Raw genomic sequence first — 42,605 nt, forward strand, 5'->3', positions numbered from 1 at the left:
TTTGTTGACCATTATCGATACCTGCTGGAATTTTAACGTTGATTTTTTTACGTTTACGTACTTTACCAGAACCGTGGCATGTCGTACATTTTTCTTTAATGATTTGCCCAGTTCCTGAACAATGACCACAAGCTTGACGGTTTACGATACGACCAAATGGTGTATTTTGTTCTACACTTACTTGCCCTGATCCTGAGCAATGTTTACATGTTTCTTTTGAAGTTCCTGGTTTTGCCCCGCTACCTTTACAAGTATCACATGGATCTTCTACTGGAATCTCAACATTTAACTCTTTACCAAAAATAGCTTCTTCAAAATCTAAAGTAACTTGATATTGTAAGTCAGCACCTTGACGCGGAGCGTTTGGATCACGACGTCTGCCGCCACCGCCGCCAAAGAATGAACTAAAGATATCTTCAAAACCGAAGCCACCGCCGAAGTCTCCTCCGCCGCCAAAGCCACCGAAGCCTTGATTAGCACCAGCATGACCAAATTGATCATATTGCGCACGCTTTTGATCGTCGCTTAATACTTCGTATGCTTCTTGCACTTCTTTAAACTTTTCAATTGCATTTTCTTCTTTACTTACGTCTGGATGGTATTTTTTAGCCAAACGACGATACGCTTTTTTTATTTCATCTTTTGAAGCACCCTTGCTAAGTCCAAGGACCTCATAATAATCTCGTTTACTCATAAATTTACAACCCCCGAATCTTTCACATAAACGTAATTTTAACACCGAAAGAAAGTGCTTTGCAACAAAGTTTCCTCACTTACAGTATGCAAAGTAAAAAACTTAAGACCCTCACACATTCCTTCTCATTCGTGAAAAAAGCCAAAGCCAAGGCACGCTTGACTTTGACTTTTTGTCATCTTACTTATTATGTTTACAGTTGAATTACTTGTCTTCTTTTACTTCTTCAAACTCAGCGTCTACTACATTGTCTTTCTTCGCGCCAGCATCTTGTGCTCCTTGTGCACCTTCTGCTTGCCCTGCAGCTGCTTGAGCTTGCTCATATAGTTTAACAGTTAGTTGTTGTACGATTTCTTGTAAAGCGTCTTTTTTCGCACGGATTTCCTCAAGCTCGTTCTTCTCAATCGCAGCTTGTAATGCTTCTTTCGCTTCTGTTGCTTTTGCAACTTCAGCTGCATCTACTTTACCTTCTAAATCTTTTACAACTTTATCTGTTTGGAATACAAGTTGGTCAGCTTCGTTACGAAGTTCAACTTCTTCCTTACGTTTTTGGTCAGCGTCAGCGTTTGCTTCTGCTTCTTTTACCATACGATCTACTTCTTCATCAGAAAGACCTGAAGAAGATTGGATTGTAATAGCTTGTTCTTTGCTTGTTCCTAAATCTTTTGCACGTACGTTAACGATACCGTTCGCATCAATATCGAATGTTACTTCGATTTGTGGAATACCACGTGGTGCTGGTGGGATATCCGTTAATTGGAAACGTCCTAACGTTTTGTTGTCAGCTGACATTGGACGCTCACCTTGTAATACGTGAATGTCTACTGCTGGTTGGTTATCAGCAGCTGTTGAGAATACTTGTGATTTACTTGTTGGAATTGTAGTGTTACGCTCGATTAATTTCGTGAACACACCACCCATAGTTTCAATACCTAAAGAAAGTGGAGTTACATCTAATAATAGTACGCCTTCTACATCACCAGTAAGTACGCCACCTTGAACTGCAGCACCTAATGCTACAACTTCATCCGGGTTTACACCTTTATATGGTTCTTTACCAGTTTCACGTTTAATAGCTTCTTGTACAGCTGGGATACGAGTAGAACCACCTACAAGGATAACGCGATCTAATTCACTTGCAGATAGACCAGCATCTTTTAAAGCACGACGAGTTGGTTCTAATGTTCTTTCAACAAGGTTTGCTGAAAGCTCTTCGAATTTCGCTCTTGTTAATGTTAATTCTAAGTGTAATGGACCAGCAGCTCCAGCACTAATGAATGGCAATGAAATTTGTGTTTGTGTTACACCTGAAAGATCTTTTTTCGCTTTTTCAGCTGCATCTTTCAAACGTTGAAGTGCCATTTTATCTTGGCTTAAATCAATGTTATTTTCTTTTTTGAATTCAGCTACTAAGTGATCGATGATAACTTGGTCAAAGTCATCTCCACCAAGACGGTTGTCACCAGCAGTTGAAATAACTTCAAATGTTCCATCTGCTAACTCAAGGATAGATACGTCAAATGTACCGCCACCTAAGTCATATACTAAGATTTTTTGCTCTTCATCTTGTTTTTCTAAACCGTAAGCAAGCGCTGCTGCTGTTGGTTCGTTAATGATACGTTCAACTTCTAAACCAGCGATACGACCAGCATCTTTCGTTGCTTGACGCTCTGCATCGTTGAAGTATGCAGGTACTGTAATAACAGCTTTCGTTACTGTTTCACCTAAATATGCTTCAGCAGAAGCTTTTAAGTTTTGTAAAATGATTGCAGAAATTTCTTGAGGTGTATATTCTTTACCTTCGATTTCTACTTTGTAGTCTGTACCCATATGACGTTTAACAGACATGATTGTATTTGGGTTTGTAATTGCTTGACGCTTTGCTACTTCCCCAACTTGACGTTCTTCATTTTTGAAAGCTACAACAGAAGGTGTTGTACGGTTTCCTTCTGGATTTGGGATAACCTTTGGTTCTCCACCTTCCATAACAGCTACACAAGAGTTTGTTGTACCTAAGTCAATACCGATAATTTTACTCATGGCGAATCCTCCTACTTTTATGTAAATTATTGATTTACTTTTACCATCGATGGGCGAATTACACGGTCTTTTAATTTATAACCTTTTTGGAATTCTTCCACAACCGCATTTGATTCAAATTCGCTGTCTTCTACTTGCATAACAGCTTGGTGTTCATGAGGATCAAACTGTTTACCAACAGCTTCAATCGCTTCTACACCTTCTTTTGTCATCGCTTCTAACAATTGACGATATACCATTTCCATCCCTTGTAATAAGGACTTCATTTGCTCATCATTTGCTTCCACTTGCATCGCTCTTTCAAAATTATCAAGAGCTGGCAAAATATCTGAAACAAGACTTTGTGCTCTATATTTTTCAGCAGCCTGTTTATCCATTTGAACACGACGCTTATAATTTTCAAAATCAGCTTGTAGACGTAGCATACGGCCTTCCGTTTCCGTCAGTTTCGCTTGCAATTCATCTACTTTTTCTTGTAAAAGAGCAGCCTCACTTTTTTCTTCAACAGATTCTTCGCTGTCTTCAGATGTTACGGCTTCTTCAACTTGTGCTTCTTTTACTTCTTCTTTCACTTCTTCTACAACTTGTTCGTTACGCTCTTCCACAATTTTCACCTCCTTAAAAGGTATTAGGTATCATGCATAGCATGATTACCTAAGTATAGTTATATATTACACACAGTGATGTATTGCTTATCACTTGAGCGAATGTATTCTTCTTTATTCTTTATTTTTTTAGTCCATCTGTAATTTGCCTTGTAAATAACTGCAACAAACTAATTACACGAGAGTATTGCATTCTCGTTGGGCCTAAAATTGCAATTGTTCCAACCTGTTCTTCTCCGATTGAATATGTTGCAGAAATTAAACTGCAATCCTCCATAGCCGTTGAAGAGTTTTCCCTACCAATTTTCACTTGAATACCAACTTGTTTATGACGCAAAATATCATAAAACTCAGCTTCGTTATCAATCATGGTAAGTAAAGATCTAACTTTTTGAATGTCATGAAACTCTGGTTGCGAAAGCATATTTGCCTTCCCTCCAAAGTATATCTTTTCCGATAACGGAACTTGAAATGTACCATCCAATATTTTTATCGCACTATCGTAATTATGAACATACCCACGCAATACCGTAACAATCTCCTTAAAGATTTTATTATGGAGTTCCGACATTGGTACGCCCGATAGCTTTTCATTTAAAATATTAACCATTTTTTCTAAATCTGATAAATCAACAGATTCCGGAACGGTAATCGTTTTGCTTTGTACATGCCCTGTATCCGTTACAATAATAGCGACTGCGGTTTGACGATCAAGCGGAACAATTTGTACGTTTTTAAGTTTATTTGTGCTTAACTTCGGTCCAAGAACAATGGCCGTATAATTTGTAAGCTCTGATAAAATTTGAGCTGATTGTTGTGCAATCTTTTCCGCTTCAAAAATTCTTTCAGCAAATAAATCTTTAATTTGTACAATTTCATCGTTCGGTAAATTTTGCGGCGCTAAAAGATGGTCTACATAAAATCGGTATCCTTTTTCAGAAGGAACACGTCCAGAAGAACTATGCGTTTTCTCAATAAATCCTAGTTCCTCTAAATCAGCCATTTCATTTCGTATAGTAGCTGAACTAAATGTAATTTCATCTTTTTTAGCCAACGTCCTTGACCCAACAGGTTGCGCTGATCCAATAAAGTCATCAATAATTGTTTGTAAAATTAAGAGCTGACGTTCCGTAAGCATCTCATCATCACCTCTGTTAGCACTCTTTGTCTTCGAGTGCTAAATCTATTAATAACTTACCAAAATTGACATTCAATTGTCAACGGAAACGTCACGAAATAATGAAACTTTTTCACGTTAATGGAACATTTAATTAGTCAATCAAAAATGATTGGAATACTTCATTCCCTAATAATTTTCCTTTTCGCGTTAAACGAACATATCCATCGCTCTCTTCAAGCAATCCTTGTTCTTGGTTGTTTTGTAACTGCTTCGCGAAAACTTGATCCATTTCCATATTAAATTTCTTTTGAAACGCTATTTTAGATACACCTTTTGTTTTTCGGAGTCCTAAGAACAACTCTTCTTCCATTTTTTCTTTCTCCGTCACCACATGAACATCTAAATACGGAAATCCGGTTTCATCGATCTTATTGAAATATTGCTTGAGCGGCCCTACATTTTGGATACGTTCTCCATTTACATAACTATGCGCTCCAGCTCCAAATCCATAATACTCTTCATTATTCCAGTATGTGAGATTATGTCTACTTTCATTATTACCTTTTGAAAAATTACTAATTTCATACTGGGTATAGCCATGTTTCTCCATTTCATCCATTACCATTTCGTACATTTTCGCTTCATGGTCTTCACCTGGAAGTCTTAATTTCCCTTTATTCATTAAGTTATAAAATACTGTTTTCGGTTCCACAATTAATGAATATGCCGAGAAATGTTGTACACCAAGCGTAAAAGCAATGTCTAATGTTTCTTTTACATCTTCTATCGTCTGTCCTGGCAGAGCATAAATAATATCTACATTTATATTTTTAAAGCCTACTTCCTGCGCTTCTCTAATTGCTACAAACGCATCTTCTCTCGTATGCTTACGTCCAATTTTCTCAAGCAATTCATCTCGAAATGTTTGCACCCCAAAACTAATTCGGTTCACTCCACCTTCTAGCAATACATTTAATTTCTCTTTCGGCAAATCACCTGGATTCGCTTCAAATGTTAATTCACAATTCGGGGCAAACGGACGTAAACGACGATTTATAATATCTAATAATTTCTTTGTCTGTTCCATATTTAATGCTGTCGGAGTTCCCCCGCCAACAAAAATCGTTTTCATACTATCAAACGGTACCTTTTGAACTGTATTTATTATTTCTTTCTCTAAATACTCTAAATATTGATCGACCGGCTGGCGTTCAATAAACACTTTATTAAAATCACAATAGTGACAAATATGCTGACAAAACGGAATATGAATATATGCAGCTTGCACCAAAAATAACTCCTACCTTTCTAAAAAGAAAACCTCCGCGCTCGGGAGGCTTCTTTTACTTCTCTAACGTATTACGAATTTGTTCCATTCGCATTTTTCCCCAATCATACATCATTTCAACGATTGGTAAAAGCGACATGCCTAATTCCGTCATATAATATTCCACTCGCGGAGGAATTTCTGGGTATACTGTTCGATCAACAATCCCATCTTCCATTAACTCTTTTAATTGGTTTGACAAAACTTTATGAGAAATGCTCGGAAATAATCGTTGTAATTCACTAAAACGATGAGGCCCTTCCACACCAAGATGCCATAATATTACAACTTTCCACTTTCCACTAATAATAGAAAGCGTCAATTCCTTTTCACAATTAAAATTGCCATTTTGTATTTTTTCTTGAATATCTTTTCGAATATTTTCGGACATTAACAAACTCCTAACTCTATATGAACTAAAAAGCTCTCTCACTATTGTAAATGAGAGCTACTCAGATGTCTAAAAAGTAATTATACGTAAAAAAGAAGTCGCATAAACGACTTCTTTTTTCATTCCAACTATTAGTTGTCATCCATTTTCAGTACAGCCATGAATGCTTCTTGCGGTACTTCTACAGAACCAACAGACTTCATACGTTTTTTACCTTCTTTTTGCTTATCAAGAAGTTTACGCTTACGAGAAATGTCACCACCGTAACATTTCGCAAGTACGTTTTTACGCATCGCCTTAATTGTAGAACGCGCTACAACTTTGTTTCCGATCGTCGCTTGAATTGGCACTTCGAACTGCTGTCTTGGAATTAATTCTTTTAATTTTTCTACGATTACTTTACCACGGTCATACGCTGAATCACGGTGTACGATAAATGATAGAGCATCGACTTGCTCAGAATTTAAAAGAATATCCATTTTCACAAGTTTAGATGGTTTGTAACCAATTAACTCATAATCAAATGATGCATATCCTTTCGTATTTGATTTCAACTGATCGAAGAAGTCATATACGATTTCTGATAACGGGATTTCATATGTCAATGTAACACGCGTTTCATCTAAATATTGCATATCAATAAACGTTCCGCGTTTACCTTGGCAAATTTCCATTACAGCTCCAACATAGTCATTCGGAACCATAATTGCTGCTTTAACAAATGGCTCTTCAACACGATCAATTGTCTGTGGATCCGGCATATTAGACGGGTTATCGACAATCATGTCTTCACCATTCGTTAAGAATACTTTATAAATAACACTTGGCGCTGTTGTAATTAAATCAATTTTAAATTCACGTTCAATACGCTCTTGAATGATTTCCATATGAAGAAGTCCTAAGAATCCACAACGGAAACCAAATCCTAGCGCTTGAGATGTTTCTGGCTCAAACTCAAGAGCAGAATCGTTTAATTCTAATTTCTCTAGCGCATCACGTAAGTCGTTGTAACGTGCAGAGTCAATCGGGTACAGACCACAGAATACCATTGGATTTAATTTACGGTAACCAGGTAATGGCTCAGCTGCTGGACGTTTCGCATGTGTAATCGTATCACCAACGCGTGTGTCACCAACATTTTTAATCGATGCCGCTAAGAAACCTACATCACCTACTGTTAACTCATCACGTTGCGTAGTTTTCGGTGTAAACACACCTACTTCTGTTACTTCAAATTCTTTTCCAGTTGCCATCATACGTACTTTATCGCCAACTTTTACCGTTCCATTTACAACACGGATATAAGCAATTACACCGCGGTACGGATCATATAAAGAGTCAAAGATCATACATTGTAACGGTTCTTCTGAATCACCTGTTGGTGCTGGCACTTTTTCAACGATTTGTTCTAAAATCTCTTCGATACCAATCCCAGCTTTTGCCGAAGCAAGTACAGCTTCTGATGCATCTAACCCAATTACATCTTCCACCTCTTGGCGTACACGCTCTGGGTCTGCACTTGGTAAATCGATTTTATTAATAACCGGTAAAATTTCTAAATTGTTATCAAGCGCTAAGTATACGTTCGCTAACGTTTGCGCTTCAATACCTTGCGCTGCATCTACTACAAGAATTGCACCTTCACAAGCCGCTAAACTACGAGATACTTCGTACGTAAAGTCGACGTGCCCTGGTGTATCAATTAAGTGAAGAATATATTCTTCGCCGTCTTTTGCTTTATAGTTTAATTGTACTGCGTTTAATTTAATTGTAATACCACGCTCACGCTCTAAATCCATAGAGTCAAGCAACTGAGCTTTCATTTCACGTTGTGTTAACGCGTTTGTTTTCTCTAAAATACGGTCTGCTAACGTTGACTTTCCGTGGTCAATATGAGCAATGATAGAGAAATTACGAATTTTGGACTGTCTTTTTGCTCTTTCTTCTTTGTTCATCTATGTTCTCAACTCCTAATAGTCTCGCCAATATACACTAGCACTGATTATATCAATAGAGCAGCAAAGATTCAATGAAAACTCGTGCTGCTTACGATACAAATCATTCTATTTATATCTTATGCGAACAAACCATAAGAGACAAACCTTTTTCAAATTAAAGAACGGCTGTCTTACAAACCTGTAAAACAACCGTCCTCCGTTTGACTCTTAACTAAAAATCCCTTTTACTTTCCCAACAACTATATCTGTTCCAAACTTTGTTATTTCATAGGCAACGCTTGCTATCGCCATACCCATTCCTTCTACAATATTAAAACTTTTTAAGCTTTCTAATTGTTTTTGTTTTTCAGTAGCGGAAAACGAACTCTCCAAAGTTTCTGATTCAGTGGCCTCACCTTTTGTTCCTGTCATATGAGCGATTTGTTCATACGACATTTGCTGATAACCTTTCATACTTTTCAACCCATGATTTGCAAGTGCCACCCCTGCTATTACCATAAGTAAGCATATAGCCACACTACATATACATAAAAGCGAAAAGCGACTTACATGATTATCGTCACTTCCCATCAATGTGTATATGCTCCTGTATTATCTTGGTCAATTTGATGATGCAGCGCTGCATTTAAACCACTTGCTATTACATTTGCCATATCCTCTATGAAGGCATCCACTTCTTTCGGAGTCACCATTAAATTATGACCAAGAGGAGATAACACTTCATAAATTAATTTTCTCTTCTCTTCATCTCCCAGTGTACCTACAGCACCTAAAAACATATTCCGGCTCTTTTCATCCGGCATATCCTCTTCTGTTAATTTTTTCTTTTCTCCAAATGTAAAACCAGCCGGCAACAAAGATCGGGAAGGTTTATTTCCTTCTTTCATCTCCCGGCCAAAATGTTTCAAAATAAAATCAATTGTATCGCTTGTAATCGAAACGGCATCCACCACAGTCGGAACACCAATTGCGATAACAGGAATACCTAATGTTTCTTTACTGAGTTCCTTACGTTTATTCCCAACACCCGACCCAGGATGAATTCCTGTATCAGAAATTTGTATCGTACTATTTACCCTTTCAATAGAACGAGCAGCTAACGCATCAATTGCAATGACAAAGTCTGGTTTTGTCTTCTCAATGATTCCATAAATAACATCGCTCGTTTCAATCCCTGTAATCCCCATTACCCCCGGCCGAATTGCACTAACAGGCCTAAACCCTTCTTCTACACTTTCAGGCTGCAATTGAAACAAATGTCTCGTTACCAATACATTTTCTACAACTATCGGTCCAAGCGCATCCGGCGTTACATTCCAATTTCCAAGACCAACAATTAAACAACTCGCTTCTTTCGTAACGCCAACCTCTTCTAAGAAATAAGAAAATTCTTTTGCAAAAATACGCTCTACTTTTTGTTGCAGCTCCGTATCTTGTTGACGTATACCTTGTACTTCAAGCGTTAAATAATTTCCAGGTTTTTTACCCATCGAGTCAGAGGCAGCTTCATCAATTGTAACTTTTGTAACGGTAATACCTTCTTCTTCCCTCTCTTTTACAATAACGCCTTCTATCCCTTTTTGCTCTTCTTGACGCTCTTGCAGCATTTGATGCGCCTCTACAGCAAGGTCCGTTCTAACACTATATTTACTTAAATCCAATGGTTCTTTCATCGTATCTCCTCCGTCATTCATAGTAAATATCGTTAGATTTCCCAAAGTTATATAAGGTCATTCTTTCCTTTACGTGAAATTTCATAGATATACTATTGCAATTCTCTTCACCGTTTGATAGAATATCACTTGTTCTATGTTAAGAATCGAGTCATTCGATTGCACCAGGGAGGTGAAAAGTATGGCAAACATCAAATCTGCTATCAAACGCGCTAAACTTAGCGAAGAGCGTCGTGCACATAACGCTTCTATCAAGTCTGACATGCGTTCTGCTGTTAAAACTGTAGAAGCTTTAGTTACTAATAACGATCTTGAAAATGCTAAAGAAGCTTTCAAAACTGCTTCTAAAAAACTTGACAAAGCAGCTCGTAAAGGTCTTATCCACCAAAACGCTGCAGCTCGTCAAAAATCTCGCTTAGCGAAACAAGTAAACGCGTAAGGCGTTTAAAAAACGATCCATTCGGATCGTTTTTTTATATACAAAAAGTTCACGCTCTTAGCACGTGAACTTTTTTTGTTTCATCACATATGATTTAACCGCATTAAGAAAAACTCGAGCACAAGTTTCTTATCCATTTTTCCCGTTTTCATACTATAATCAGCTTCCGCTAATTCCATTATCACTTTTTTTAATTCTTCAAAAGAGAAAAACTTCGTTTGATTCATCGCTAATTTTACACGATATGGATGCACACCAATATGAGACGCGATTTGATTTTGACCGTAACCACGCTGCTGTAACTCTTTCACTTGATGCAGTAAACGGAATTGACTTACTAATAACGCAAGCAATTTAATAGGTTCCTCCTGCTGCGTAAATAATCCATCCAAAATTTGCATCGCACCCGCGATATCTTTTTTTACCACTTTTTCTGTCAAAGCAAACACATTTTGTTCAACTGATTTTGGCACAAGCTCTGCAACGAGTTTCGGTGTAATATCTCCGCCCATACCGACATATAACGTTAACTTGTCCATTTCCTTCGCCAACATCGTTACATTACTTCCCACAAGCTCTAACAACAAACTAACAGCCGCATGATCAATATGCACATGCACTTCATCTGCCCGAGCAACAATCCACTTCTGAACATCCTGCACTTGCATTGCATTCGCTTCTACTACATCCGCTGTTTTCTTTAATAGTTTTGTAATTTTTTTTCGTTCATCCAGCTTTTCGTAAGGCGCAACAAAAACAAGAATAGAAAAGGGAGAAGGTTCCCCAATATATTCTTCTAAAATTTTTATATTTTGTTCTAACTTTTCTTTTTGTGAAGTTAAAAAGAGTGGTGATTTTATTAATAACACTTTACGTTCTCCGAAAAAAGGAAGTGTACGTGCATCCTCAACCACATCTTCTAAATATGCTTCTTCTAAATCATATGTCACAACATTAAACTCGCGATCTTCCTCTTCAAGCGCTTCTGCTGTAATAAGCTTTATCGTTTCATTTATAAAAAACGCTTCTGTTCCATATAGTAAATATAACGGAGCAAACTGCTTCTTTTTAATCTTTTTATGTATATCACTCATACTTTTTCCTACTCCCTAACTTGGCAATATATATTTATACTAATGCCCTAGCTTTTGTTTTACAAGTACAAAGGAACAGGCAATATAACCCGTCCCTTTATTTATATTAAACGCCACGCAATAAGCCCCGGGTTTCTTATTGGTGTGCGGTAATCACCTTCCCTTTATTATTCGCAATAAAAATTCGAGTATAAGTGCCAACTGTTAACATGCTTGGAAACAAAAACTCACGTTACTTCATGATCTAAAAGTAGTAAAAACGCTCTATTTCTCTTCATATGGAAATTGTAGATTTTTTTCTGACAATATTTTATACTAAAGTGGAATGTTGGGGAGGGATTCTAAATGAATGATTTTGAACAAAACGTTCAAAGTAAACGCAATGACGCTATTGATTCAGGGGTAGGATTTATCGTCTCATTTGGTTTTTTCGCAACACTTTTCATCATTGCAACTGTTATTAAATTTATCGGTTCTTAAAGACTGCTGCTTACTGGCAGTCTTTTTTATCTATTATGTGTTTCATCATATGTGATTTTGCTACGAAAGGTTCCGTTTTCCCCTTTAAAAACATAGGAGATAGCCCCTTGCTTATCCGTACGCCATATTTCAATCCCCCTCTTCTCAAAACGCTCTATAACGTCCTTATGAGGGTGCCCATACCTATTACGCTCACCGACAGAAATAACCGCTATATTAGGCTGTACGACGCTCAGAAAAGGTGTTGTAGATGACGTATTACTTCCATGATGAGCAACCTTTAAAACATCCGCTCGCAAATCTGGATACGTAGCTACTAAAAACTTCTCGCCTTCTTCTTCTAAATCACCTGTAAACAACCACGTTAGTCCTCCTAATTTTGCCAACATTACAATTGAAGCATTATTTTCACTGCTCTCCTTCCCTGTTGGCGCTAATACGAAAAATTCCGCTCCATTTATGCTCCAACTTTCTCCTTCTCTCACTTCTCTTATTTTCACTTCCTTTTCTAAAGCCTGTTTCTTTACTATTTTTTCTAATTCCGCATCTTGTTCCTTTCGGCCAAATACAACTTCTTTTACGGTTATATTTGATAATAACTGTTGCGCAGCACCTATATGATCCGCATCTCCATGCGTTATAATTAATTTATCGATCTTTTTAATACCTTCCTTTTGTAAATAAGGAATCAAAATATCATTTCCGACAGAAAATTCATGCTTTTTCCGTTGCCATTCTTCCTTATTTGGAAGAATTGTTCCACCAGTATCAATAAGGTAAATCTCTTGATCATACGGAAGGCGAATTAATATTGCATCTCCCTGTCCAACATCGAGAAAGGTAACACTCCCACTTTCTCGAAAATACGGATATACATAATGGCATGTACTAATAAAAAGAAATACGCCTGCAGATATAAACAGAATTCCCTTCGCCATTCGCCTTTCCCAAACCATCAATATACTAATAATACTCACGCAATATAAGGCCACAAGAAGTATAGACGTTTGTCCGAAATTAAGACGGGTAAATGGTAAGTTTTCACAATAACTTAAAAAATCATTAGAAAGATTCAAACCTATTGATAGTACATTCGCAAGCCTTTTTGCAAGAAACGGGATGACCGGTATACATATCAAAATAACAATACTGCACGGCAATACAACGAGAGATAAAAACGGAACGTATAGGATATTTAAGAAAATACTATATGGAGAAAAATAACCGAAGTGATATAACAAAATCGGAGTACTAACGAGCTGTGAAATGAAAGAAATATAAATAGAATTTCGAATTACTCCATTACCACTCTCTAGTAAAAGCGGGGTAGATAAAAGTAAAGCAAAACTACCGACAAAAGAAAACTGAAAGCCAATATTAAACACGAGATATGGATCAAATATAAGCATACATATAGCTGTTATACTTAAAGCATCTAAGCTAGATAAACGAATAGAACACATAAAAGCAATTAACATAAAAACTCCTGTTATAGAAGCTCTTATAACAGATGGTGACGCTCCTGCTAAAATCATATATAGAGGAATACAGAAGATAAGACATACCGTTGTTACCTCCCTTGTCACACCACTTCTTAGCAAAATAAAATACACGATTACCATTAACAATACGATATGCGATCCTGAAATCGCCAACAAATGCACGAGACCGAATTGTTGATATTGCTCTTCAACTTCAAATGTCATTTGTTGTCTATCACCAAATACTAATGCATTCATAAAAGCGCCTGATTGCTCTGGAAACATTTCTGTAACTTCTGAGATTGCTTGTTGCCTCAAGAGAAGAATCCATTGCACGAGTGACAACGATGTTTTATGGCATTCAGAAATATATGTAGCGTCCAATATGAAATGAATATTTTGCTTATATAAATAATCACGATAATTAAACCCATGGAAATTCCGAGCTATTTGCGGTTCTTTCCTCTCACCCTCGAATACACATGATACTCCTGCATGTAATTGTCGCATCTGTTTCTTTTCCAAGGCTGATTTCATTTTGTAACTTAACTGCACTATATTTTTATTCTGATCTTCAACTTGAAATGAGAGGCGATCTCCGTTAATAAGAGGTGTATTATGTATCACCCCTCTTGTAGCTTCGTAGGAATCTCCCAGAGGCTTGTTTTGCCCTTGAACATACGTGGTGTACATAGCGCCACTTAAACACGCTATCATACAATAAAAGAAGGTTTTACGCGGAGTACGATACAAACAAAAGAAAACATTTAGAACGAGACAACAAGTCAGCCATATAACTGAAGAGGAGAAGGCAATTGCAATCCCTATTATAAATGAGATTGCAACATAGCCCCATTGTCCTTGCAACTCATACTCACTCCTTATAGCATCATTTTTGCTTTCGTGAATACATGCTGTAATTCTTCCATTGATAAGTTCTCTTTTTCTAAAGATGCAAATAGTTCTTTTAACTCCATATGACGCTTTTGATCCTCTAATGCTGCAATATCATATTCTAGTGGAACGTGTTTCACCGTTACATTCGCTTTTTCAAATAACTCTACAGCATACGGATGATTTTTATAATCCTGTGCATAATAAACTGCTGTAATACCACTTTGAATAATCGCCTTACAACATTGTAAACAAGGAAAATGCGTAACATAAATTTCCGCTTCCTCCGTTTTCACGCCAAATTTTGCACACTGTAATAAAGCATTCATTTCTGCATGAATTGTACGAACACAATGATTATCAATAACGTAGCATCCATCATCTATACAATGTACGCCACCTTTAATTGAACCATTATATCCACCAGCAATAATTCGTTTATCACGAACGATTGTCGCTCCTACTGCAAGCCTTGTACATGTACTACGTAAAGATAACAAATGGCTTTGCGTCATAAAATATTGATCCCATGAAATTCGTTCCATATTCTTCACCTACTTTTTTGTCTACTTGTAGTGTAGCGAATGAAGAAAAACTTCGTCAATCTTTTACGGAATAATAATTTGATCTTTTATTTTCTCCAAAGACTTCACACCAATCCCATCAATCTCTAACAAATCTTCTATTTTTTGAAACGGACCATGTTCCTCTCGATATTTCAAAATACTTTCTGCTTTCCGAGAACCAATACCTGTAATTTTTTCAAGTTGTTCTTTAGAAGCTGCATTTATTTGAACTTTTCCCTCTCCCTTTGAAACAGCAGCTACTTCTTGCACTTGTTCGTTTTTATTCGGTACGTAAAGAATCATTTGGTCTTGTACCATTTGTGCTAAATTTACCTTCATCCTATCTGCCTCAGGCAAAAAACCACCTGCTTTTTCAATAGCATCCTTGACCCGGTCCCCTTCTTTCATTTCATACACCCCCTCTTTAACAACAGCCCCTTTCATATCAATTACAATTATTTTTTTCTGCTGCTTTGTATCCGATATTTTCGGTTTACTTTTCTTCTCTATATCTTTCGCTTGAACATCCGTTGCAATAACTGATCGCTCTGTATGCTCGTTCGTTTTCCAGAAAATAAGAAAAAGCACAGTTCCAATAATAGCTGCTAATCCTAACCATTTCTTTGGAAAATCCCACATCATTTTTCACCTCTAATCATAAATTTATAACATCATTCATATTGTTTAGGAGAAAGCTGTTACGAAGGAGGGATGAAACATTGAACATAGGAATTATAGGGACAGGAAACATGGGGAATATACTAATCGATGCATTTTTAGAAACCCGTGCTGTCAAACCTTCGTGCCTTACGATCATTAATCGAACGCCCGCCAAAGCATATCATATAAAGGAAAAATACCCTTCTGTTCATATAGCCAAAACTATTGATGAGGCAATCGAACGATCACATCTTATTTTTATTTGTGTAAAGCCGATAGATATATACCCAATCTTACAAAAATACGCTGAACATTTTTCTGATGAAAAGTGCTTAGTTTCTATCACAAGTCCAATATCCCCATCACAATTAGAGACACTTGTACCTTGCCATGTTGCTCGTATTATTCCGAGCATTACAAACCGCGCCCTATCCGGCGCATCACTATTTACATTTGGAAGTAACTGCTCTGAAGAATGGCAACAAAAACTATTTCGCTTATTCAAAAACATTTCTACTCCCCTTGTAATAGAAGAAGATATAACGCGCGTTTCATCTGATATAGCAAGCTGCGGCCCCGCATTCTTTAGTTATTTATTACAATGTTTCATTAATGCTGCTGTAGATAAAACAAATATTACACATGAAGAAGCCACTACTTTAGTAAGTGAAATGGTCGTTGGAATGGGGAAACTACTCGAAAAAGGGATTTTCACATTGCCTACTTTACAAGAAAAAGTATGTGTGAAAGGCGGCGTTACAGGAGAAGGTATTCGGGTTTTAGAAGAACATGTTGGGGATATGTTTCATAAATTAATCGAGCGGACACACGAGAAATTTGATGAAGATTTAAAATGCGTTGATCAGCAATTCAATAAACACACATAATAAATACGTCATCGTCATTCCAAATCCTTTTTATAAATACTTAATTTTTCACATTACATTTTTACTTAAACTAGCACTTTCAAAATTCACGTATATCATCTTCTTATTATCCTACAACTAAAATTACAGCTTCTTTACAAAACAAAAGCAACCTTCTTGGTTGCTTTTGTTTTATCCGTTTTTCTTCGCCATGAAGAAAATACGCTCTGTTTGTTCTGTAACTTCAAGTCGCTCAAAGTCACCAGTTACACGAAGCACTGTAAAACCAGCTTCTTCAAGCCATTTCGTTAACTCTTCAACCGGATATGCACGTTGTACGTGACATTCGTCAAAACGATGGTACACATCTTCTTCTGGGTCTTGAACAAAGAATGTTAAATCATGTTCTACACTGTTTGAATCTTCACCAGGGAAGCAATTCCAAATAAGAGATATTTCTTCTCCATTCACTGTGTATGTTTCATTTTGAAATACATGATGTATTTTATATAAAGAATGTACATCAAATAAAAACAAACCATCTTGACGTAAATGATGAAACACTCTTCGGAATGTTTCTTGCACTCCATCTTCTTGCAATACATAGTTTAATGAATCACAAAAGATCGTTACACAGTCAAACTCACCTGGAACATCAAGCTCTCGCATGTCTTGTTGGTAAAAAGGAATAAAATATCCTGCCTCGCCTAGTTTTTGCTGTGCGACTGCTAACATTTCTTCCGAAAGATCGACACCGATTACATCGTAACCCTTTTGTACAAGCGGAAGCGTTACATTACCAGTACCGCATGCTACATCAAGAATCTTCGCTTCTTTCACATCCGCTTGCTGTAAGCTTTCCTCTGTGAATTCCACCCATTTATCATAGGGGACATCATTCATTAGTTCATCGTACAGCAACGCAAATTGCTCGTAGTTCATTGGCCTAACTCTTCTGTAATATCTTCACGTGGCACATCGCCCCATAGACGCTCTAAATTATAGTGATTACGCTCATCTTTATGGAATACATGAGCAACTACATCTCCAAGGTCAACTAATACCCAGCGAGCTTCGTCAAAACCTTCCATACGTTGTACGTCGATTTGGAACTCGTGTGCTTTCGCTTTAATTTCACGCGCAATTGCTTGCACTTGCTTATCTGAGTTACCGTGACAAATAATGAAATAATCTGCAATTGGTGAAATACCTTGCATATTTAGGACAACCATATCTTCCGCTCTCTTATCATCAGCTGCTTTTGCTGCTAATACTAATAAATCTTTATCTTTCATTTACTCATTTCCTCCTTGATAACTGCATTGTATGTTTGGAATGTTAATGGATAAATCGTTTGATCTTTTTCCATTAAAAATTGAATTGTTCTCTTTAGCGCAAATAATAAAGCTTGATCTATATCCGTATATGCGAGTTTACGAGCTTCCTCCACCCCTGGAAACTTTCGCCCAGGCTCAATGTAATCAGCTACATAAATTACTTTATCTAACATCGTCATTTTCTCATGACCACTTGTATGATATGTAATAGCTTGCAGGATTTCAGGATCTGTAATACCTACTTCTTTTTCTACTAAGTATGCCCCAACAGGTGCATGCCATAACTCTTTGTTATAACAAAGTAAATCTTTCGGCAAATCTTCACTTTTAATGATCTCTTCCATATCTGAAATCGCTCTACACTTCGCATAATCATGAAATATAGCTGCAACTTCAGCTTTTTTTTCATCCACACCGTATAACTTAGCAAGTTCAATTGCTGTTTCCATTACACCAATTGTGTGTATATAACGTTTTTCATGCATTTGTTGTTTGACAATATGAAGTGCTTTCTCACGATTCATACAACCCATTCCTCTCGATATATACCTGTACTTTTTCAGGAAGTAAATATTTACATGTTTTCTTCTCTTTATATCTCTCACGTAATAAAGATGAAGAAACAGCAAACTCCGGAATTTCCACAGTGGTGATAGGATAAGGTGTATGCAATGTATACCCAGGTCTTGCAACCCCAACAAACGTTACAAGATTAAGTAACATTTCAATGTTATACCACTTCGGCAAATACTCAACCATATCTCCACCAATAATAAAATGAAACTGCACATCCGGATGCTTCTTCGTCAATTGTAGCATAGTGTCATACGTATAAGATGGGCCCTTCCTGCTTAGCTCTTCTAAACAAATAGAAAAATGTTCCTCTTCCTCAGTCGCAAGCTCTAACATTTGCAAACGACTTTCTACACTTGTAATATTCCGCCCTTGTTTATGCGGCGGAATTTGGTTCGGTAAGAACCATACTTCTTCTAAATTCAAAGCATGATATACTTCATTTGCAATGAGCAAATGTCCATAATGTGGCGGATCAAATGTACCGCCAATGATGCCAATTTTCCTCAAAAGAAACGCCCCTTCCTTTTACGTACAGCAACTCTCTTCATTCCTAACAGAAGAGAGTTGCTATTAATAAAAGTTCAATTGGTTTCGCTCTCTACATCATTACGCATCAACGATAAAAATAGCGCATGCTAATCTTTTTATCGAGGAAGCTTAATTTGTTTATTTTCTCTTGACTCTTTGTATAAAACGATTGTGCTTCCAATTACTTGAACGATTTCAGCACGTGCACCTTTTGCAAGTTCTTCTGCAACTTCACGGCGATCGAATTCACAGTTTTGTAGCACACTTACTTTAAATAGCTCACGAGCTTCTAAAGTATCTGCGATTTGTTTAATCATATTTTCATTTACTCCGCCTTTTCCTACTTGAAAAATTGGTGTTAAATGATGTGCCTGTGCACGTAAAAATCTTTTTTGTTTTCCTGTTAACATATATGTTAGCCTCCAAGCTTTCTTATAACTAATTGTTTCATTCGTTCGATATTTGGCGTACGCCCTGTCCACATTTCAAATGCAAGCGCTCCTTGATAAACAAACATATCAATACCATTTTGAATCATTGCACCTTGCTCTTTCGCCTCACATAAAATTTTCGTTTCAAATGGATTATAAATTATATCTGATACAATCGTTCCCTTATTCAACGAAGAAATTTGTAACGGCGTATGTTCGACGCGTGGATGCATACCTATTGTTGTCGTCTGAATGATAATATCATAATTCCCTTGTTCTTCTGTTGCTTTCTCTAGCGATAAAGCAACAGAATGAACAGTAGCCTTACATGCAGTAATAAGTTCCTTCGCCTTATCTACCGTACGATTCGCTACATCAATCTCTTTCACACCTACATCAGCAAGTGAAAAATAAATAGCTCGACTAGCACCGCCTGCGCCAAGTAATAAAATACGTTTCTCTTGAAGTGGTTCACTACTAATGGATTGCAGTGCTCGGACAAAACCAATTCCATCTGTATTGTAGCCAATCAATTTCCCATCCTTATGAACCACCGTATTTACTGCACCAATTTGTTTTGCTAGCGGGTCAATCTCATCCAAATAATCCATAATCGCAACTTTGTGCGGAGTTGTTACATTAAATCCTGAAATACCTAACGCTTTTAAACCTCTTACTGCTTCCCCTAGCACTTCCTCTTTAACAAGAAAGGCATGATAATGGGCATCCATATTCAAGTGTTCAAATGCATCGTTATGCATAACGGGTGATAATGAATGTCCAATTGGATTTCCGATTACACCATATAATTGTTTCATAAATCCCTCTCCATATTAAATTAAAGATTTACGCAATGAAACACTTACTCCTTTTGGTACGTGTGCAACAATTTTTGCTCCCGGTTCGTTCACAGTAACCCATCCTAATCCAGAGAATACAACATCCGTTTTTGGTTCACGAATATTAAACTCGTATTTCACTAGCTCTGGCATATTTTCTAATTCTTCTGGTGTTGGCGGGCTTAGTAAATCCCCTGCATGATTTTTATACAATTCATCTGCTTTCTCAAGCTTCGTACGATGGATTGTTAAACGATTTGAGAAGTGACAAGTAAATGCGCGACGACCGCCACTTACGTAATCAAAACGTGCCAGTCCGCTAAAGAACAATGTTTGTTCTTCATTTAATTGGAATACCATTGGCTTAATTTCTTTCGTTGGTGTAATAAGCTTTAAGCTTTGTTTTCCAACATAATGAGCCATTTGATGGTGGTTAATAATACCTGGCGTATCATATAAAGAAGATTCTTCGTCTAACGGGATATCAATTAAATCAAGCGTTGTTCCTGGGAAATGAGATGTTGTAATTACATTTTCAGTCTCATCACTAAATTCTTTAATCATACGATTAATAAATGTTGATTTCCCTACATTTGTACATCCAACAACGTAAACATCTTTTCCGCCGCGGTAATACTCAATCGCATCTGCTAGCTCAGCAATCCCTTGTCCCTTTGCTGCACTAATTAAAAAGACATCTTCTGGCTTTAATCCTAGCTGCTTTGCACTATAGCGCATCCAATGCTTTACTTTATCATGTTTTACTGACTTAGGAATTAAATCAGCTTTATTCCCAACAAGTAATACTTTATTATTTCCCACGAAACGATGTAAGCCAGGTAACCAGCTACCATTAAAATCAAAAATATCTACAATCTTAACTACTAACGCATCTGATTTTCCAATACCGTTTAGAATACGTAGGAAATCATCATCTGTTAATGATACATCTTGAATTTCGTTATAATGTTTCAATCGAAAACAACGTTGACAAATGACTTGTTCTTTTTCTAAAGATGAGGCAGGAGCATATCCCACTTCATTTTTATCTTCTGTTTGAATTTCTACACCGCAACCAATACATTTAATTGTTTCAGTCAAACTTTATTCCTCCCAATTAATTAAACCTTTTTTCTTCATGTTTCTCATGATTCTTCGTTCAATTTTTCGATTAAAGCGCGTTACTAATCCGTCCGTTTGTGCTACTGGTACAACTAAAATTGTATGAAGTCCAACTCGGTTTCCACCTAGCACATCCGTTAGTAATTGATCTCCAATTACTACAACTTCATCTGGCTGCAACTGCATGTCTTGTATCGCACGCTTAAACGCACGGACAAATGGCTTACGTGCACTATGAATAAATGGAATGCCTAATGGATCAGCAAAGTCTTTCACTCGTTGCTCATTATTATTTGAAACGACCGTTACTTGAATGCCTTGCTCTTTCATTTTCAAAAACCATTCTTCAAGTTGTGGCGTTGCATTTGGACGATCCCATTCAATTAAAGTGTTATCTAAATCAGTAATAACACCTTTAATTCCACGTTTTTTCAAATCTTCTGGTTGAACATGATATACATTTTTCACATATTCATTTGGTAAAAATAGTTTCAATTTCTTTCACCTCTTTGAGGAGTTTTCATAAAAATTTTTCGACAACATATTTCGATATATGGCCTGTGGATAAAATTGTACACATTTTCCACATTAATTTTTCGGTTAATTTGGAATTTACTAACAATCTATACACATTTTATCCACCTAGGTATGTGGATAACCACTCGTTTGTGACTGTCATATTTTTTTGGTACATTAAATGCAACAACGAATCAATCCTTATATTATTAGGAGGTGACTCACCTTGAAAACAAAACATATGGAACAGTTATCCACTGAGTTACTCACTGAGTCTTATTATAAAGCAAAAGAACTAAAATTAAATCCCGACTTCATTTTACTTATAAAACAAGAAATTATTAGACGCTCATTAGAGGACAAGCTCGTCAAATCGTCTTGATTACATATAAAGTGAAATTTTAAGTAACTAACTTGTAAAAAGAGCCATCCTGCGATGGCTCTCGAATAAACAAGTACTCCCATCTAGGGAATTTCATCATTACGCATCTTTGTCCATAAATCTTGCTTACAGTTATAAAATCTTTTTTACTTATGAGCCAATCGAGTAGCAATTTTTTCACCAAGGCGAAGCTCTTGTCCACTCTTCAAATCTGACACTACTTCTATCATATCTTTTTCAAACAATAACACAACTGTTGAACCGAATGTAAAGTATGCCATTTCTTCACCTTTTTGAACAGTGTCTCTTTCATGCAGCAGCTCAATACTATTTACAAACATAGCTCCTACTTTTACAAGCGCCATATGTTCACCGTCACTATTCACTTCTGTAACAGAACGATAATTTTTTGACAATGGTTCTTTCCCGTATTCCATACCAGTTGCATTTACCGGATATGATTTTCTACCGAGTACAAATCTTTCAGTCACAGAACCAGAAAGCGGACTATGAATACGATGATAATGACTTGGGCTTAAATAAATAACCATGTATGTACCACCTGCATATCGCTGTGCACGTTCTTCATTACCTAGCATATCCACAATCGAATAACGTTTGCCTTTAATATCAAATGTTTTTGTGTCCTCAATAGGACCGTGATCAGCAAAAACACCATCAACAGGACTAACGATACTCGATGCATCTGTATCAATACTACGCTTTCCTTCTTTTAGCTTACGCGTAAATAATTCATGCAATGTTCTATATTCCTTCAAACCCTTTTCCATCTCATCTTGATTAATTTGAAACACTTTCGCATACGATGGAATAATGATAGAGCTTAAACGAGATTGTGCAAATTTACGTAATATATAAGAAGTAAAACGACCATTTGTAAGTTCGATCATAAGTCGATATAATGTACGTCGCAAATTGCGGAACCTCCTAATTAGTCTATAACTTTAGCTTTCCCTTCTTTTCCTCCTATATCATATGTAAAATTGGTTCTTATTCCCACATATCATATAGAACTGTTTCAGTATAGATGCAGAAAGCTAAGTATGGTATTATTCTTAAATTGTTTAGCACCTTCTAATATTACAGATAGAATCCGTCATTTTCAACAGTGAACATGGATTTCTTCTGAACACAACTCTTTTTCTTTCCTTATTTACAAAAAGAAAAGCAGCCCATTTTAAAATACGGCTGCTTGCAATGTACATTATTCTTTTGCTTTTTTCTCTTTCTCTGCTCTTACAAATTCATGGAACATTTTCATTAAAGCGCGCTTTTCAATTCTTGATACGTAGCTTCTGGAAATACCAAGCGCCTTTGCAATCTCTCGTTGTGTTTTCTCCTTATCAAGCCCCAGTCCAAAACGCTTCACGATAACTTCTTTCTCTCGTTCGTCTAAAATATCGATATACTCTTTAATCTTTTCTAACTCCATACTCAGCTGGATCATATCAATTACATCTTCAGACTCTGATTTTAATATATCAATAAGCGATATTTCATTCCCCTCTTTATCTTGCCCGATTGGGTCATGAAGTGAAACGTCCTTTTTCGTTTTCTTTAGTACACGTAAATGCATCAAAATTTCATTTTCAATACAGCGTGCTGCATATGTCGCAAGTTTTGTGCCTTTTCCTGCTGAATAGCTCTCGATTGCTTTAATGAGCCCGATTGTACCAATTGAAATTAAATCTTCTGCATCTTCCCCTGTGTTTTCAAATTTTTTAACGATATGAGCTACAAGCCGTAAATTATGTTCAATTAACAGATTCCTCGCTTGAGCATCACCTTGCTCCATTAACTCTAAGTACTTTCTCTCATCGTCTGATGATAACGGCTGCGGAAACGCATTGTTCTTCACATAAGAAACAAAAACAAACACTTCTCGAACCATATATCCAATTGCGGCGAATAGACTCAAACCTTTCACCTCCGCCAAAATAGTGGTCTTTACTAAGTGTATGTGGGCGTGGGGTTGTTTGTGTCTGTACGATATCATTCCCATATGTTTTTAAGCATAATAATTGTCTCATAAAGCTTCACTACGTATACTTAAACAAAAGATTGGAGAGTGGAATATGAAATATTTCATTTCCCTCTTGTACACGAGTAGCTTGTAAGAGATGAACTCCTTGTACGCTCTTGCAAGCTACTTGTACTACAAGGAGGGATTACAAACATGAAATTTGAAAGAACACGTGCTTATACAAGACACCAACGTCAACGTACAATGCGTCGAAAAATGAATATTGCAAAACACGCATGGGGATATACTCCTGAAATTTCCGGTATTTTTGCAAAAGGAAAAGTTCACTGTTCTTGTGGAATGTGTACAATAAAGTGGAGAACAGAAGGACCGCCTGCTAGTGTACAGAAGTGGTTATATAAAATTGATACATACGAAGAATAATCGTTCTTTCTAAAAAAAGGTCTTCTCTCGAAGACCTTTTTCCCTATTTAAAAGTTTATTTACTCCAAAATTTCTCCCCAGTATGCGCATCAATATAACGAATTTCTCGACTACAGTCGAAGGATTCTTTATGATTTTCATCCGTTGTTTGTTTATACAGTAATACGTAATTCGTTTCCTCTACCTCATTTTCTAAAAACCATTCTAAATGAACTCGCATGGCTAGGATCTCGTTCATATACAAGATGGTACCCTTTTACTTCTTCTCCATTTTCATACTCACATGAGGAGTGTGTTAAATCTACAAATACAAGTCTCATATCTTGTCTAGCCTTCAAATTTTCTAAGACGACGTTCTCCTCAACAATATCACTTGGCCATAACGGTTTTTTCTCGATAGCTTTTTGTCCATTATAATGAAAATGCATCACATCACCTAATGGATGTACTAGCACAACACACCCCGTATTCGGCAATGGATAGCCATTCACTTCTTGCATATAATTTACTTCTTTCCAACCGCGCCAATCATCCTTAACAGTTACATATGTATAAAATTCATATCCTTCTTTTGTATATTTTTTAAGAATGTATTTGCAACCTCTCTTGCTTTATTCTCTTCTATCGCTTCCTTACCGTTCGAAAAATCTTTTTCATCCTCTATCCTAAAGTCAATTAAATTACCAGTATGTCTATTCAACGTAATCTGTATTGTTCTCTCCCCATCCTCTTTATGTTCCCACCATAATAGATGATATGGGTCATCCACACCTTCTTGATCATCTACAACAAGCCTATAATCATCTGGAATGTCAATAATATGAGCCACTTGCTCTTTTCTTTCTTTATCTTTTTGATTCATCATACCGCTCCCTTTATTACAATTTAAGGTAATTATAACAAACAAAAGAAATATAAAGTGAAACTTTAATCAGCCCTCACCAATCGGGCTTTTACGGGCAGTAAGACCCCCGCCTACCTTCTTTGCTTTCGCTGAATTTTGAGGTAAGAGTCTTACTGCCCGGCAAATAGCGGGATAAACGAAAAAAGACTAGAGATATCTCTAGTCTTCTACTTCGTTTCACGATGTAACGTTACTCGCTTTAATCGTGGACAATATTTTTTTAGTTCGATGCGCTCTGGATTGTTTCGTTTATTTTTTTTAGAAATATAATTACGATCACCGCACTCTGTACAAGCTAATGTAATATTTACACGCATATGTAATTCTCCTTTCTTTTAAAGATCGCAAACTAAAACGTAATGATTACGATTTAAATAATATATAACTTCATTCTATTTGTCAATTGCAAAAAAAGACAAAAATCTGAAACAATTAGTTCATACGAAATTCACACGAATCTATTACTATAGAAATTGTACATAGTGAACTTATTAACAATCACGTTTATTTATATAGAATTTCACTTGAAAGGAGTTGAAAGTATGAAAACTAAATATCGTTTTATGATCTCATCATTTGCTGCTTGCGCCTACATGATTTGGTGTTTAGTATAATAACAACCTCACTTGTAAATAGGAAAAGGTGTGTATATAAATGGAATATAATCAATCAACAGTTAACTACTGGAAAGCTTTTGTACTACCATATACATTTGCTTTAGAAGAGTTAAAAACTAAATTTGAAATTATGAACCGGGAAGCCCAATTTTTAGAGGATTACAACCCGTTTGAACATATAAAAACAAGATTAAAACAACCTGAAAGTATTATTAAAAAGCTTGAACGTAAAAATTTATTACCGACAGTTGAAAATGCGCAAACGCATTTACAAGACATCATCGGCATTCGTATTACATGTTGCTTCGTAGAAGATATCTATCATTTAAAAGAAGTCATTCAAAAGCGTGAAGATATGGAAATCATAGAGATAAAAGATTATATCGCTAATCCAAAACAAAATGGATATAAAAGTTTACACATGATTATTAAATATCCTTTATCACTGAATTCTGGTACAAAAGAAGTCTTTGCAGAAATTCAGTTACGTACGCTCGCAATGGACTTTTGGGCAAGTTTAGAACATAAACTTTATTATAAATATGAAGGGAAAATACCTGAGTATTTAAAAGATGAACTACATGATGCCGCAATGAAAGCTGAAGATCTTGATAATAAAATGGCAACCATTCGCCAAGATATTGATGATATCGAGGCATGCTCAGATCAAATTATGTTACCACTATAAAAAAAGGTTCTCGCCAATGAGAACCTTTTTTGCGCTATTTACGGAAAGTTTCACTTTATTTCTTCTCTATCGTGCGAACCTCTTCAATTTTCCAGCCATCCTCTTCTTTTCCAAGTGCATACTGTACTTTCTTCTGAATAGTGACCTCTCCTTCTATTTCCTTTTCTTTTGTTTCAACAACAACATATCCTGCTTTACTAGCTTTTATGTCTATATGTTCCAATTCAATTTTTTTATTTCCCTTTTGAAAAGCTGCTTCTTTTTGCGTTTTTAAGTCTTCAGCACTAGGCATGTTCTTTGAAAATAACTCCATATGTTCAGTAAGATTTTTTTCATTTGTCGTCCGTACAAATTTCTCTATCACACCTTGAATCGTTTTCTCTTCTCCTTTCGTTATTTGTACCTTTTCTTCATCTTTTGTAGTAGTAGCTTTTTGTTCTATCTGATTCTCTTTGGATTGACATCCAACTAGCAATAATACACCTATTAGAAAGGATACTATCCCTCTGAAAAAAGCTCTCATCTTCCCATCTCCTAAAAAGAAAAGTGAGGCATTTCGCCTCACTTTCGTTTATAATTAGCGTCTTCCTTTATTCGGGTCGCCACCGCCAACAATATCAAAGACACGCTTAGCGATATTTGTATTCTCTTGAACGCCAGAGAACAAGTATTTACCAGGGCCAAATGCATATACGTTTACATCTTCACCTGTATGTCCACCTGTTGTCCATCCAGTAAACGAACGCTTATTGAAAATATCTTCAATCGCATTATCAATCTTCGTTACATCTTTTGAAGGAGCTATATCATTTACCGCTTTAATTTCTTCCGGTGTTAATTGTAAATCAATATACTTTTTCAATGTTTCTTCTACGTTTGCACCTTTTGCAATCTCGTTTGCCATGAAGTCTGGTGTACATTTTGCAGCTTTAATTGGCTCTACTTTAAAGTTATACTCACCATTCACACCTAAAGATAATCCACCTGTAGAGTGGTCTGCCGTTGCAACGACTAACGTATTTTTATCTTTTTTCGCAAACTCGATCGCTGCTTTAAATGCCTTTTCAAAGTCTTCCATTTCACTCATTGCGCCAACGATATCATTATCGTGTCCTGCCCAGTCAATTTGACTTCCTTCAACCATTAAGAAGAAACCTTTTTTATTTTTGTTTAAACGCTCAATTGCTGCATTTGTCATTTCTTCTAATGAAGGTGTTTTATCAGTACGGTCAATCATTTTATCTAAACCGCCTGGCGCAAATAAACCTAGAATTTGATCATTTTTATCATTTAACAATTGATTACGATCTGTTACATAGCTATAACCAGATTTCTTAAACTCTTCTGTAAGATTACGATCTTTTCTAACAAAGTTATTTACACCACCGCCAAGCATAACGTCTACTTTATGCTTCCCTTTAATTTTCTCATCAAAATAATCATTTGCAATTGCGTCCATATTTTTACGACTAATGTCATGCGCACCGAAAGCAGCTGGTGTTGCATGTGTAATTTCAGAAGTAGCAACGAGTCCCGTTGATTTCCCTTGCTCTTTCGCTTGTTCAAGGACAGTTTTCACTTCTGCTTTATCATTATCAACTGCAATTGCCGCATTATATGTCTTAATTCCTGCTGACATAGCTGTTGCTGCTGAGGCAGAGTCTGTGATATTTTCATGTTCATCTTCCGGATATGTCTTTTGTGTTCCTACAAGATGCTTATCAAACTCTGTAGATTCCATCTCGAATGTTTTTGGATTATCTTTCATATAACGATGAGCCGTCATATATGAAGGGCCCATACCATCTCCAATTAACACAATAACATTTTTAATCTTTGCATTGCTTCCGCTCTCATCTGCATTCACTTCACTAGAACGTGTAAAATTCCATGTTGCCACCGAAGTAACTGCTAACGACGCCACAACTGCAAATGGCCATGCTTTTTTCACAAACTTTTTCACTGTATTGTCCCCCTAATTAGGTTATTCATTTCCCACTATCAAATTTAATAGAAGACTATTAAGACAAAATTAGTTATATGTAAATTTTTTGTTAACTTATGTAAATATCAGTTATAATTTGTATAAGTTTGTCTGTTCATATCAATCATCTTCCTCTTTACAATCAAAATATAAACAAGTTGGATTTCATTTAACGTAAATCTCTTACTTTAACATTTTCAATCTACTTTTATAAAAATTAATAGAAATGTGGTGAGCATTTATGAAAACAATACAGCTAGATGAATCTTTTATTTTCGATCTACTCGACCTTTGTAAAGCTGTTGGATGGTTACAAGAGAAAACATTTATGAAAAAACAATTTGAAATGTACTTTTCTCTTGGCACACTTATCGGTTATATGCATGACAATAAGCTGATTGCAACTGGAGGAGTATTTCCTTTTAAAGATAGTTTTTCTACTATTGGCATGTTAATCGTCCATCCTGATTTTCAAGGCCAGGGCATCGGGCGAACATTGCTAAATCATTGCTTAGCACACACTCACCCAAAACAACCAATTGCACTTATTGCAACAAAAGCTGGCGAGCCTCTTTATACATCATGCGGATTTCAAACAGTAACGACGATTCATCGTTTTGAGAAACAAACTACTAAAACACATATTACTCATACGCAACAAGTAAAAGAAAAAGACATTATATCGCTTATTTCTCTCGATCAAAGTACAACTGGTGCCGATCGTTCTTTACTGTATTCATTACTATTACCAAGAACAAGTCACTCTTTTAAAATTGAGAGACATAACTGTATAGAAGCTTTTTCCTTATGCATACAAAAAGGTAATGTATTATGTATCAATCCACTTATCGCCAAACGAGAAGAAGATGCTATTCAATTACTACAAAACATATGTGAATGTTGGAATGGCACAGTAAGGATTGATGTCCCACATTCACAATTTTCATTTCGCAAATTTCTTCAAACAGAAAATTTCCAAGAAACGCTCCTTTCACCTCTTATGATCAAAAATGGTAGCCAACTTCCTGGAAATCGTAATATGCTATTTGCTATGATAGATACAGCGTTATGTTAGAAAGGGGACACCTAATTGAGGCGATTTAGCTATTTTATGGTAGGTTGTCTTACTCTTACACTATTAGTAGGATGTAGTGCAACAGAAAAACCAGTAGAACAAGTAAAACAAGTTAAAAATACACTTACAGCGAAACTAGCTACCGAGGAAAAGATGGTGGAAGTAGATGGTCAAACCATTTACTTTAAGCAGATTGGTAACGAAAAGCCACCTTTACTTATGATCCATGGATTTGGAGGATCATCAGATGGTTTTCAAAAGATTTACTCCGCCTTAGCAAAAGATCATACAATTATTTCGGTAGATGCTTTAGGATTCGGACGCTCATCTAAGCCGATGGATTTTTATTATTCTTTCCCAACCCATGCAAATTTGTATTATAAATTAATGAAAAAACTAGGTTACGATTCGTTTGCAATACTGGGCCACTCAATGGGCGGAGAAATTTCTCTTAATTTAACATATTTATATCCAGAAGCCGTTACCCACCTTATTTTAACTGATGCTACAGGCGGTCCTCATACACTCGTTAATAAACAAGGATCACCAAGACCACAGTTATCAACTGATTTAAATACCGTTTCTGCTATTGCAGATTATGATGAGAGCAAAGTGAAATTTAAACGTAATGATGAAGAGCATTACAATAAAATGAAATTATGGCCTAGACGTCTTCAAATTAATGCAAATGAAATAAAACAACCAACCTTAATTATATGGGGAAGAAATGATAGTAGCGTTTCTTGGAAAGAGGGAGAAACATATCATCAATTTTTAAAAAATAGTACTTTCCATATTATCGAAAAAGGTTATCACGCACCATTTCGTCAGGAACCACAGGAATTTGTAGGGTATGTGAAAGACTTCTTTGACAAAAACCCTATAATAGCTGAAAAATAAGCGGGTATCTCATTTTGAGATACCCGCTTTCATATATTAAGCAGCTTGCTTTTGGCGTTTTTGAGTTTTTGAACCTAATACTTTCGGAATAACGAAACCATCTATTCCAAATTTACCAGCATTCATACCAGAAACTAGAACGAACATTGATAGAATAACCATTTCAGGATTCACACCAATTGACCCACTAAACATATAGGAAAAGTTCATTACAAGACCGAAAAAGACCGCTGTTTTTGTTAAACAGCCTACAATTAAACCAATTCCGACTAAAATTTCTCCCCATGTTACAAGTGTATTAAATAGATCAACGTTTGGAATTGCGAAATCTTGTAAAAATGATGCCCACCAAGATTGAACAGCCGGTTGTGCTCCTTTAGATTTTTCAATTGCACCTTGTAAATAACCAGTTGCATCGAATCCTTTTCCTTGTAGTTTACCGATTCCAGCCATTAACCATGTGTAACCAAGATACACTCGAATTACCGCTAACACAAAAGAAACTGCTTTGTTTTCTCTTAAAAATTGAATAACCATATCTTCCTCCTAAAGTTGTAATTAAGTTAGTTACAGATAATATAATAACATTAGTTACTTATTTTTCAAACGTTAATTATGAATAATCCGTGACATGTGTATAAAACATTAAAAACTAACGTTTATATAGTAACTTTTATTACCTGTAAAAACTTGAACATATCATACCACAGGTGATAATCATTTTCATTGAAAAAATTGCAAAAAAAATGTGAGTTAAATGTGAAACACATTTATTCGAATATAGAATAAATGTGTTTCACACTACTTATATAATTGAAATGTATGTGTCTCTTTATCAATTAACCGTGCTTCTTCAAAAGCCTCTTCTAACGTTTTTTCATGGTTAATAAGCCCGTAAAATAAGCGTATTGTAAACATAAGTGCTGCATTCCCATCTACATAATCTACTGATCCAATATACGATTTTGCGCCACTACGTAAGAAAGATTCTGCTAATTTTCGCTCCCCTAACGTACACCCACTATTTACAATATTTACATTATGCAATTTTGCATATTTATAAATTTCTGCTGCACCAAAGTATCCCCGCGGTTCATCTTGTTCATATATATCTTCACCTAACTCTTCCATGACAAATTTTCCTTCCTCACCATGGAAGCAAAAGACAACATAATCGATATCATTATATAAACCGTTTCCAGAAAGAATATCGACGAACTCTTTCGGTCTACCAATCCAGTACGTTATAACTTTCGCCCCAAAATATTCAAGTGATGCTCTGATTGATTGCGCCTCTAAATCCGAATTAAAGCCAACTACTAGTGCAACATTCAACATACACCCTCCATCCTATCATTAGATCTCCTCAATCCAACTTTTAAGGGATACATCCATTTCATATATACCCGTTTCTTGCAAAAAATCAGCTCTAGTTAAAACGACCTTCTGTAAATATTTCCTATATGCTGTAATTGTCCCGTCGTGAGATACAATGCAAACTCTTTCCGCACCGAGCTCATAACATAAAAGAAGAAATTCATCTACTATTTGCTGAAAGCTATGTTCTGAAATAGTATTTATACCTTCCGTCCATAACTGCTGATTTGTGTTTTTCTCTATCGAAAAATGTGGAAATGAATTTGTTATTATTCCCTGATCTACTATGTGATCACATGGTAATGTTTTCGCTCCTTCTCGATAAGGAAAAATACGCGGGGATACATATGGATGGACAATTTTTTGACAAGCTACCTTCTCACTCCATATCGCCGCCGTTTGCAAAGTTCTAAGTGTAGGGCTAGCGATTAATATATCCGTTTCTTGCAAGGGTACATTGCATTGAAGTAATTTAGCTTGATTCCTTCCCTCATCTGTTAATGATGGATTCAATATTTGTAAACTTGCCGGCAAATCTTTTGTATGTTCTCCTTCACCGTGCCGAACAAAGACGAGTTTCATGCCCATCCTCCTCTCACTATGAAATTCTCTCACATATTTCTTCCCTATTTGATCCTTTATTCCTGCTATATACAAAACCGATATGTAAAAAACATTTGACATAAAGAATTGGAAAACATTACAATTGTATATGTAAAACACTTTTTACAGGGGGAGAGGAGAAGCATACATATGAAATGGATAACCATCTTAATTGGCATGATTATATGGGGATATATAAACGGATTTTTCAGCAGTGATAAAACTGCTAATCCTTGGATTACAGATGATGAACGGGAAACAAAAATTAAACAGAAAGCAATTATTGCAAGCTGGTCTGGTGTTTTTATGTTTTGTACCATTAACCTCTTAAACAAATGGTTAGGTGCAGGAACGAGCGATACATCACCTTACTTACCATCTTCTATCGCAACTATTTTAAAAGAAAATGTAGAATTACAAATTTTATTTATGCTATTTATTACGTATGGTATATTTTACGTATACTATCGAAGAAAACTAAGTGCTTAACTTTCATCTCATGATTATCCTCCTAAATGGTTATAGTAATTAGGACGAAATGAAAGGAGCGATAGAAAAATGAGTAACTCGAATGATTTTTTAGATACACTGCATGAAAAACAAGCAAAAGATGAACAGAACAGAAAGCGTCAGGGAAACGGCAACCCAGCGAAAAAAAAGCCAAATAAAACGCATAAATAACCAATAAAAAATGTGCCTAAAATTATCTTTTAGGCACATTTTTTATTCTTCTTTTACCGAGATAACATTTCCCCAATTCCATTTCTCATAATACCACTCTGGTACATCTATATTTTCAATCCACTTCATTTCATGCTTTCCATCTCTATGAGCAAGCCATACATCTGCTTTCTTACGGTCTGAACGTATCCATATTAATTGATTGCTCTTCTTCATAAAGATTGGATGATAATCACCCTGCTTATGAGGTGGCTTTGTGATTCGATGCTGTACATTGCTTGTACTATCAACCTCATATAAAGATGGTAGTGGCCTTTTTTCTGGCAATGTTTCAAATCCTCCCTCTTTTGCTCGAGAGACGATAATTACGTTATCGTTCTTCCATGCAAAATCCCAATCAACATATCCTTTCGGCGTAAATGTGTTCTGCTGAAGTGCTGGCAGTTCTTTTACTTTTAAATGTTTATTCTCTAACGCAACTCTTCCGCTCCCTTCAATATAAGCTAATATATTTTTTGATGGTGCCCATTGAAACCATTGTGCGTTTAATAACATTTGATCTACTTTTTCAAACCGACTGCCATCTGCACGAACTAAGCAAAGCGTATTACTATCAGCTGACCATGAAGCTGTCGGTACTGCTAAAAATGAAATCCACTTTTGATCTGGTGACCACTTAAAGCCACTTGCAACTAGCGCTAGGAAATCATCATGTTCATTTGGCAATGCATACAAATGTTTCATTTTATGAGGGTTCATATGGGCATCTTTTTGCACTTCATATAGCTGTGCTCCTGTCCATCCTGTTGGAAGTAAGTGTGCTTCAGAGGATACAAAAAACTTCTTTCCATCAGGATACCATGCATAATCTCCTACACCTGCCGATACATTTTCAAAATCCACATTCTTTTTTTGAACATCAAACGTATTTAACGTATTCGCAAATACAAATGCAATTGTATTCTCTTTCGGTGACCATTGATAATTTGATACTTCAGATTGCAATGGCCTAACTTTTTTTCCATCTTCCAGTCGGTACAATTCCAAGGTGTTTTGTTTCTTCCCTTTAACATAGGCAATCCATTCTCCATCATGAGACCATTTCGGCCCTATTATGTATTCACCTTTTGTTATTTGTTTTTCCTTTCCATCAATTTTAATCCAAAGGTCATGATGACGAACAAAAGCAATTTTCACACCACTATTTTCTGCTTTAATAATAGTAATTGAACTTAAAAATATAAATAATACTACGATGGCACTTACTATAACCTTTTTCATAACACCCCTCCATTTCCTTCCTAGCATTCCTCAATGTCCACCTACAATATGTAAAAAATACCTATTCGACATAATCAGAAAAAATTTCCCAAGAAATTTCAAATTCATAGAGGATTGGTATGAATTATGTCGAAAATATAGTTTAGCCAACATCCGATTATGTAATTCGGGATAAAGTGAAACTTTAATCAGTGGGGGTTTTCTTCATCCCCCACTGATTATTAGTTGAACCAATCGGACTTTTATGGGCAGTTGATCCCCCACCTAACTTCTTTGCTTTCGCTGCATTTTGAGGTGGGGGTCTTACTGCCCATTAAAGTCGGATAAATTTGCAAGATTATTTTTCTGAATATTAGCACTTTTTTATTAGGGGGAGTTTCAATGAAAAAAACTACATCTACACTATTAAGTATGGCGCTCGTCTTTTCCAGTTTTGGAGCTTTAAGCGCACATGCTGAATCACTGCAAAAGGAAAAGCAATTTAGTCCACAACTAAAAACAACGATTGAACAGTGGGGAGAAAATAAAATTGCTCAAAATGTTGAAACAAAAACTGCAAAAGAAATTTCAGTCATTGTAGAATTGCAACATGCACCTCTCGCAGCACAAGGTAATATTCAGCATGCTCCAGATTTACAAAGTAATCATGCACAGTCTTATCATGCCGAGCTTAAAAAAGCACAAGAAGATACGACTAAGAAAATAAAAGAAAAAGCACCCGGTGCAAAAATTAAAGAAGTGTATAATACGTTATTTTCCGGATTTTCTATTTCAGTTCCTGGAAATCAAATTACTGCTCTTGCTTCTTTACCAGAAGTAAAAGCAGTCTATCCGAACTTAACATATAAACTACATGAAACATCAAAAAGTACTACTAATGAAGAAGCACCAAACATCGGCGGACCGACAATTGGTGCAACTGAAGCGTGGAATTTAAAAGACCCATCTGGCAAACCTCTTGATGGAAAAGGGATGAAAGTAGCAATTATCGATTCTGGCGTAGACTATACACATCCTGACTTAAAAGCAAATTATATTGGTGGATATGACACAGTCGATGAAGATAATGATCCTATGGATGGTAACGTACATGGTACTCATGTAGCAGGAATTATTGCTGGTAATGGAAAAATTAAGGGCGTTGCTCCAAACGCTTCTATTTTAGCCTATCGTGTCATGAATGACGGTGGAACTGGTACAACAGACGATATTATTCAAGGTATTGAACGAGCAATTCAAGATGGTGCTGATGTGTTAAATCTGTCTCTTGGACAAGATTTAAATGTACCTGATCAACCTGTAACTTTAACGTTAGAACGTGCAGCAAAGCTTGGGGTTACTGCAGTCGTTTCAAATGGAAATGATGGCCCAAAACCGTGGTCTGTTGATGCCCCCGCCAATGCAAGTAGTGTTATATCAGTTGGAGCATCTACAGTTTCTATCCCGTTTCCAACATTCCAAGTAGCTGGTTCTACCAAAACATATCAAGGGTTACCGTTATCAAGATCGGATTTCCCAATAGGTAATGATTCTCCACTTGTATATGTTGGCTATGGTAATCCAAGCGATTATGCAAAACAAGATGTGAAAGGAAAGTTTGCACTTGTTTTACAAGGTACTTCAAGTACGTTAGTAAAAGCTGAACAAGCGAAACAAGCTGGTGCAATTGGTGTACTATTAATTTCTAACGAAAAAGAAATCAATATTATGCCTGAATACTTTGCACGAGAAAATCTAGCTCTTCCAGTTATGCAATTATCAAATGCAAATGGTGAAGAGCTAAAAAACTTAATTACAAAGCGCAAGAAAAATATAAAAATTGGACAACCAGTTCCAACTGAATTAATTGGTAACTTTAGTTCTAGAGGACCATCACAAGGTAGTTGGCTTATAAAACCAGATATCGTTGCACCAGGAGTACAAATTACGAGTACTGTACCTAGAGGTGGCTATGAGTCTCACAACGGAACCAGTATGGCTGCCCCTCAAGTAGCTGGAGCTGTTGCTTTATTACGTCAAATGCACCCTGATTGGACGCCAGAACAATTGAAAGCATCTCTTGCCAATACAGCAAAAACTTTAAAAGATGTAAATGAAAATACATATCCTGTCATGGCGCAAGGATCTGGTTTAATTAACATCCCGAAAGCAGCTCAAACAGATGTATTAGTCAAACCTAACAATGTGAGCTTCGGTCTTATTAAGCCAAACAGTGGTAAAGTAAAACTGACGCAAAATATTACGTTACAAAATCTATCTAGTAAAAAGAAAAGTTTTTCAACTCGTGTGGAATTGCTAGATGCAAACACAAAAACAAAAGTAAAAACTTCTGTACCTTCATCGATTAGCATACAGCCGAATAGTAGTACCGAAAAACCATTTACTATCACTGTCGATAGTTCGCTACCCCAAGGTGTATATACTGGAAATGTGTATGTAAAAGAACAAGGTAAGAATGAAGAAACTCGCATTCCATTTACATTTAGTATCGATCCTAAAGATTACAAACGTATAGATGGACTCGAAATTATTAATTCTACTTTTAGTCCAAATGGTGACCAAATATTAGACGATAATCTCATCAACTACTATTTAGTTGCACCTGTGGATGATGTAACATTGCATGCAAATTTAGTTACAAAAGAACGTGTAACGTACCAAGGGATTATCCATCAAGCTAAAAATGAAACAGCTGGATACAAACCTTTCAAATGGAATGGTACAAAAACAGATGGTACTCCGTTAGCTGACGGTCTATACCAAATCGAAGCAGTTGCCTCTAATTCTGGTGGGGAAACGAAACAAACAGCTGCTGTATTTCTTGATCGAACTGCACCTAAGTTAACATACGAAGTTGACCAAGAAAACCTTGTAATTACAGGAAAAGTGGATGATATCCTGCTAGATTGGATGACAGAATCTGGTTGGGTAGCACCTGGTATTCCAGTGAGAATGCAATATGAAATCAACGGAAATGGTGTATGGGAAAGTGTGTTCCTAAATCCTTGGGAGAAAAATTACAGCATTTATTTCGATCGTAGTCAATTACAAGAAGGAAAGAATACAATTCATATTGTAGCAACTGATGCAGCTGGAAATACATCTAATTTAAATGTTGATTTAGATGTGAAATAAAAAATTATTGTTGACAATTTTTTTAATATAGTTTTATAATACAAAACATAGTTTAGTTGAACGAATTATATATCGGCTTTGAAGGAATACTAGTAGCGACTTATATCCCTGTCTCAGAGAACTGATGGTTGGTGCAAATCAGTACATATACAAGCGTGAATTACAATTCTGGAGCTTCTTTCCCGTAATGCTTTTTATGCATGAAGAGAAAGACGGATCTTTCCGTTATCTTAAAGTGAGTGGTAAACAATTACTTGTTTACAAATAGGGTGGTACCGCGATTTTTATCGTCCCTATCGGATTTTCCGATAGGGACTTTTTTACGTCCATCCTTTTACATAATTTCATAATATACGCGTTGAAAGAATCGCAGTAGTATCTTATATCCCTGTTACAGAGAGCTAATGGTCGGTGGAAATTAGCACATATATAAGTATGAATTACAATTCTGGAGCTTCTTTTTCGTAGTGCTTATAGGCATGAAGGAAAAGACGGAGTTTTTCCGTTATCATTAATTGAGATGTAAGTATATTTTCACTTACAAATAGGGTGGTACCGCGATTCTTTCGCCCCTATCGGATTTTCCGATAGGGGCTTTTTCTATTTCTCACAGAAACAAATGTTAAATAATTCCGAATCTTATGATAAAATTTTATAAGCGCTTACAATTTTGAAAGGGGGTGATACAAGCTATACGAAACCGATACTTAATTTCATTTAAAAAAAGGAGGATGTCTAAATGACAAAGAAAACAGAAATTCCATCGCATTTAAAACCATTCGTATCCACACAGCATTATGATCAATATACACCGGTGAATCACGCTGTGTGGCGTTACATTATGAGACAAAATCATAGTTTCTTAAAAGACGTTGCTCATCCAGCCTATGTGAACGGATTACAATCATCTGGTATTAATATAGATGCAATTCCAAAGGTAGAAGAAATGAATGAGTGTTTAGCACCAAGCGGCTGGGGTGCTGTAACGATTGACGGGCTTATTCCTGGCGTAGCCTTCTTCGATTTTCAAGGACACGGATTATTACCAATCGCAACAGATATTCGCAAGGTAGAGAATATCGAGTATACACCAGCTCCAGATATTGTACACGAAGCAGCAGGACACGCACCTATTTTACTTGATCCTACATATGCAAAATATGTGAAACGATTTGGACAAATTGGTGCAAAAGCTTTCTCAACAAAAGAAGAACATGATGCATTCGAAGCTGTTCGTACATTAACAATTGTAAAAGAAAGCCCTACTTCTACTCCTGATGAAGTTACAGCTGCTGAGAATAATGTACTTGAAAAACAAAAGTTAGTTTCTGGCTTATCAGAAGCGGAACAAATTTCACGTCTTTTCTGGTGGACAGTAGAATATGGATTAATCGGAAATATAGATGCTCCAAAAATATATGGTGCTGGTCTCCTTTCTTCTGTTGGCGAAAGCAAACATTGCTTAACAGACGCTGTAGAAAAGGTTCCATTCTCTATAGAGGCATGTACAAGTACAACTTATGACGTAACAAAAATGCAACCACAACTATTTGTTTGCGAATCATTTGAAGAATTAACAGAAGCACTTGAGAAATTCTCTGAAACGATGGCCTTTAAAACAGGTGGTAAAGAAGGATTAGAAAAAGCAATTCGCTCTGAAAATCATGCAACTGCTGAATTAAATAGCGGATTACAAATTACAGGCACATTTACCGAGACAATTGAAAACGATGCAGGTGAATTGATCTACATGCGAACGAGTTCGCCAACAGCATTAGCAATTCACAATAAACAGCTAGCGAATCATTCTACGTCTGTACACAGTGACGGGTTTGGAACACCAATTGGATTACTCACTGAAAATATTGCATTAGAAAATTGTACAGATGAACAATTACAATCATTAGGAATTACAATTGGAAATGTTGCTGAGTTTACTTTTGCAAGTGGTATTCATGTAAAAGGAACAGTGACTGATATTGTAAAAAACGATAAAAAAATTGCGCTTATTTCCTTTATCAGTTGCACAGTTACTTATAACGACCGAGTTTTATTTGATGCTTCATGGGGCGCATTTGATATGGCTGTTGGTTCAACAATTACTTCGGTATTCCCAGGTGCCGCAGATGCTGCAGCATTTTTCCCAACGGATGAAGAAGTTCAAAAAATACCTGCTCCACTTGTACTGAATGAACTTGAACGTATGTATCAAACCGTTCGTGACATTCGAAATGAAGGTATTTTACACGACGCGCATATCGAGCAATTAGTAGCAATTCAAGAGGTATTAAATAAATTGTATCCGAAAGAATGGTTACTTCGCCTTGAAATATTAGAATTGCTTTTAGAACATAACAAAGGGCATGAAACATCAGAAGCATTATTACAACAACTTTCTACTTTCACAACTGATGAAGCTGTGACACGTCTTATTAACAATGGTCTTACGCTACTTCCAGTAAAGGATGTGAAAAATGATGCTACGATTAACTGAAGAAGAAGTTCAAGAGGAATTATTGAAGTTAGATAAATGGGTAGTAAAAGATGAAAAATGGATTGAAAGAAAATATATGTTTTCCGACTACTTAAAAGGAGTCGAATTTGTCTCTGAAGCCGCCAAACTATCAGAAGAACATAATCACCACCCATTTATCCTTATCCAGTATAAAGCAGTCATTATTACTTTGTCATCTTGGAATGCAAAAGGTTTAACGAAACTCGATTTTGAGCTTGCGAAGCAATTTGATGAGCTATTTGTCCAAAATGAAAAAGCCATTATAAGAAAGTAAAAAGAAGAAGCCTTTATTAGGCTTCTCCTTTTATTTTGAAATGGATACAATGTCCAAATGGATCCTCTACTTGTAATATTCCATCTTTGTACGTAGCAATCTTGCCAATATTTTTTAAGCTTTCACATACTTGCTCTTTTTGTTTTTCATTTGCTAATACAATTGTGAAATATTTCAAGCCAACGGAATTTGGCATTTGCGGTAGTATTCCTTCACCTTGCCACGTATTTAAACCGATATGGTGATGGTAGCCACCTGCCGATACAAAGAGCGCCCCATTACGAGCTGGGATCGTTACTTCAAAACCAAGACCATCCACATAGAAACGTTTCGCTTCTTCCAAATCAGCTACGTGGAAATGAATATGTCCCATCACAGTACCATCTGGAAATCCGTTCCATGTACTTCCTTGCTGCAATAATTCTTCACCAGCTAACGGGTTACTAACAAATGGTAGCTCTCCATTCTCATCACGCCAAACTTCTTTTTGACGATCATGATAAATTTCAATCCCGTTTCCATCTGGATCAGCTAAATAAAGGGCCTCACTAAAGTAATGGTCAGCTCCGCCGTGCAGTGGATATACCATTTCTACAAGATGACGAAGGATATTCGCTAAATCCTGTCTGCTCGGTAATAAAATTGCGTAATGATATAAACCCGTTCTCCCTCTTTGCTTCGGTAAGGCTTCTTTCTTTTCTTCAATGATCAGGAGTGGTTCGTTATTTTCATTCCCAAATGTAACGACCATTTCATCTTCTTTTAGTACTTTCATACTTAGTACTTCTGTATAAAACTCTAGTGATTTCTTTATATTTGATACATATAAATGAACAACATCAAGTGTTGTATCGGGATGAAGTTGAAAACTCATCTTGTTAGCCTCCCATTTAAATTAGTTCTTCTTTGACATTTTCTCTTTTAAGAAATTATCTACAAAACCATCCGCTTTCGCAACAAATAAGTAAGCACCCATTGCTAACAATGCAAGCTCTAATTCGAAGCCAGGATTTTTTCCATCTCCTAATAAACCAGCTGACCATTTTACTTTTACAATTGCTCCAACCATAACTAGTGCAAATAATAATCCAATATATCTTACACCTAAACCTAGAATTAATAATAGACCGCCAACTAATTCAACTGTTGCTACACCGTATGCAAGTCCTCCTGGTAAACCAATGCTTGTGAACCACCCTGCAATATTGTCAATCCCTGATTGGAATTTTGTTAAACCGTGCATAAAGAACGTTACCCCTAACACGATACGAATAATTAAGTTACCAATATGTTGATTCATTTCTTTCTCTCCTTTATAGTTTTCTTATACAAAACTTTTATTTACATTACAAAACATACACTAATTTTTTTTATTCGTCAATTCATTTTCACTGGGAAAATATATATTTTTTTTGCTATGATACAAATAGTTGTTTATAAAAAGGAGCTTGATTTTATGAATATTGGTTCTGCAATACGTGAAATTCGTCAGCGTAGAGGCATAACAATCGCGCAAATTTGTGAAGGAACAGGTCTTTCTAAAGGGTTTATGAGTCAGGTTGAAAATAATAAAACATCACCATCTATCTCAACTTTAGAAACGATCTCCAATTTTTTAAACGTTCCTCTTCCCTATTTATTGTTAGAACAAAAAGATCGATTGAAAGTTGTCAAAAAGGTAGAACGTAAATATAGTGTATACGGAAAAGATGAACAAAGAATTGAGCATGTTGCAGAGCAAGGTGGCCTTCGCCTAAATCTCGTAGAAATTCCTGCTGGGTTTCCGAAAGAAAACACACCAAATGCCCATGAAGGAGAAGAATGTCACCTTGTATTACGCGGCACACTAGAAGTTCAACATGGAGAAGATGTTGCAATTGTAGAAGAAGGAGATTCTTTCTCCTGGAATGCATGTGTTCCTCATATCGTTCGTAATATAGGAGAAGAAACTGCATTATTACTCATCTCTAGTCATGCAGAAAATCGAAAACGTGTTTATTAAACAAAAAAGAAGAGGTTGTCCCAAAAGGTCGTTAAAAACGACCTTTTGGAGACAATTTCTTATATTTCACCTTTATATGGATAAAAACCCCAATCATAAATAGAAAACCCATTGTTTTTCTA

At 36.2% G+C, this 42,605-nt stretch carries 46 protein-coding genes, 2 pseudogenes and 2 other annotated features; of the genes and pseudogenes, 14 read left to right on the forward strand and 34 right to left on the reverse strand.

The genetic code is table 11. The features are described from left to right. The 9 genes and pseudogenes from dnaJ to gpr all read right to left on the reverse strand — a co-directional run. Window positions 1-694: pseudogene (gene dnaJ, locus MR083_RS16050) on the reverse strand (chaperone protein DnaJ); the annotation flags it as partial. 204 nt (window positions 695-898) lie between these two features. Further along, window positions 899-2,734 carry a chaperone protein DnaK gene (dnaK, locus tag MR083_RS16055; RefSeq protein WP_000034690.1) on the reverse strand — a complete coding sequence of 612 codons (1,836 nt, stop codon included), beginning with the start codon at window positions 2,732-2,734 and terminating at the stop codon, window positions 899-901. 26 nt (window positions 2,735-2,760) lie between these two features. Further along, window positions 2,761-3,339, reverse strand: a complete 579-nt coding sequence (gene grpE, locus MR083_RS16060) for a nucleotide exchange factor GrpE (protein ID WP_000392719.1) — start codon at window positions 3,337-3,339, stop codon at window positions 2,761-2,763. A gap of 121 nt (window positions 3,340-3,460) precedes the next feature. After that, on the reverse strand, window positions 3,461-4,477 hold the full coding sequence (hrcA, locus tag MR083_RS16065; RefSeq protein ID WP_000954951.1) for a heat-inducible transcriptional repressor HrcA: 1,017 nt from the start codon (window positions 4,475-4,477) through the stop codon (window positions 3,461-3,463). Window positions 4,478-4,610: 133 nt separating this feature from the next. Next, window positions 4,611-5,750, reverse strand: coding sequence for a radical SAM family heme chaperone HemW (gene hemW, locus MR083_RS16070; RefSeq protein WP_016718498.1), 1,140 nt, complete (start codon window positions 5,748-5,750; stop codon window positions 4,611-4,613). A gap of 52 nt (window positions 5,751-5,802) precedes the next feature. Further along, window positions 5,803-6,177: a winged helix-turn-helix transcriptional regulator gene (locus MR083_RS16075; protein WP_001293546.1), complete on the reverse strand. Its 375-nt coding sequence runs from the start codon at window positions 6,175-6,177 to the stop codon at window positions 5,803-5,805. Between the two features lie 131 nt (window positions 6,178-6,308). Then, window positions 6,309-8,132 (reverse strand): elongation factor 4, encoded by a 1,824-nt coding sequence (lepA, locus tag MR083_RS16080; protein ID WP_001030957.1) that lies wholly within the window; start codon window positions 8,130-8,132, stop codon window positions 6,309-6,311. Window positions 8,133-8,342: 210 nt separating this feature from the next. Then, complete coding sequence (locus MR083_RS16085) at window positions 8,343-8,705, reverse strand: YqxA family protein (RefSeq protein ID WP_016718499.1); 363 nt, start codon at window positions 8,703-8,705, stop codon at window positions 8,343-8,345. Further along, complete coding sequence (gpr, locus tag MR083_RS16090; RefSeq protein ID WP_000662630.1) at window positions 8,705-9,808, reverse strand: GPR endopeptidase; 1,104 nt, start codon at window positions 9,806-9,808, stop codon at window positions 8,705-8,707. Before gpr ends, MR083_RS16085 begins: the two co-directional genes overlap by 1 nt. Window positions 9,809-9,989: 181 nt before the next feature. Between gpr and rpsT the strand changes: the two genes are divergently transcribed. Continuing rightward, the gene (gene rpsT, locus MR083_RS16095; RefSeq protein ID WP_001274011.1) at window positions 9,990-10,247 is read left to right on the forward strand and encodes a 30S ribosomal protein S20; all 258 of its coding nucleotides are present in this window, start codon (window positions 9,990-9,992) and stop codon (window positions 10,245-10,247) included. Window positions 10,248-10,330: 83 nt separating this feature from the next. Here rpsT and holA read toward each other — a convergent pair whose 3' ends face one another. After that, window positions 10,331-11,341 carry a DNA polymerase III subunit delta gene (gene holA, locus MR083_RS16100; protein WP_242269575.1) on the reverse strand — a complete coding sequence of 337 codons (1,011 nt, stop codon included), beginning with the start codon at window positions 11,339-11,341 and terminating at the stop codon, window positions 10,331-10,333. A gap of 345 nt (window positions 11,342-11,686) precedes the next feature. Here holA and MR083_RS16105 point away from each other — a divergent pair, with 345 nt between their 5' ends. Next, window positions 11,687-11,821: a YqzM family protein gene (locus tag MR083_RS16105; protein ID WP_000997609.1), complete on the forward strand. Its 135-nt coding sequence runs from the start codon at window positions 11,687-11,689 to the stop codon at window positions 11,819-11,821. Window positions 11,822-11,847: 26 nt separating this feature from the next. Here MR083_RS16105 and MR083_RS16110 read toward each other — a convergent pair whose 3' ends face one another. From MR083_RS16110 to MR083_RS16120, 3 genes are all read right to left on the reverse strand, one after another. After that, entirely contained in the window at window positions 11,848-14,169 is a 2,322-nt protein-coding gene (locus MR083_RS16110; RefSeq protein ID WP_242269576.1) for a DNA internalization-related competence protein ComEC/Rec2, read from the reverse strand. 14 nt (window positions 14,170-14,183) lie between these two features. Continuing rightward, the gene (locus MR083_RS16115; RefSeq protein WP_000439783.1) at window positions 14,184-14,741 is read right to left on the reverse strand and encodes a ComE operon protein 2; all 558 of its coding nucleotides are present in this window, start codon (window positions 14,739-14,741) and stop codon (window positions 14,184-14,186) included. A gap of 63 nt (window positions 14,742-14,804) precedes the next feature. Further along, entirely contained in the window at window positions 14,805-15,404 is a 600-nt protein-coding gene (locus MR083_RS16120; protein WP_242269577.1) for a helix-hairpin-helix domain-containing protein, read from the reverse strand. A gap of 77 nt (window positions 15,405-15,481) precedes the next feature. Here MR083_RS16120 and comER point away from each other — a divergent pair, with 77 nt between their 5' ends. Continuing rightward, window positions 15,482-16,309, forward strand: coding sequence for a late competence protein ComER (comER, locus tag MR083_RS16125; protein WP_001020547.1), 828 nt, complete (start codon window positions 15,482-15,484; stop codon window positions 16,307-16,309). Window positions 16,310-16,480: 171 nt separating this feature from the next. Here comER and MR083_RS16130 read toward each other — a convergent pair whose 3' ends face one another. The 8 genes from MR083_RS16130 to MR083_RS16165 all read right to left on the reverse strand — a co-directional run bounded on the left by MR083_RS16130 (window position 16,481) and on the right by MR083_RS16165 (window position 21,616). Next, window positions 16,481-17,230 (reverse strand): class I SAM-dependent DNA methyltransferase, encoded by a 750-nt coding sequence (locus tag MR083_RS16130; RefSeq protein WP_001105574.1) that lies wholly within the window; start codon window positions 17,228-17,230, stop codon window positions 16,481-16,483. Next, the gene (gene rsfS, locus MR083_RS16135; protein ID WP_000653200.1) at window positions 17,227-17,583 is read right to left on the reverse strand and encodes a ribosome silencing factor; all 357 of its coding nucleotides are present in this window, start codon (window positions 17,581-17,583) and stop codon (window positions 17,227-17,229) included. The genes MR083_RS16130 and rsfS overlap by 4 nt, the downstream gene beginning before the upstream one ends. After that, window positions 17,580-18,149, reverse strand: coding sequence for a bis(5'-nucleosyl)-tetraphosphatase (symmetrical) YqeK (yqeK, locus tag MR083_RS16140; RefSeq protein ID WP_242269578.1), 570 nt, complete (start codon window positions 18,147-18,149; stop codon window positions 17,580-17,582). Before yqeK ends, rsfS begins: the two co-directional genes overlap by 4 nt. Then, entirely contained in the window at window positions 18,139-18,708 is a 570-nt protein-coding gene (gene nadD / locus MR083_RS16145; RefSeq protein WP_001226059.1) for a nicotinate-nucleotide adenylyltransferase, read from the reverse strand. The genes yqeK and nadD overlap by 11 nt, the downstream gene beginning before the upstream one ends. Before the next feature lie 137 nt (window positions 18,709-18,845). Then, complete coding sequence (gene yhbY / locus MR083_RS16150) at window positions 18,846-19,139, reverse strand: ribosome assembly RNA-binding protein YhbY (RefSeq protein WP_000955224.1); 294 nt, start codon at window positions 19,137-19,139, stop codon at window positions 18,846-18,848. A gap of 5 nt (window positions 19,140-19,144) precedes the next feature. Further along, window positions 19,145-19,978 (reverse strand): shikimate dehydrogenase, encoded by an 834-nt coding sequence (gene aroE, locus MR083_RS16155; protein WP_000812093.1) that lies wholly within the window; start codon window positions 19,976-19,978, stop codon window positions 19,145-19,147. Window positions 19,979-19,993: 15 nt separating this feature from the next. Then, a complete protein-coding gene (gene yqeH, locus MR083_RS16160; RefSeq protein WP_000140795.1) occupies window positions 19,994-21,100 on the reverse strand; it encodes a ribosome biogenesis GTPase YqeH in 1,107 nt (368 codons plus the stop codon). 3 nt (window positions 21,101-21,103) lie between these two features. Further along, window positions 21,104-21,616, reverse strand: coding sequence for a YqeG family HAD IIIA-type phosphatase (locus MR083_RS16165; RefSeq protein ID WP_000765306.1), 513 nt, complete (start codon window positions 21,614-21,616; stop codon window positions 21,104-21,106). Window positions 21,617-21,863: 247 nt separating this feature from the next. Here MR083_RS16165 and sda point away from each other — a divergent pair, with 247 nt between their 5' ends. Next, window positions 21,864-22,019 (forward strand): sporulation histidine kinase inhibitor Sda, encoded by a 156-nt coding sequence (gene sda, locus MR083_RS16170; RefSeq protein ID WP_000850094.1) that lies wholly within the window; start codon window positions 21,864-21,866, stop codon window positions 22,017-22,019. Between the two features lie 146 nt (window positions 22,020-22,165). On the opposite strand, the gene MR083_RS16175 is transcribed toward sda, so the two are convergent. Further along, a complete protein-coding gene (locus MR083_RS16175) occupies window positions 22,166-22,954 on the reverse strand; it encodes a phosphatidylserine decarboxylase (protein WP_242269579.1) in 789 nt (262 codons plus the stop codon). Window positions 22,955-23,244: 290 nt separating this feature from the next. Further along, a complete protein-coding gene (gene sigK / locus MR083_RS16180; RefSeq protein ID WP_000051382.1) occupies window positions 23,245-23,958 on the reverse strand; it encodes an RNA polymerase sporulation sigma factor SigK in 714 nt (237 codons plus the stop codon). A 258-nt stretch (window positions 23,959-24,216) separates the two neighbouring features. Here sigK and MR083_RS16185 point away from each other — a divergent pair, with 258 nt between their 5' ends. Next, on the forward strand, window positions 24,217-24,447 hold the full coding sequence (locus MR083_RS16185; protein ID WP_242269580.1) for a hypothetical protein: 231 nt from the start codon (window positions 24,217-24,219) through the stop codon (window positions 24,445-24,447). 55 nt (window positions 24,448-24,502) lie between these two features. On the opposite strand, the gene MR083_RS28175 is transcribed toward MR083_RS16185, so the two are convergent. From MR083_RS28175 to rpmG, 3 genes and pseudogenes are all read right to left on the reverse strand, one after another. Continuing rightward, window positions 24,503-24,667 carry a hypothetical protein gene (locus MR083_RS28175; protein WP_396022300.1) on the reverse strand — a complete coding sequence of 55 codons (165 nt, stop codon included), beginning with the start codon at window positions 24,665-24,667 and terminating at the stop codon, window positions 24,503-24,505. Continuing rightward, window positions 24,633-25,312, reverse strand: a pseudogene (locus MR083_RS16190) (YcdB/YcdC domain-containing protein). The gene MR083_RS28175 and the pseudogene MR083_RS16190 overlap by 35 nt, the downstream one beginning before the upstream one ends. Before the next feature lie 206 nt (window positions 25,313-25,518). Beyond that, window positions 25,519-25,668, reverse strand: coding sequence for a 50S ribosomal protein L33 (rpmG, locus tag MR083_RS16195; RefSeq protein ID WP_001265617.1), 150 nt, complete (start codon window positions 25,666-25,668; stop codon window positions 25,519-25,521). Between the two features lie 337 nt (window positions 25,669-26,005). Between rpmG and MR083_RS16200 the strand changes: the two genes are divergently transcribed. After that, window positions 26,006-26,656, forward strand: a complete 651-nt coding sequence (locus MR083_RS16200; RefSeq protein ID WP_000456211.1) for a GTP pyrophosphokinase — start codon at window positions 26,006-26,008, stop codon at window positions 26,654-26,656. Window positions 26,657-26,711: 55 nt separating this feature from the next. On the opposite strand, the gene MR083_RS16205 is transcribed toward MR083_RS16200, so the two are convergent. Together MR083_RS16205 and MR083_RS16210 are read right to left on the reverse strand one after the other, a co-directional pair. Beyond that, a complete protein-coding gene (locus tag MR083_RS16205; protein ID WP_242269581.1) occupies window positions 26,712-27,179 on the reverse strand; it encodes a hypothetical protein in 468 nt (155 codons plus the stop codon). 54 nt (window positions 27,180-27,233) lie between these two features. Further along, complete coding sequence (locus MR083_RS16210; protein ID WP_242269582.1) at window positions 27,234-28,619, reverse strand: alkaline phosphatase; 1,386 nt, start codon at window positions 28,617-28,619, stop codon at window positions 27,234-27,236. Between the two features lie 262 nt (window positions 28,620-28,881). Here MR083_RS16210 and MR083_RS16215 point away from each other — a divergent pair, with 262 nt between their 5' ends. Together MR083_RS16215 and MR083_RS16220 are read left to right on the forward strand one after the other, a co-directional pair. Then, a complete protein-coding gene (locus tag MR083_RS16215; RefSeq protein WP_242269583.1) occupies window positions 28,882-29,715 on the forward strand; it encodes a GNAT family N-acetyltransferase in 834 nt (277 codons plus the stop codon). Window positions 29,716-29,730: 15 nt separating this feature from the next. Further along, on the forward strand, window positions 29,731-30,615 hold the full coding sequence (locus MR083_RS16220) for an alpha/beta fold hydrolase (RefSeq protein ID WP_242269584.1): 885 nt from the start codon (window positions 29,731-29,733) through the stop codon (window positions 30,613-30,615). A gap of 36 nt (window positions 30,616-30,651) precedes the next feature. On the opposite strand, the gene MR083_RS16225 is transcribed toward MR083_RS16220, so the two are convergent. From MR083_RS16225 to MR083_RS16235, 3 genes are all read right to left on the reverse strand, one after another. Then, window positions 30,652-31,152, reverse strand: a complete 501-nt coding sequence (locus MR083_RS16225; protein WP_000236600.1) for a DoxX family protein — start codon at window positions 31,150-31,152, stop codon at window positions 30,652-30,654. A gap of 264 nt (window positions 31,153-31,416) precedes the next feature. Beyond that, window positions 31,417-31,953 carry a CHAT domain-containing protein gene (locus MR083_RS16230; protein ID WP_242269585.1) on the reverse strand — a complete coding sequence of 179 codons (537 nt, stop codon included), beginning with the start codon at window positions 31,951-31,953 and terminating at the stop codon, window positions 31,417-31,419. A gap of 18 nt (window positions 31,954-31,971) precedes the next feature. Continuing rightward, window positions 31,972-32,676 (reverse strand): histidine phosphatase family protein, encoded by a 705-nt coding sequence (locus MR083_RS16235; RefSeq protein WP_154214282.1) that lies wholly within the window; start codon window positions 32,674-32,676, stop codon window positions 31,972-31,974. A 69-nt stretch (window positions 32,677-32,745) separates the two neighbouring features. Here MR083_RS16235 and MR083_RS16240 point away from each other — a divergent pair, with 69 nt between their 5' ends. After that, window positions 32,746-33,084, forward strand: coding sequence for a hypothetical protein (locus MR083_RS16240; RefSeq protein WP_014893505.1), 339 nt, complete (start codon window positions 32,746-32,748; stop codon window positions 33,082-33,084). 69 nt (window positions 33,085-33,153) lie between these two features. Next, window positions 33,154-33,276 (forward strand): DUF4023 domain-containing protein, encoded by a 123-nt coding sequence (locus tag MR083_RS16245; protein WP_000071861.1) that lies wholly within the window; start codon window positions 33,154-33,156, stop codon window positions 33,274-33,276. Window positions 33,277-33,318: 42 nt separating this feature from the next. On the opposite strand, the gene MR083_RS16250 is transcribed toward MR083_RS16245, so the two are convergent. After that, window positions 33,319-34,557 (reverse strand): TolB family protein, encoded by a 1,239-nt coding sequence (locus tag MR083_RS16250; RefSeq protein ID WP_242269586.1) that lies wholly within the window; start codon window positions 34,555-34,557, stop codon window positions 33,319-33,321. A 381-nt stretch (window positions 34,558-34,938) separates the two neighbouring features. On the opposite strand from MR083_RS16250, the gene MR083_RS16255 reads away from it, so the two are divergent. The 3 genes from MR083_RS16255 (at window position 34,939) to MR083_RS16265 (ending at window position 40,481) form a co-directional block, all read left to right on the forward strand. Beyond that, window positions 34,939-37,692, forward strand: a complete 2,754-nt coding sequence (locus tag MR083_RS16255) for a S8 family serine peptidase (RefSeq protein WP_242269587.1) — start codon at window positions 34,939-34,941, stop codon at window positions 37,690-37,692. Window positions 37,693-37,761: 69 nt separating this feature from the next. Further along, window positions 37,762-37,990 (forward strand) — a binding site (T-box leader). 51 nt (window positions 37,991-38,041) lie between these two features. After that, window positions 38,042-38,269, forward strand: a binding site (T-box leader). Window positions 38,270-38,431: 162 nt separating this feature from the next. Beyond that, a complete protein-coding gene (locus tag MR083_RS16260; protein ID WP_062821260.1) occupies window positions 38,432-40,186 on the forward strand; it encodes an aromatic amino acid hydroxylase in 1,755 nt (584 codons plus the stop codon). Next, complete coding sequence (locus tag MR083_RS16265) at window positions 40,167-40,481, forward strand: 4a-hydroxytetrahydrobiopterin dehydratase (RefSeq protein ID WP_000979541.1); 315 nt, start codon at window positions 40,167-40,169, stop codon at window positions 40,479-40,481. Before MR083_RS16260 ends, MR083_RS16265 begins: the two co-directional genes overlap by 20 nt. A 16-nt stretch (window positions 40,482-40,497) precedes the next feature. Here the strand turns inward: MR083_RS16265 and MR083_RS16270 are convergent, their stop codons facing one another. Continuing rightward, the gene (locus tag MR083_RS16270; protein WP_100634947.1) at window positions 40,498-41,355 is read right to left on the reverse strand and encodes a VOC family protein; all 858 of its coding nucleotides are present in this window, start codon (window positions 41,353-41,355) and stop codon (window positions 40,498-40,500) included. A 21-nt stretch (window positions 41,356-41,376) separates the two neighbouring features. Next, the gene (locus MR083_RS16275) at window positions 41,377-41,781 is read right to left on the reverse strand and encodes a DoxX family protein (protein WP_001071557.1); all 405 of its coding nucleotides are present in this window, start codon (window positions 41,779-41,781) and stop codon (window positions 41,377-41,379) included. A gap of 156 nt (window positions 41,782-41,937) precedes the next feature. Here MR083_RS16275 and MR083_RS16280 point away from each other — a divergent pair, with 156 nt between their 5' ends. Beyond that, window positions 41,938-42,483, forward strand: a complete 546-nt coding sequence (locus MR083_RS16280) for a helix-turn-helix domain-containing protein (RefSeq protein ID WP_014893504.1) — start codon at window positions 41,938-41,940, stop codon at window positions 42,481-42,483. The last annotated feature ends 122 nt before the right edge of the window (window positions 42,484-42,605 follow it).

This window comes from Bacillus cereus group sp. BfR-BA-01408 (assembly GCF_022663305.1).
Classification (GTDB): Bacteria; Bacillota; Bacilli; order Bacillales; family Bacillaceae_G; genus Bacillus_A; species Bacillus_A pacificus.

What these genes read in the sequence shown, in the direction of transcription:
- dnaK (WP_000034690.1), bottom strand. Translation starts at nt 2,734, where the DNA reads ATGAGTAAAATTATCGGTATTGACTTAGGTACAACAAACTCTTGTGTA.
- hrcA (WP_000954951.1), bottom strand. Translation starts at nt 4,477, where the DNA reads ATGCTTACGGAACGTCAGCTCTTAATTTTACAAACAATTATTGATGAC.
- MR083_RS16075 (WP_001293546.1), bottom strand. Translation starts at nt 6,177, where the DNA reads ATGTCCGAAAATATTCGAAAAGATATTCAAGAAAAAATACAAAATGGC.
- lepA (WP_001030957.1), bottom strand. Translation starts at nt 8,132, where the DNA reads ATGAACAAAGAAGAAAGAGCAAAAAGACAGTCCAAAATTCGTAATTTC.
- MR083_RS16085 (WP_016718499.1), bottom strand. Translation starts at nt 8,705, where the DNA reads ATGGGAAGTGACGATAATCATGTAAGTCGCTTTTCGCTTTTATGTATA.
- gpr (WP_000662630.1), bottom strand. Translation starts at nt 9,808, where the DNA reads ATGAAAGAACCATTGGATTTAAGTAAATATAGTGTTAGAACGGACCTT.
- rpsT (WP_001274011.1), top strand. Translation starts at nt 9,990, where the DNA reads ATGGCAAACATCAAATCTGCTATCAAACGCGCTAAACTTAGCGAAGAG.
- holA (WP_242269575.1), bottom strand. Translation starts at nt 11,341, where the DNA reads ATGAGTGATATACATAAAAAGATTAAAAAGAAGCAGTTTGCTCCGTTA.
- MR083_RS16105 (WP_000997609.1), top strand. Translation starts at nt 11,687, where the DNA reads ATGAATGATTTTGAACAAAACGTTCAAAGTAAACGCAATGACGCTATT.
- MR083_RS16115 (WP_000439783.1), bottom strand. Translation starts at nt 14,741, where the DNA reads ATGGAACGAATTTCATGGGATCAATATTTTATGACGCAAAGCCATTTG.
- MR083_RS16120 (WP_242269577.1), bottom strand. Translation starts at nt 15,404, where the DNA reads ATGATGTGGGATTTTCCAAAGAAATGGTTAGGATTAGCAGCTATTATT.
- MR083_RS16130 (WP_001105574.1), bottom strand. Translation starts at nt 17,230, where the DNA reads ATGAACTACGAGCAATTTGCGTTGCTGTACGATGAACTAATGAATGAT.
- rsfS (WP_000653200.1), bottom strand. Translation starts at nt 17,583, where the DNA reads ATGAAAGATAAAGATTTATTAGTATTAGCAGCAAAAGCAGCTGATGAT.
- yqeK (WP_242269578.1), bottom strand. Translation starts at nt 18,149, where the DNA reads ATGAATCGTGAGAAAGCACTTCATATTGTCAAACAACAAATGCATGAA.
- yhbY (WP_000955224.1), bottom strand. Translation starts at nt 19,139, where the DNA reads ATGTTAACAGGAAAACAAAAAAGATTTTTACGTGCACAGGCACATCAT.
- aroE (WP_000812093.1), bottom strand. Translation starts at nt 19,978, where the DNA reads ATGAAACAATTATATGGTGTAATCGGAAATCCAATTGGACATTCATTA.
- MR083_RS16185 (WP_242269580.1), top strand. Translation starts at nt 24,217, where the DNA reads ATGAAATTTGAAAGAACACGTGCTTATACAAGACACCAACGTCAACGT.
- MR083_RS28175 (WP_396022300.1), bottom strand. Translation starts at nt 24,667, where the DNA reads ATGCGAGTTCATTTAGAATGGTTTTTAGAAAATGAGGTAGAGGAAACG.
- rpmG (WP_001265617.1), bottom strand. Translation starts at nt 25,668, where the DNA reads ATGCGTGTAAATATTACATTAGCTTGTACAGAGTGCGGTGATCGTAAT.
- MR083_RS16200 (WP_000456211.1), top strand. Translation starts at nt 26,006, where the DNA reads ATGGAATATAATCAATCAACAGTTAACTACTGGAAAGCTTTTGTACTA.
- MR083_RS16205 (WP_242269581.1), bottom strand. Translation starts at nt 27,179, where the DNA reads ATGAGAGCTTTTTTCAGAGGGATAGTATCCTTTCTAATAGGTGTATTA.
- MR083_RS16215 (WP_242269583.1), top strand. Translation starts at nt 28,882, where the DNA reads ATGAAAACAATACAGCTAGATGAATCTTTTATTTTCGATCTACTCGAC.
- MR083_RS16225 (WP_000236600.1), bottom strand. Translation starts at nt 31,152, where the DNA reads ATGGTTATTCAATTTTTAAGAGAAAACAAAGCAGTTTCTTTTGTGTTA.
- MR083_RS16230 (WP_242269585.1), bottom strand. Translation starts at nt 31,953, where the DNA reads ATGTTGAATGTTGCACTAGTAGTTGGCTTTAATTCGGATTTAGAGGCG.
- MR083_RS16235 (WP_154214282.1), bottom strand. Translation starts at nt 32,676, where the DNA reads ATGTCAAATGTTTTTTACATATCGGTTTTGTATATAGCAGGAATAAAG.
- MR083_RS16240 (WP_014893505.1), top strand. Translation starts at nt 32,746, where the DNA reads ATGAAATGGATAACCATCTTAATTGGCATGATTATATGGGGATATATA.
- MR083_RS16245 (WP_000071861.1), top strand. Translation starts at nt 33,154, where the DNA reads ATGAGTAACTCGAATGATTTTTTAGATACACTGCATGAAAAACAAGCA.
- MR083_RS16250 (WP_242269586.1), bottom strand. Translation starts at nt 34,557, where the DNA reads ATGAAAAAGGTTATAGTAAGTGCCATCGTAGTATTATTTATATTTTTA.
- MR083_RS16255 (WP_242269587.1), top strand. Translation starts at nt 34,939, where the DNA reads ATGAAAAAAACTACATCTACACTATTAAGTATGGCGCTCGTCTTTTCC.
- MR083_RS16260 (WP_062821260.1), top strand. Translation starts at nt 38,432, where the DNA reads ATGACAAAGAAAACAGAAATTCCATCGCATTTAAAACCATTCGTATCC.
- MR083_RS16265 (WP_000979541.1), top strand. Translation starts at nt 40,167, where the DNA reads ATGATGCTACGATTAACTGAAGAAGAAGTTCAAGAGGAATTATTGAAG.
- MR083_RS16270 (WP_100634947.1), bottom strand. Translation starts at nt 41,355, where the DNA reads ATGAGTTTTCAACTTCATCCCGATACAACACTTGATGTTGTTCATTTA.
- MR083_RS16275 (WP_001071557.1), bottom strand. Translation starts at nt 41,781, where the DNA reads ATGAATCAACATATTGGTAACTTAATTATTCGTATCGTGTTAGGGGTA.
- MR083_RS16280 (WP_014893504.1), top strand. Translation starts at nt 41,938, where the DNA reads ATGAATATTGGTTCTGCAATACGTGAAATTCGTCAGCGTAGAGGCATA.